The sequence below is a fragment of the Psychrobacillus sp. Z3-81 genome (assembly GCF_056620325.1).
Genome location: NZ_JBWQPU010000005.1, coordinates 1 through 57,671, shown reverse-complemented (window position 1 = coordinate 57,671; position 57,671 = coordinate 1). Strand labels below are relative to the sequence as shown.

The window sequence follows — 57,671 nt, the reverse complement described above, 5'->3', positions numbered from 1 at the left end:
TGGTAACAGGGGATATGAAGATTCGATGGGAAATTGAAAAAATAGTGGATAAGAAACAAAAAAATGAAGAGCTAACAGACTCTATAGAGAAATTAAAATCACTTTCGAAGGAAGAGACATAATGGATAAAAACCAATATCAGAAGGTTGTTGATAAGCATACTCCAAAGCCCCCCTTACTTAAAAATTGTCTAAAGGCTTTCCTTGTTGGGGGTATCATTTGTACTATCGGTCAATTGATCTCTTTCTTCTATATGCGATTTTTTCCATTTACGGAAAAGACAGCTGGTAACCCGACGGTATCAACATTAATTTTTATTGCCCTCCTTTTAACTGGAACTGGGTTATACAAAAAAATAGCCCAATTCGGTGGAGCAGGTTCAGCAGTTCCTGTTACAGGGTTTGGAAATGCGGTTATCTCAGCAGCGATAGAGCATAAGACAGAGGGTTACGTGCTTGGAGTTGGTGGAAATATGTTTAAGCTAGCTGGCTCCGTTATTGTTTTTGGCGTTTTTTCAGCATTCGTTGTTGCATTAATTAAAACCATCTTAGTGAAGTTAGGAGTGATTTCATGGTAAACACTCCAAGAACAATACAGTTCAAACAGAATCCTTGTATAGCAAGCACTGGTGTCATCGGGGGGCCTGTGGAGAAAGGAAAGACGTTCGCAAGCTCATTTGATGAATTTCTTCAATCGGAAAGAGAATCGACGGAAACAAACGAGCATGCAGCGACTAGATATATTGAAAAGGCCTGTGAGACTGCTGTAAAAAAGGCAAATGAGAAAATAAAGGATATAGATGTTTTTATAGCAGGAGATTTAGTGAATCAGGTTTCCCCAACAAATTTTGCTGCAAGAAAGCTTGCTATACCTACTTTAGGTGTATTTTCAGCCTGTGCTAGCTCGATGGAGTCAGCCATATTAGGCTGTCTCTTATTGGAATCGGAAAGTGCTAGCAAGGTGCTTGCTGGAGCTTCTAGTCACCATCCGACAGTAGAGCGTCAATTTCGATATCCGCTAGAATATGGAGCACAAAAGGGAAAAACTGCACAATGGACTGTTACAGCAGCAGGTTTTGCTGTATTAAAGCGCCAGGTGAAGGATGCTCCTGTAATTACTCATGCCACCATTGGACGAGTAGTGGACGGGAATCAATCGGATCCTCTTCACATGGGAGCGGCAATGGCACCTGCTGCACGAGATACAATAGAAAGACATTTAAAAAGTACCAATTCCTCGATGTCTGACTATGATGTCATCATGACTGGTGATTTAGGGAAAATAGGTTTAGCCATCTTAAAGGATATGTTTGAGGATAAAAACAGCGGTGTGATTCTTCAGGATGCAGGGGCTCAGTTCTATGGAAATGATCCTTTTTTTAATGCAGGAGCCAGTGGTGCTGGATGCTCAGCGGCAGTCTTTTTTGGTCATGTATATAATCAACTGAAAAATGGTACGTATAAGAGAGTGTTATTGGTAGCAACTGGAGCACTGCTTTCTCCCTTAACGTATCAGCAAGGGGATACAATCCCATGTATTGCACACGCAATCGAATGTCGAATGGAAAAGAGGGGTTAACATGATCACATCATTAATCATTTCCTTCATAGTAGGAGGTCTTGTCTGTGTTGTCGGACAAATCATGATGGACGGCTTTAAAATGACTCCAGCTCATACACTAAGTACATTAGTGGTCGCAGGAGCAGTGTTAGGAGGCTTTGGGTTATACGAGCCCTTCATCGATTTTGCAGGAGCAGGTGCAACTGTTCCGATTACCTCCTTTGGTAATTCCCTAACACTTGGTGCTTTGGCGGAAGCCGAAAAGCATGGCATCATCGGAGTGTTGACTGGGATGTTTGAAATAACTAGCTCTGGTATAAGCTCAGCTATTCTATTCGGACTCATTGGTGCTTTTATTTTCCAAAAGCGAAAAACGACGTACTAGTTAAATGCCCGATTCCTTTTCCCAAATTAGCATATGATATGGTGAAAAGGAGAGGAGGTTAAGATTATGTACGGTTACTATGGTGGAGGTTATTCAGATTACTCTGGATGCTGCGAGAGTTATGGCGGTTACTACGGTGGAGGAACTGGCTATGGTTATAACCACGGTGGTGGAAATACATTCGTTCTAATTGTTGTCTTGTTTATTTTATTAATAATTGTTGGAAGCAGCTTTCTCTCTTAGACGTGATGAATAAATAAGACAAAGGGGAGAAAGAAATGCAAAATCCATTTTTTAAAGCAATTGAAAATAAAACAGGTGTTTCAATGGACGAATTGTTTGCACTTGCGAATGCAGTATCTAATGCTGATTTCTCGGATGAGAAACAGGTCCGTAAAATTGTTAAAAAGGTTGGAAAGCTAGCAAATAAACCGGTATCGAAGGAATTAGAGGACCAGTTAACTAGTTCCATCATGCAAAAAGGTAAATCTTTAAGCTTATCCGACATAGAAAAAATGATGTAATAAGTATTAGTTTCTGGAATATGAAAATAAGCATATGATATCAGTTTGAGTTAATTACACGGCGGGTAAATAAAGAAAAAAGTGTGGAGGGGGAAAAATAATGGGCTACATTATTCCATCACAGCCAACCCAGGCACAAATCTATGCAAATCGAATGCATTCGAACGAGTATAATTTTGCTTATGTTGGCAGTGTTCAAAAGGTTCACCTTAAGTCTTTATTTCGTGATCATTTAATACAAAAAGAGCGATTAAATGAAACCGCTGAAGAGGATACGATAACAACTGATAAGAAGCATGTATCCAGTAAATTACCTTTATATAAAGGGTTTATCCAACCGAACCCGATTAATTTGTCTCCCGTTATTTCGGAAATATCCGGCAAGGGAAACAATGTGAATTTGTATATCTAAAGGGATTGAAAGTCCTAAACAAAAAAGCTGCCGTGAAAGTCATATAATTGACTTTCTAGGGCAGCTATTTTAATAAATATCAATTTTAAATATTATGCTTAAGAGAAAGACTTTTCCATTGCACGGTGGGGTATGCCGGCTTCTAAGAATTCTGGAGAGGTGATTACATACTCTCTTTTCTCATAAAAAGGAATTGCATAGCTTTGAGCATTTAGCTTAAGTTTTTTATATCCTTTGGCAGCTGAATATTCTTCCATACAATTCATTAAAAGGTTTCCCAGATGTTGCCCTCTATATTCGGGAAGAATGCATACACGTTCTACCTTAACTATACTAGGCTCTACCTTTCGGAGTCTTCCCGCTCCAAAGGGTTTTTCACCATCATAGGCGATGAAATGTGTAGCCGTTGCGTCATGCTCATCAAGCTCTAAATGTAGAGGAACATCCTGTTCCTCTACAAATACCTTTCTTCTGATGGTAATTGCATCTTGCTTCTCTTTTTCAGTTTCCACTATTTTTGCATATACCAAATTATTCAGCTCCAGACAATCTAAATGTTTCGTAGACAGTCCAAGAACCGTCCTCTAATTGGTATAAGAGATGGATACGATCTACTATCTCTTCAAAGTTCACACCAATCATTTTTAATTGAGGATAAATGTCATCATGCTCACTACCATTTAGCTTTTGTGCTATGGTGATATGCGGCACAAAGGAGTACTGCTCCTCATCCATAAACTCCATCGAATTTAATGCTTGATGTAGATTCATAATTTCTTCTGTTGGTTCCACGTTAAAATAGATGGCATTTGTCACAGGAGCAAAGGAGCTAACTTTTGTAATTTTTAATGTAAATGGCTTATGCTCGGTTGCAATATTCTGTATTTGATGGGCAATCTGTTTAATTTCCTTTTCATCTGCTTCAAATACTCCCTTCATCGTCATATGAGGGGTAATTAATGCGTAATGTGGGTCATAGCGTTTTCTATATGAATTGGCAAAATCCTGCACCTTTTTTGATGGGAAAGCAACAATACCGTATTTCATTTGTAAAAACCTCCTTATTATCATTCTACTATAATGCAATTATACCAAAAAATGTTTTATAAGCTAAAGTTCTTTACTAAGGCTCTTCTCATATCTGGTTGCCAAAGCTTCCAAGTATGGTCTCCAATTAGTTCGTCATAAAAACTAGAATATCCTTTTTTTGTTAATAATTTTTGTAATTCGCGATTGGGAGTAAGAAAGTCTGTTAGTAGTCCATCCCCAGTTTTGACTGCAGTTTCTTGATCCCCAATGACCTGATAGATGGAAAATGCATGTATCTCCTTGTGTTTCTCTACTTGCTCAAGTATATCCTCATTGATGAAAGGAGAATGCAAAATGACCTTTCCAAAGGTGTTTGGATATTGAAGGGCAGTTAACAGGGAAACAGATGCCGCTAATGAATCTCCCATCAATGCTCGCCCATTCCCAATCTGATAGGTCGGATATTCCTCATCTAAGTAGGGCACTAACTCTTGCGCTAAAAATCTAGAATAAGCATTTCGTTGATCTCCATCCGGGTGATATTTTCTTCTCCGGTCCTGGACATTTTTATAAGGTACACCAACAATAATCATGTTTTCAATAAGCTCTTCATTGTATAGTTCGTCTGCAACTCTGGAAAGTCGACCAAGTTGAAAATAATCCTTTCCATCAGATACAATCAGCACAGAATATTTATATAATGGAGAATAATTAGGTGGTAAATAGATGAGCAACTGCATTTCCTCCTGCAGACTTTCACTATATATGGTCCTATCTAGTAATGTACCTCTATTCATACATACACCTCTTCTTAGTCATGTTGTAATGAAATTGTATCATATTGTGGAAGAGAGGTATAATAAGAGGAGTTAGAATAATCCCTTTTTTGCAACGAAAACAAGGAGGAACAACCATGGACAGACAGACATCGAGAGTACATTCAAAAACAGTAGAACATGCTGCATTTGAAGCCTTAAAAAGAAGAGGCGTAACAATAGAAGAAATCGCTAAAATTGTATTTGAAATGCAATACCCTTACAACAAAGGGCTAACCCTTGCTCACTGTGAAAAATCGGTGGAAAGTGTATTGAAAAAAAGAGAAATGCAGCATGCCATCTTAGTTGGAATTGAGTTAGATGAGCTTGCGGAAAAGAAAATGCTCTCTTCACCGCTACAAGAGATTGTAGAAGCAGACGAAGGGTTGTTTGGTGTGGATGAAACGATTGCACTAGGCTCTGTGTTTACTTATGGAAGTATCGCTGTAACGACTTTTGGTCACTTAGATAAAAATAAAATTGGTTTGATTTCGAAGCTAGATACAAAAGTTGGGAACGGTATTCATACTTTTTTAGATGATCTAGTAGCAAGTATTGCTGCAAGTGCAGCATCTAGGCTGGCTCACCGAACAAGAGATTTACAAGAAGCGGATGAGACATTTGAAGATATCAGCCCAGATCAAACTGCTCCTGAAATTCATATTAAAGGAAGCAGAATGTAAATCGCTGGGACTTGGTTGATGAAAGCGAGAACGCGGAGTAATATACATCCGTGTTTTCGCTTTTTCTGTTCTCTTCCTTAGGGGGACGATGAACCACCAGTAAAAGGTGGGTTATCAACTGATAGAATTTTATCTCTCCAAGGGACCCTTCATGAAAACCCAAATACAAAGGCACTCTCTGTCTTACTTGAACAGAAAGTGCCTCGTATTGTCTTATATAAGCAATTATTTATATTTAATTGGTTTCCAACTCTTCTTCTACTGGTTGGAAATATAAAAAGGACTCTTCCTCTAATTCGTTTATACGATTTTTATTTAGTCCTAAAGCCATAGGTCCTTGAAAAATAGGTTCCCACCAAGTCTCTGTTTGTGTCATCATATTTCCTCCTTCTCTTTCTAAAGTTGTTTGTCTCTCTTATACCCAACTTGAGAATAGCCTCAAACCCTTACGCTTAAAATACTACTAATTACACTCTGCGACTAATGTAACCAAAAGACTATTAGGGAGCATGCTAATAAATTCTTTAAAAGTAGTATGAGAAGGTAAAGTTGGTTTCATGTATCTGTGCTAAATATCCAAATTCTTTCATCAGCTTGAAAAAAATAGTATGATGTATAGTAGAATCAAACTTCTTTTAAAGGAGAGAGTAGAGATGAACTTCACACAACAGGATCTAGATAATATGCTGCAAGAGCATCATGCTTTTTATGATACAGGTGTAACAAGAAGTGTTAAATTTCGACTGGAACAACTGGACATTTTAAAGGACACGATTAAAAAGTATGAGAAGGAAGTATTAGCTGCTCTTTATCAGGATTTACGAAAAAGTGAATTCGAGGCATATACAACTGAATTAGGAATTGTTTATGAAAGCATCACTTATATGAAAAAAAATCTTCACAAATGGATGGAGCCTAAGCATGTAAAAACACCATTAGCGCTTATGCCATCCAAAAGCTTTATCGTGAATGAACCATATGGTACTGTTTTGATTATCGCACCATTCAACTATCCGTTCCAGTTAGTGATGGAGCCATTATTAGGTGCCATAATAGGAGGGAATTGTGCTATTATTAAACCCTCCGAGGCTACTCCCAATACGACTAGGATCATTTCCCAAATAATCGCAGAAGCTTTCCATCCAAACTATATCAGGGTAGTAGAAGGTGAAAAAGAGGAAACGTCCTTATTGATTCATGCACCGTTTGACTTCATCTTTTTTACGGGTAGCGTGAATGTAGGGAAGATAGTGATGGAGGCAGCTTCGAAAAGACTAACTCCAATTGCACTAGAGCTAGGAGGGAAAAGCCCAGCAATCGTCGATCACACTGCTAATTTAGAGGTAGCGGCAAAACGAATTGTTTGGGGGAAATTTGTAAATTCAGGTCAAACTTGTATTGCGCCTGACTATGTTTTAGTGGAGGAAAAGATAAAAGACCAATTCATTGAAACACTAAAGAAAACAATTCCGCAGTTTTACGGTGCAAATCAACAAGAAAGCACCGATTATGGTCGAATAGTAAGTCGCAGCCATTTTGATCGATTGCAGCAGATGATTGAAGATGAAAATCAGCATGTTATTTTTGGTGGGAGCACGGATCCGGAAGACTTATACATTCAGCCAACGCTCCTGGATGGCGTAACTTTTGACAGCCCATCTATGCAAGAAGAAATTTTTGGGCCGATTCTTCCTATTATTAGCTATCAAGACTTACCAGCGATTATACGTACAATTAAAAAAATGCCAAAACCATTGGCGGCATATATGTTTAGTGAACATGAGAGAGCGCAAAATTACTTCCTAGAGGAGCTTCCATTCGGTGGTGGATGTATAAACGACACGATCATGCATGTCGGAAGTGTTCATCTTCCGTTTGGCGGAGTAGGGAATTCTGGTGTAGGAGCGTACCATGGTGAGGCAAGCTTTCAGCTATTTACCCACCAAAAATCTATTCTGAAGAAGAATACCTCACTCCCAGTAAATGTTGTGTATCCACCATATAAGAATAAAATTAAGTTAGTTCGAGGATTATTAAAATAATCAAAACAAAAGGCTGTAGACATGTCCAAGGAAATTTGGCAGTCTACAGCTTTTTCAATGTTATTTCAGATATATACCTGTTGACAAGGTTCCTACCTTTCCGATTGCAGTATAGAGAAGGGAAAAGGTTTAGAATCGGTGCAAAAGCTTATTTTAAGATGTCTCCTTTGAGACGAGGAGGATGGTATTGACCAGTGTAGTAGGAATGCCACATAACTGATAAATTTTAAAGAAAGGGTGTCCCATAAGTTTTCAGTTTATAGGACACCTCCTTGTTTAGACTTTGCTCTCTATCTAACGACCTTTGTTTATGTTCAATCGTTTGTATCGTAAGAGGGTAGCTGAACGGTAACAGTCGTTCCTTTCCCGATTTCACTTTCGATAAAGATATTTCCTCCTTGCTCTGTGATGATTTTTTCAGAAATCATTAGACCAAGCCCTGTTCCCTTTACCTTGGTAGAGAAAAACGGGTCAAATACTTTTTCAATTGTTTCTTGATCCATTCCGACCCCATTATCGGTAATTTTTATGGTGATGACCTTATTTACATCCAACTCGCATGAGATATGAATGTTGCCATTTTCAGTTACAGCCTCGATGGCATTTTTTAAAAGATTTATGAGCACCTGCTTCATCTGGCTTTCCTCTCCAAAGAGATAAATATCACGATTCGTCAGTTGCGTGCTGAACACAATCCCTTTTAGGTTTATCTCCGGCTGGAAAAGAATCAAGATATCATTCAGGGTTTTGGTAAAATTATATTTCTTGAAAAGCTTCGCATGTGGCTTAGCTAGCACTAAAAATTCGCTAATGATAAAATTAATACGTTCAATTTCATTTTCAATAATTTGTGTGTAATGATAATATGGCTGGTTCGAATTCGTATTCATTATTTGTATAAAGCCTGATATGACCGTAATAGGGTTTCGAATTTCATGTGCAACTCCAGCTGCCATTTCTCCAGCAAGCTTTAATTTTTCTGCTTGGAGCAGTAAGGTTTCTGTTTCTTTCTTAAAGCTTACATCACGACTAATAACAGAGATAGCTACTAGTTCCTTTTCGTAATTATAGATAGGGGAAAAGGTGGTTTGGGCATCGAAGAATGACCCATCCTTTCTCATATCTTTTGTCTCCAGGAAAATATAGCTAGCACCCTTTAAGACCTCTCTTCGTCTTGCCTCTGTTTCCATTCTGTAGGCAGGTGATGAGAGATTTACCCTTTTACCTATTACCTCTTCGCGTTTCCAACCATAAAGCTCCTCGAAGGCTGGGTTAACTTCAATGATTTTATTGTCTATATCAAAAACAGCAATACTATCTTTGGCATTATCAAAAAACAATTGTAGATAGCTTTCTCTAGAATTTAACTCTCTTTGCATAGAACTGTTCTTATCTGATAGATATTTAAAGAAACGCTTATCGTATAGGGTACTCAAGATAGAAGTAGTAACAAGCAGGCATAAAAATACGATAAAAACAATTAGGTCTCCTTCTACATACATAACGGGAGAATTAGAATATTTCCAATAAACCAATGCCCAAATTTCCAAGGTTGTGAGCAAGAACAAAATTAGTCTAGGCGCGATAGTATGATATAGAACAGCTATATAAATTGGATAAATAAAATAAACCAGTAGAATGGCATGCTCATGCAAAATATTGACCAATAAAATATATAAGTTCAAGGAAATAAATATTAAATAGGGAGTCCACTTACCGCTAGAAAATCGAAAAAATAATAGAAGATTTAGAGCCAAATAGCTGACTAATGTGTATAAATAGATACCCATATTCCCATAATGTAGAAGAATTGCAACTAGGGTATATGTAATAGCAAGTAGGGAAAAAAGAATTAAAAATAACTTGTTTTTTTTCTGACGCATTTCAAAATATTCCAAATTGCACATCTCCTTCTAATAGCTAATACTAATATTAGCCTATTTGGTAGTTTCTGAAAATATTATCTTTTGATAAGATAGAAATATAGTAAAGGAGGAATAAAAGTGAAGTTTTCATTTCAATCAAAAGAGACTGTTACACTACTTAAACAATTAGTGGAGATTCCAAGCCCATCAGGCTATACAAAAGAGATTATGGACTTTATGGAAAAGTTTCTAAAAGACTTACAGGTAGACTACATAAGAACGAACAAAGGGGCATTGATTGCTACTATACGTGGGGAAAATGATGAGAGGCATCGTCTGCTTACTGCCCATACAGATACGCTTGGAGCGATGGTAAAAGAAATTAAAGGCAGTGGAAGACTGAAGCTTACGATGGTAGGCGGCTTTAATTGGAATGCAGTAGAAGGTGAATATTGTACGATTCATACTGCGGACGGGAAGAAAATTCGCGGAACAATCCAGATGCATCAAACGACTGTCCATGTATACAAAAATGCAAGTGGTTTGCCACGCGATGAACAAAATATCGAGGTACGAATTGATGAGAAAGTTACAAATGCAGAGGAAACGAGAAAACTTGGGATTGAGGTTGGAGACTTTGTATCCTTCGATCCACGTTTTGAAGAAACGGAAACAGGTTTCATTAAATCGCGCCATCTTGATGATAAAGCCAGCACAACACTTTTGCTTCAATTGGTCAAAACAATTAAGGAAAATAATTGGATTCTTCCTTATACTACTCATTTTTATATTTCAAATAACGAAGAGATCGGTTATGGAGGTAACTCCAATATTCCGGAGAAAACGGTCGAATATATTGCAGTAGACATGGGAGCAATAGGAGATGGCCAGACTTCTGATGAATATACAGCCTCTATATGTGCAAAGGACTCATCAGGACCATACCATTACGAGCTCACACGTCACTTGGTGGAGCTTGCCAAGTCAAATGGAGTCGATTATAAGCTTGATATATATCCATATTACGGCTCTGATGCATCTGCAGCTATCCGTGCGGGCTTTGATGTGAAGCATGCGCTGTTTGGTCCGGGAATTGAAGCTTCTCATGCATATGAAAGAACACATATCAGTTCATTGGAAAATACGGCTAAGCTTTTATTTGCTTATGTAAATTCTGAATTAGTGTAAAGCAAAAATAGGATAAGAGCTAGTAAGCGCCTTGCTTGCTAGTTCTTTTTTTACTAGTGAAAGGTACCTGTTGTGTAGTTATTTGCTAACTCCAGCGGCTCTCTGCTTAATTTAATCTGCTGTGGTGACCAACTATCCTTTAAAGCCACAGTTTTCTCCCTGTGGCTGAACAGGTGCTTAAGCATTTCTTATTGTCTAGCCCTCCAGCACCTTGCCCCTCGAGGGCCAACAGGATGTTGGTCAGGAAAACGTTGTCACACGATGTGATGTTCTTAGTTTTCCTTCCTTACTCGCCGAACCCCATTTGCTTGTCGGGGCAGAACAGGTGCTTACGCATTTCATGCTTGTAATTTGCTTCATAAATCCATATGATAAAAAAGTGAATAAGAAGGAGATATAATTTATGGATAAACAATTACAAGAAGAAATATTAAAGAGAAGAACCTTTGCTATCATTTCTCACCCGGATGCAGGAAAAACGACTATTACAGAAAAATTGCTTTACTTTGGTGGAGCGATTCGTGATGCTGGTACCGTAAAAGGGAAGAAAACAGGCAAATTTGCTACCTCTGACTGGATGGAAATAGAAAAGCAGCGTGGGATTTCCGTAACCTCCTCCGTTATGCAATTTGACTATAATAATTGCCGTATCAATATATTAGACACACCTGGACACCAAGACTTCAGTGAGGACACATATCGTACATTAATGGCTGTCGATAGTGCTGTTATGATTGTCGATGCTGCGAAGGGAATTGAAGCACAAACTCTTAAATTATTTAAGGTTTGTCGTATGAGAGGCATTCCTATCTTTACTTTTATTAACAAGCTGGACCGCCAAGGGAAAGAGCCGCTTGAGCTAATGGAAGAGCTAGAAGAGGTGCTTGGAATCGAATCGTATCCAATGAACTGGCCAATAGGTATGGGGAAAGAATTCTTAGGAATTTACGACCGCTATAATAGACGTATTGAACAGTTCCGCACAGATGAATCTGATCGCTTCTTACCTTTAGACGAGGATGGAGAGCTAGCGGTGGATCATTCCATGAAAGAAACCTCTTACTATAAACAAGCAATGGAAGATATTATGCTGTTAGATGAAGCGGGAAGTGAGTTTGACAAGGAGAAAGTGCTTTCTGGAGACCTAACACCGGTTTTCTTTGGTAGTGCACTAACAAACTTTGGGGTACAAACTTTCTTAGAAACGTATCTTCAATTTGCTCCGACTCCTCAGCCTCGCATGACCGATGCAGAGGAAAAGGTAGACCCATTGAATGAAGATTTTTCAGGTTTCGTATTCAAAATCCAAGCAAACATGAATCCTGCTCACCGCGATAGAATCGCATTTGTCCGTATCGTTTCCGGGAAATTTGAGCGTGGTATGACGGTGACCCTGGCTAGAACGGGAAAAACCTTCAAGGTAACACAGTCCACACAATTCCTTGCAGATGACCGAGAAACGGTAAACACCGCAGTAGCCGGAGATATTATCGGTCTCTACGACGTAGGTAACTATCAAATTGGGGACACGATTGTTGGTGGCAAAAAAGCTTTCCAATATGAGAAGCTACCTCAGTTCACACCTGAGCTGTTTGTCAAAGTAACTGCGAAAAACGTTATGAAATCTAAGCATTTCCATAAAGGTGTTCTACAGCTTGTGCAAGAAGGTGCAATCCAATACTACAAAACGCTTCATACAGAGGAAGTTATATTGGGAGCAGTTGGTCAGCTGCAATTTGAGGTATTTGAGCATCGAATGAAAAACGAATATAACGTAGAGGTACGCATGGAACCAATCGGATCCAAGGTTGCACGCTGGATCGAAAACGAAGAAGAGGTCAAGGAATCAATGACTGGCCCACGTAGCATGCTAGTCCGTGACCGCTACGACAATTATGTGTTCCTATTTGAAAATGAATTTGCTACTCGCTGGTTCCAAGATAAATATGAGCATATTAAGTTATACAATCTTTTATAAGAAGCTAGAGAGACTGGCGCAGGCTAAAATAGCCAATTTTATAGCTCAATTATCTTTGTAGGTTCATGAATAGTGGAAAACCGAACTATCATAAGACTCGAAGTCAGAGTTTTATATGGTAGTTCGGTTTTTGCTATTTTCAGAAAGTAGGGGGGTTAGTAAGCGGGCATGTTTTAGGTGAGGCGAGGTGTTTACTCTCGTTCGGGATGGAAATACTCTCATTCGGGAGGGATTTACTCTCGGATGGTGAGAGTTTATTCTCGGATAGAGGAATATTACTCTCATTCGAAGCGTTTACTCTCGTTCAGGAGGGAAATACTCTCACTCGGGAGAGGTTTACTCTCGGTTGGAAGGGGCTTATTCTCACTTAGATTTTTACTCTCATTCGGAGGGATTTATTCTCATTCGGAATGGGTTTATTCTCGGATAAAGGAAGATTACTCTCATTCGAAGCGTTTACTCTCGTTCAGGAGGGAAATACTCTCATTCAGGAGGGAAAACTCTCACTCGGAATGGGTTTACTCTCGGTTGGAAAGGGCTTATTCCCGGACTCTCATTCGGAGGGATTTATTCTCAGATAGAGAGACATTACTCACAGATAACGGATGATTACTCTCAGACGAAGCGTTTACTCTCACTCAGATCGATACTGTCGCTCGGTAGTAGTTTACTCTCGCTCAGATGCCATTAATATTTGAACTCTTGTCCTTTTGGGCATATGATAGGTATAGCAAAAGTGAAGGTGGTACATAAATACATGAAAATAAGTGATTTCTCCATAAGAAGGCCCGTGTTTACCACCGTAATAATGTTTTTGGTACTTATTTTAGGTGGCGTGTCTTTCTTTAAAATTCCTATCACATTAATTCCCGATTTGAATCCTCCAGTGGCAGTTGTCGTTACGAATTATCCAGGTGCTAGCCCGACCGAAATAGATGAGAAGCTGACGAAGCCGCTTGTTTCATCGCTTAGTACACTTCAAGGTATAAAGTCAGTAACCAGCACCTCCTCAGAGGGAGCAAATTTTGTTTTATTAGAGTTTGATTGGTCTACAGATATGGATGATGTTCAGTTAGATATTATGCAGCGAATTGATATGGTGCCGGTTCCAACTGGTGCGAATGATCCGATGTTTTTAAAATTTGATCCGGCTCAGTTTCCTGTTATCCAGCTGTCGCTTCGAGCTGAGAATGAAGGACAGGACGTGCGTCTTATAGCGGAGCAGCTTGAAAAAGAGCTAATCAGTACAGATGGCGTTGCAAGTGTAAATGTGTCAGGTTCCCTTGTCGAGGAGGTACAGATTCTTCTAAAGCAGGATGAGCTTCTAAAGAGAGGACTCACTCAATCGGATGTTGTGCAGCTGATCCAAGCAAACAATATATCCTTGCCGGGAGATCCGATTGAAACGGAAGATAAAAAATCATTAACGACTAGAATTATTAGTACGTTAACAACTGTGGAAGAAATAGAGAACTTAGTAATTACAGTAAATCCACTAACCGGTAAAGAGGTAAGACTGAAAAATGTAGCGACTGTTCAAATTGCGGAGCAGGAGCAAAATTCGGTCACTAGGGCAAATGATCAGCCGGCGGTAATGTTATCCGTGCTTCAGGAATCAAGTGCAAACACTGCGAATGTATCAACCGCATTTAAAGAGGCATTAGAGAAACAGCTTGAGAAGGATGAATATAAAGGAGTCACTGCTGATATTTTATTTGACCAAGGAGATTATGTGAAACTAGCGATCAGCAATATAGGTAGCACATTAATCACTGGTGGTCTGCTAGCAATGGTTATTTTATTCCTCTTCTTAAAAGGAATTCGAAGTCCAATTATTGTAGGGGTAGCAATACCTTATTCGGTGATTGTTACGTTTGTTTTAATGTATTTTGCAGGTTTTTCTTTAAATATTATGACGCTAGGGGCATTAGCGTTAGGTATTGGGATGCTGGTCGATAACTCGATTGTCGTGATTGAAAATATTGAAAGGCATCTAGGCTTAGGTAAAAATCGAAGAGAAGCGACCTTTGAAGGGACACGAGAAGTAATAGGCGCTATTACGGCATCTACATTAACCACGGTGGCGGTATTCGTACCTGTTATATTCCTATCCGGTTTAATTGGACAAATTTTTACTGAATTTGCTCTAACGATAGCATTTAGCTTGTTTGCTTCTTTAGTAGTGGCAGTTACGGTAATTCCGATGCTGGCAAGTCAATTTTTGAAAAAGCCGAAAGGTGACTTGGAAGCTAGAAGAAGGAGATCGAAAGCGTACAATAATTTGGAACGCTCTATTAAATGGTCTCTGAAGAACAGGGTGCTTTTATTAGCGATTACAGCAGTAATGTTAGTATTATCTGTATTTGGTGTATACAGAGTGGGAACTGAATTTTTACCGGCGACGGATGAAGGATTCTTTTCGATTTCTGTCCGACTTGAAAACGGATCCTCCTTTGCAGCAACAGACGAGGTAGTGAAGAAAATTGAGGATATCTTAAAGCAAGAAGACGAAGTGGATGTCTACGTAAGCTTCGTAGGGGGAAGCCAGGAAAGCCAATCTCGAGGAACCTCTAGATCTAACATTGCCGAGATTTCTGTAAAATTAAAGGAACTCTCTGAAAGAGAACGCTCTATATTTGAGTTTGTAGACGAGGTTGAGCCAAAAGTGATGAAGGCAGTTGGAGAGAATGCTGAGATAGGTTTTGGAGTCCAAACATCCTCTGGTTCCTCTCCGAATCTTTTGTCCTTTAGTGTATCCTCTGCAGATGAAAAGGCTCTAAATCAAGCAGTAACAAAGCTGCATCAGGATCTTACAGAGCTAGAAGGAGTCATGAAGGTAAATAGTGACGTGACATCCAAACTAGAGGAAATTCAGGTGAATGTGAAGAGAGAAGCGGCTACCGAATATGGCCTGACATCCTATCAAATAGCACAGACGGTCAATAATATTACAAGAGGAGCACTCGCGACACAGATCATTTCCGAGGACAGTGAAGTGTACAGTGTGTACGTACGTTATGAAGAAGAGGATCGGAAAAGTATAGATAAGCTTCGAACGCTCCAGCTGCGTGCACCTTCTGGACAGTTTGTGGAGCTGCAAGAGGTAGCGGATATTCAGATAGCGGAGGGACCTGTTGCAATACGATCTATAGATCAAGAAAGTGCGGTTTCTTTTACGGTGAAGTATCAATCTAACAATAACTTAGGGGATATATCTGACAGAATTGATGAGGTCATCGAACAGCAGCAATTCCCAGAAAATATTCGTGTTTCCTTTGGTGGAGACAGAGAGCTGTTAGATAGTGCGAAAAGTGACATGATTTTAGCGATTATTCTAGCGGTAATTTTAGTTTACATTGTAATGGCAGCACAATTTGAATCCTATAAGTATCCGTTTGTTATTATGTTTACAGTTCCACTTATTGTTATCGGAATTGCGATTTCCCTTGTTACGACTTCTACACCTATTAGTGTGTCGGCTATCATTGGGATACTAATATTAGTAGGGATTGTCGTGAACAACGGCATTGTTTTGGTTGATTATATCAATCAAAGAAAGGCAGAAGGATTAGATACCTACGAAGCAATTATTTCTTCTGTTAAGGATCGCGTCAGACCTATTTTGATGACTTCCCTTACGACTATATTAGGACTTGTTCCGCTAGCACTTGGTTTAGGGGAAGGTACTGAAATAAATCAGCCAATGGCATTGACGGTTATTGGTGGACTTATTAGCTCCACTTTCTTGACACTTTTCATTGTTCCAGTCGTGTACAGCTTATTTGATAAGGAAACGAGGAAAATAGAAAGTCATAAATAGACCATGGCTCATGTTTGACTGATAAGCATGATCAGAGCAGTGGAAAAGAAGATAGAAAGCAGGTAGGCACTTACGATGTAACATTGCGTCGTAAGTGCTTTTCTTTTGTTTGGGATTTTAGCATGAGTTATACTTCCATCATTTTCTATGGTGAGCTTCATGGTTTTTATGGGGATGCTTTTGGGAGATAAATTTTGCGATGAGAAGTTGTAGGCGGTTCTATCTTGCGATTAAGGAACGTTATCGTGCGATTATTACCAAGCATCTTGCGATTATATAGGGGTATTTTGCGATTAAGCTGTGGTGCCTTGCGATTATTTTTTCCAAAGGTTTTATCTAGAGGAGGTATCTTGCCCTCCTGTGACTTGCACTTGAGGAAAAGTTAGCCGGCCATTATTAGCAAAAGTAACGCATTCCGGTTTATCTAAATATTTTGTTCTCTCCTCTTTTTTAGTATAATTCTTTTCAAAGGAGTGGTTTTATGGGGAACATGCTTTTTACTGGATTTCCGGGCTTTTTAGCCTCCAATTTAATCAAAGAGCTTCGTCAACAGGATGCGGTGAGTAAGATTTATGTGCTGGTTTTACCGAGTCAGCTTCAAAAGGCAAAAGAGGTGATTGAGGAAATTGGTCGGGATGGTAAGGATATACCGATAATACCGATTGAAGGGGATATTACGCTTCCGAACGTTGGGCTTCTAGAAGAAACAATGGAACAACTAGTACAGGAAGTAGAATACATATGGCATCTTGCGGCAATATATGATTTGGCTGTTCCAAAGGATTTAGCATGGAATGTCAATGTGCATGGCACGGATATAGTGAATCATTTTGCGCTAAAGTTTCCAAATCTCAAAAGGTACATGTATTTTAGTACTGCCTACGTGGCTGGTACTCGGGAAGGAAAGCTTTTGGAGACAGAATTAATACAACCTCCAAGCTTTAAAAATTTCTACGAGGAAACCAAGTATAAAGCAGAGGAATTGGTGGAATTATTAAAGGAAAAGCTGCCAGTCACCATAATTCGTCCTGGGATTGTGAGAGGGGACTCCAAAACTGGGGAAACGATTAAATTTGATGGTCCATACTTTTTCATTAATATGATCACAAAGCTTAAAAAGCTGCCATTCATCCCGTATTTAGGGAGGTCTAGCTCATTCATCAATGTGGTGCCGTGCGATTATATTACGAAAGCGGCTATTTATTGTTGTTTTTCAGAGGAAGCAGTTGGAAAGACACTTCATCTTACAGATCCAAAGCCGTATCCGGTTGAAGAAATATATCGCGCTTTTGTGAAAGAGATCACAGGTAAATATCCAAAGGGGAGATTGCCGCTTGGCATTGCAAAAGTGTCTTTGAATTTCTATCCTATAAGGAAAATGCTTCAGGTGGAGAAGGAAACAATTGATTATGTAACATGGAATTCATCTTTTGACACTACCGTGGCGGAAAGTATCTTAAGAAAAGGAAAGATTGAATGTCCAGATTTCCTTGAATCCATTCCTTCTATGATTCGTTTTTATAATCAACATAAGGATGACTCAAACTTCCATATTCAGATAAAATAATATCCCTTTTATTTGAGAAAAGTTTGTGGTAGGATAATTATATAACTAAATAGACTTTTGACTTTTGTCAAAGGGGAGTAGCTATAGGGAAACCTATTTCATAGTCGTCATTACATGGCTTAAATGCCATCGGTTATGATAGCAAGTATTACATTTGCTTAGCAAGACCTTTGCCTTTTAAAGGCAGGGGTCTTTTTATTTTTCAAAAGGAGGAACTACATTGGATTATGGAATTTTATTAGAGTATGGCTGGGTTTTACTAGTATTAGTAGGGCTTGAGGGCTTACTTGCTGCTGATAATGCAGTTGTTATGGCGGTAATGGTGAAACATTTACCAAAAGCGCAACAGAAAAAAGCGCTATTTTACGGGCTTCTAGGAGCATTTGTATTTAGATTCTTAGCGTTATTTTTGATTACATTCTTGGTAGATATTTGGCAGGTTCAAGCAATCGGAGCAGCATATCTATTGTTCATTTCGATTAAGCATATTTATGATCAAAGGAAGAAGCCAGGCCCACATATTCAAACAGATGGTATAGAGCAGGAAGCAAAAGGTTCAGGTTTCTGGATGACAGTATTAAAGGTAGAGCTTGCTGATATCGCGTTTGCTATCGATTCTATGCTTGCTGCTGTTGCGATTGCAGTAACATTACCATACTGGGGAGAATGGGAAATAGGAGGCATTAATGGTGGACAGTTCACTGTTATGTTCCTCGGAGGTATTTTTGGACTGATTATTATGCGTTTTGCTGCACATAAATTTGTTCAATTACTAGAGAAATATCCTACACTCGAGACTGCTGCATTCCTAATCGTTGGATGGGTAGGGGTAAAACTTACTGTGTTAACTCTATCGCATAAAAACGTAGGTATTCTAGATGAGCACTTCCCACATTCTGCTGGCTGGAAAATTACTTTCTGGATTGTCTTACTGGCAATTGCAATTGGTGGATACCTATTAGGTGTTGCGAAAAACAAAAAAGCTGCGAACTAATATTAAAAGCTATTCTGAGCAATCTAATGCTTAGGGTAGCTTTTTTTGTTTTAAAAATTTGAAATTAGGTATGACGTAAATAGAACTATCTTTTTATACCGTTTTTTCTTACAATAGGTTCACAGGAGTTAAATGGAAAGGACATTATGGATGAATAAAAATACTTTACGAACGAGCATGAAATTTAGTCCGGCGCAAATAATAGTCGTTTACTATTTTCTTGCGATAGGGGTTTCTGTTATCCTGCTTAACCTTCCAGGAGTATATCGTCCTGGTGTAAGAATTGATTTTATTGATAGTGTTTTTACTGCTGTTAGTGCAGTAAGTGTTACTGGATTAACCACCATTGATGTATCCCAGACGTATACAAACTTTGGCTATTTTATGATTGTCCTGATCTTACAGCTTGGCGGGATTGGGATTATGTCGATAGGAACATTTATATGGTTGATTTCAGGAAAGAAGATTGGTCTAAGAGAGAGACAGCTCATCATGGTGGACCATAATCAGTCTAAACTATCTGGTGTGGTAAACCTTATCCGCGAGATAGTAAAGATTCTGTTGCTCATACAGGTAATTGGTGCAATTATATTAACATTGTATTTCACTCAGTATTACGACACCTTTAAAGAGGCCTTAGTGCATGGAATATTTACATCTGTTTCTGCTACTACTAATGCGGGCTTTGATATTACAGGCAATTCATTAAAGCCATATCATCATGATTATTTTATACAGATTATGACTAGTATTTTAATTATTTTTGGTGCTATAGGATTTCCGGTTCTTATTGAAGTAAAAGAATTCTTGTCGAATAAAAATAAAAATTTCCGCTTTTCATTATTTACAAAGCTGACGACCATTACGTTTGCCATCTTATTAGTATTTGGAACAGTTATGATATTTTTGCTAGAAATGACTGAGTCTCTAAAGGGTATGCCTTGGCATGAAAAGCTTTTTACGTCATTCTTTCATTCCGTATCGACAAGATCAGCGGGACTCACTACCTTCGATATTACGGAATTTCAAGAAGGGACAAATTTTTTACTAAGTGCATTAATGTTTATAGGGGCGTCACCAAGCTCAGTTGGTGGGGGGATTCGGACAACTACCCTTGCAATTGCAATCCTCTTCCTTTTCAATTTTTCAAGAGGTAATGACAGCATACAAGTATTTCGTCGAGAAATAGAATTAGCTGATGTATTTCGGGCATTTGCAGTGATTATACTGGCAGCTTTTATGGTGCTAGGGGCTACTCTTTTATTATCTGTTACAGAGAAGAATATTCCAGTAACTCACTTAATTTTTGAGATTACCTCCGCATTTGGAACCTGCGGAATGTCGCTTGGAATCACGGACAACCTGAGTACAATAGGAAAGATTGTCATAATGGGTTTAATGTTTATTGGACGAGTTGGATTAATTTCCTTCCTGTTTACGCTAGGGGGAGGAAGAAATAAAACAAAATATCATTATCCAAAAGAACGAGTGATTATTGGATAGACCTCATTAAAAAGGATAGAAGGCCTGCTTTTTAACATGCCTGTCTATCCTTTCGCATATTCTCCATTATTTAGGACCCCTAAAAAGCAACAAGCACTTACGTACCCTCGTTGTGGTTCGTAAGTGCTTGTTGCGTGTTCCTTCTATAAGGCCGTGATGTTACTATCGGCATGAGGCAAAAAAGAGAAATGGGCTTTCTCGTTAAATCGGAAGGTGGTAATTAATATTCCATTCTGCTCTTTTATTTCGCCATTTTGGTATGCTTCCAAATTAATGGTGATAGGAGTAAGAAAGGTTTGTTTAAATAGCTCTCGCTCGTTCAATTGGAATGCTGCAAATTCTTCTCCTACAAGCAAAGGATTTTCCATAAGCATTTTATAAATAGCTGACTGGTTCTCCTTTGGTAGGTCATTTTCCCACCAAGGCTTACGTGGTTGGAACTTCTGCTTAGATAGATAATCGAGCTTCATTACACTTTTAACAGCTGCTAGGTTTACACCTTCGACCGTTTTCAAGAAATCGTATAACCGAGAAAATAAATCCTCTAGCTGGTGACCAATTCTCGACCAATTTCGTTCCTCCCAGTAGGTCCCGAATTGTTGGAAAAAGTCGAATGGTGTGTCAAAAACATGTGCAAATAAGTATTCAAGCGTGTCATCCATTCGATGGGCATTCCAATACTTTTCTAATACGTCTTCTACTTGTTTGATTCTCAAAATATCATCAAACGTTAGAACATTATTAGAAAAGATTTCATATGGGGCTTGGTCTACATAAACATACCCATATTTTTCTGCTTCAACTCTTAGTCCTGTCCCTCGAAGAAGCTTCAAAAATCCTAATTGAAGCTCTTCCGGTCGCATGGCAAATACTTCGTTGAATGTATTTCTAAAGGAATCATAATCCTCTTCAGGAAGTCCAGCAATTAAATCTAGATGCTGATCAATCTTCCCGCCGCTTTTTACCATCGTAACAGTTCTTTTGAGCTTTTCGAAATTTTGTCTTCTTTTAACTAACTCATTAGTCAGGTCATTGGTTGATTGTACACCTATTTCAAAACGGAAGAGTCCCGCCGGAGCATTTTCGTTTAGGAATTGGATAACCTCCGGTCTCATGATGTCTGCTGTTATCTCGAATTGGAATACCACGCCTGGAAGATGCTCGTCAATTAGAAATTGAAACATTTCCATCGCATAGCTACGACTTATATTAAAGGTTCTGTCTACAAACTTGATAGTCTTAGCTCCATTTGCCATTAGGTAGCGAATGTCGTCCTTCACCTTTTCTCTATTGAAGTAACGAACGCCAACTTCTATGGAAGATAGACAGAATTGACAGGAAAACGGGCATCCTCTACTAGTTTCAATATACGTAACTCTTTTAGAAAGATGTGGTATATCTTCTTCAAAACGGAATGGTGAGGGAGCTTCGCGCAAATCTAATTTTGGAGGTAGCGGATTTAGAATAAATTTGTCGTCTACCACATATGCTACTCCAGGTACTTCTTTTAGTGTCTTTTTGCCATGCAGATAGTCGAGCAGCTCTTTAAATGAGTGTTCTCCTTCGCCTACAACAATATAATCTATTTCCTTCACTTGACGAAGCCAAGCATTGGTGTCGTAGGATACCTCGGGTCCACCGAGAACGATGATTACTGAAGGATCCACTGTCTTCAGCATCTTGATTACTTTAATTGTTTCTTCGATATTCCAGATGTAGCAACTAAAGCCAACGATATTTGGTCGTTTTTGGTACAAGTCTGCCACTATATTAAATGTTGGATCTTTAATCGTATATTCAACAAGAAGGGGGGAATAGTCTGGTTCTGCATAAGCCTTTAAGCAGCGAAGGGCTAAATTAGTATGGATATACTTTGCGTTCAACGTAGTCAATAATATGTTCATTATCTTTAAACTCCTTTATTTTGCATACCTATTGTAACAGTGAAACCCTTTGTCGACAATATAGTTATATTTTACCATTTGAATATATAGGTTAGTATGGAATAATCTAACCTAACCGAATTTTTTTGAATTATCTATCTAATGAAGTGAGGTCTCTTAGAAGTACTCTGTGAAAGGGCCGGTGAATTTGTGTTAGCTGAATATAATTACAAACAGAAATATGAGCAGGTGTTCCATCAATGCTCAAATGGGCTTATTTTTATAGACAAAGAAGGAGTTATATTAGACGCCAACCACACAGTAGAAAAGATATTTAAAGTGGATCGAGAAACTTTATTCACACTGAATATACAGCATTTTTTTGCCACAGCCAAGAATCAGTCAGTTTGGAAAACCATGTTTGAAGATTTAATTCAAACCGGACAAGCCGAAGTATTTACAGAGCTAACAGTAATGGATGGGGAAAAAAAGCATGTGCATCTCATTTTATCTAAACAGCCAGATGCTGATATGTATCTGATAGAATTGTTCGATGATACGGAAAAGGTCTCGATAAGAAAAAGGCTTGAACACTCAGAGGCTTTAAGTACAGTAGGGCATTTAGCAGCAAGTATTGCTCATGAAATAAGAAACCCGATAACCTCTTTAAAAGGCTTTACTCAACTACTCTTAAAAACAGCTGACGGCGATGGAAAAAGATATCTAGATGTAATCGAGCATGAAATAAATCGAATGGAAGAAATTTTGACAGAGTTTCTCCAGGTTTCAAAGCCTATCGAGGATAAATATATTCCATTTTCAGTTAGCTCACTTCTAGTAGAAATCATACAATTTATGACGCCTCAAGCGGTTATGAAAGGGATTGAGTTACAGTATTCCTCTCAGTTACCAAAAGATACACAAATCATTGGAAATAGGAAGCTATTAAAGCAGGTCTTCATTAATGCGATTAAAAATGCAATGGAGGCAATGACAGATAAAGGAAAGATTCATATCGAAGAGTTTGAAACAGATGTGGAAATTGGAATTAAAATAGTAGATGAAGGGGTAGGCATTCAAGAAGAGCATCTTGCCCAAATCTTCACGCCTTTTTTTACTACAAAGATCTCTGGGACAGGTCTCGGTTTACCTCATATGCTTCGAGTAATGGAGGCGCATAAGGGGAGAATTGATGTAGAAAGCAAAGTGATGGAAGGTACTAGTTTATATTTTTACTTTCCAAAATATTTTTAAAACACTGTTTTGACAATATTAGATTATCCCCATTATAATTAGTCATAACGTAATCATTTTAGGTGGGGTAAACAATGACAAAGGAATCATCCAATAGTGCTTTAAAATTATTTATTGTACTTTCTAGAGCACATAAAGTGATCCATGAATGCACCAATCAATTTTTTCAAGATAATGGCTTAAATCCTACGGAATTTGCGGTTTTAGAGTTACTTTATCATAAAGGAAACCAGCCTCTACAGCAAATAGGGAACAAAATCCTCTTGGCAAGTGGTTCAATTACTTATGTAGTAGATAAACTAGAGGGTAGAGGCTATATTAGAAGAGTTTCTAGCGATACCGATCGAAGGGTGACCTATGCAGAGATTACAGAGGAAGGGAAAAGCCTCATGGGAAATCTTTTTCCTCGACATGAAGCAGAACTGGAAGAGTTAATGGCTGCATTGTCAGAGGAAGAAAAGCTTCAAGCGATAGAATTGCTGAAAAAACTAGGATTATCTATAAAGAACTTGTCTTAAGAATGGCTCAAGTATCTATGCCCCTCCCAACAAAATGGGAAGCCTGGGAGAAGACATTTAGCCACCGCATTTTCCTTTAGTGAAACTTACTCGAGAGGTTGGGTGTTGGAGAGGAAAGCTCTTGAAAAAATGAATAGATACTTCTCTTTCTAAAAAAACTTCGAGCCAGGTAAGGCCCGAAGTTTTTATTTCAATTTAATTGTTTTAGCCATTTTTATAAAGGTATCGATTGCTGGAGATTCCTTTGTATCAAAAATGGTTAATTTCACGCCTAATTCACCTTGTGTATAGGAATAGCCGTAAACTTTTCCTTCCTCGGTTTCAATTTCATAGCCATAGACTTCTTCACCTTCTGGAAGGAAATAGTCGTCTTTAATCTCTTCCACCGTACCGTTGGCGTTTGAACCCTGCAATGTATTGACGAGGTTTGCTGCTTCATCATGTACATTTCCAGGTTCGATTAATTCAATTCTCATGGACTGTTTATCGTTTTCTTGGTTAAACACAAGATCCCTATTTGGCTCTTCGCCAGTAAGCTCAAATCCATCCGCTACTGTCATAGAATAGTTTAGATTGTCACTTTCAACTGTCGATCCATTTAACGGTTCTTCTGTTGCATCCTCTTCTTTCGAAACATTTGTTGTTTCCTCTGTATAAGGGCCTTCTTCTGTGTCTTCCGGAGTTTCATCCAACACAACATCTGTTTCTGTTGAGCCACAAGCTGTTAGCAGAACAGATAAGATGAGTAGAATGAATAAAGAAGATAGTTTTTTCATAGTTGTCAGCTCCTTCTAGTTAGAATTTTATGCAACTGGCAAGATGATGAAAAAGAGTACGAGTAACGTAATGTGCGCCACGATGATGAGTGGCATACTTTTTTTCCATTCGTATAGAATTCCGTATGCAGCGCCGAGAACAGTAAATACTATTGTTCCAAGATAGAATCCACTGAATAGAAATGATGCACCGTACAGAACTGCACAGATGACAATTGCATAAATAGGGGATACTAAGTTCTTTAGGTGACTTTGTAAAAAACCTCTCCAAAATAATTCTTCCCCCGGAACGATGATGATAAACAACAAAATAAAATGCCATAAGTTGCTTGGTCCAAAATCCTCTAAAAAGGTTCTAACTCCCTTTGTGGAGAAAAACGGTAAAATCTCGACCAGTTTATACGCTAATAAAACAAAAAGGTAGGAAAGGCCTCCAAATAACAGACCATAACCTAGAAATGGTAACGTTTTGAGCTCGTCCTTTATATCTCCTGCATAAAAAGCAATGGCAGCTAAGAAGAGGGTTGTAAATGAGTAGAAATACCAAAAAACTTTTTCATTAGTATAAGTAAGCCAATAAAACAAAAAGGCAAGCAATAAAGGCAATACTAACCATATAATTGTTTTTTTATTAAACAAATAAAGCACATCCTTTAAAATTAGGGCTAATTATAGGTTCCCCAAAAAATAATCGATTAAGCGAGGAAAACACTTATGATTTTGTGAATAAGGAGATGGAAAGTAGGAGGCAAGAAGTAGAGGGTCCATTCATCAATAAAACCGTTCTTCATTTAAGAGGAACGGCTCCGTTTTTAATTGTCATTGCTATGTATAATTGTATAACGCTTATGGTTAATTACAGTTTTTTCTTCTAACTCTAACTCATGGAAGTTTTCCATGTAAGTCAAATCAACAATGACGGAATTTTCGTTTACTTTTTCTACTATTCCTTGAAGTCCATCTCTGAATTCTATTATATTGCCAACTTCTGCTATTTTCATAGATTGTCCCAACCCCTCTAGAACATAATATAATACAGTTTGCACTAAAACTAGAAGTTCGTAAAGTATTTTCATAGAATGTTTTTAAATTAAAAATACTCATATGTTTTTTAATTTTTACTGATATCTAACAAAATGAAGATATTTTCAATAAGATGCTGAAATGGAAAAAGATCCAATCATAGGCACTTCCGCGAAAAGGGTTTTTGTAAAAGAGTAGGATTGTTAGGAAATAAGCTGATATAGTAAGGAAATAGAAAGTAACCTTTTAAAAAGAAATAGGAGTGTTTTTTTGTGGAAAATTATGAAGAAAAAATAGAGCAATTAAAGAATCGAGAAATCGAATTTTTAGAGATAAGCAAGGAAGATTTCCTTTCTTTTAGGGAAATTTTAGTAAAAAGGGAGGATTTTAAATACTTTTCTGGAAATGCTATGCAAGGGGGAAAAATAGTATATACTTATTTAAAGAACCCGAGAAGTTAATTTTTTGTATCATTGGAATTTCTATATTCTGGTTTATTTAATAGAAATAACAGGTAAAATGATAGAAATATTACATTTTCCGAAAGGGCGAAACCGTATGCTAGAATCTATTTTAAATCAAATGGAATATACGAGAGAAAAAATGATTCAATCTGCAGTGGAGAATGGTGTAGCTAACAGAGAAACTATTCGTTTGAGTGAAGAATTAGATCGATTATTAAATGAGTTCCATTGTCAGGTAAATAAGTTACATATAAAAGAGAAATCTGACCTTAGCCAAAAATTGGGAGAGATTATATGAGTAGTGTTGCAGAATTAAAAAGAGAGCTAAACAAAGCGATAGTAGGGAGAGAAATAGAGATAGATTTCATGCTAATGGGGCTACTGCTCCAAGGGCATGTCCTACTTGAAAGTGTCCCAGGCTCTGGGAAAACAATGATGGCTAAGGCCTTTGCAGAAGCAATTCAAGGAGAATTCAAGCGTGTACAGTTTACCCCTGATGTGCTACCTTCCGATGTCACTGGAATCAGCTTCTTTCATCCGCAAAAGCATGAGTTTATCCTACGTACAGGACCAGTGATGGCTAATATTTTATTAGCAGACGAGATTAATAGAGCAACCCCGCGCACACAATCTAGTTTATTAGAGGCGATGGAAGAGAAACAGGTTTCCATTGATGGACAGACGATTAAGCTGCCACAGCCCTTCATGGTTATTGCTACCCAAAACCCAGTGGAGTCACAGCAAGGAACTTTTCCGCTGCCAGCAGCTCAGCTTGATCGTTTTCTATTCAAGCTATCGATTGATTATCCTTCCATGGAAGAAGAGAGAATGATTTTGCAGCAATTCGGTAAAGAACCAGGAAAAGTAAAAAGTAAGCAGGTTGTTACGTTAGAGGCAGTAAACAAATGGTCAGAGGAAATAAAAGAAGTGTTAGTTCATGAGGATATTATTACGTACATAATTCAGATAATTCAGAGTACTAGGAATCATCCTTCTATAGAGCTTGGATTAAGCAGTCGTGCCTCTCTGGCTTTATTGCAAGCCTCTAAAGCATATGCGTTTCTTCATGGCAGAAATTATGTGATTCCTGATGACGTAAAGCAGGTAGTAGAACCAGTATGCTTACATAGGATGAAGCTGTCATCTGAGGGGATGCTGGTGCATACATTAACTGATGTTATGCAAGGCTTGTTAGAAGGTATTGAAGCACCAGTAGAGGCTAGCATGCAATGATTTGGAAAAGACATGATTTTGGTATGAAAGCTAGTATAAGCTATTTGTCTGTAATGCTTTTTGTTTTCATATTGGCTTTATTGTTACAGCAGTTTTTACTGCTAGCCATCCTTTCTGTCCCTATACTGATCACTTTGGTGGCGATGCTTTATTATAAAAGGGTAGGGAAAGGACTAGAGCTTGTTAATGAGAAAAAAAGAACAAGACTATTGATTGGAACGGATGGATATTTTGAATTAGTCTTTATTAACAAAGGCTTGCCGATATGGAATAGTACGCTTCAAATTTCCTTTCCATCAGCGGTTTCGCCTATCGGATTGGCTAATACAATCACTGCAGGTTTGCATGAAGTCAAGATTCCCTTTTCAATAGGCTATAAAAAGAAAGTAAAACTTCGTATACCGATTCAAGGGATACAAAGAGGACAGGCTCGTATAAAACAGCTCGAAATAAGCATTCCCCATCCTTTAATGGATGGGTCTATTCAACTTGACTATCATCCATTTATCTTAACAGATGCCATAGTGTTTCCGAAGATATATCAGATTGCGGAGGACTTGGTTCCCTCGAGGTTTAAGCAAGGTCATTTGGAGCTAAAAAGCTCGTTATTTGATGATCCCTTTTTACTTGTCGGCACGAGAGAATATCAGCCGGGGGATCAGTTCCATCATATCCATTGGAAAGCTTCAGCAAAAATGCAATCGCTTCAAACGAAGGTATTTACAAAGGTTGCTAACGTGTCTGTATTGTTCGTTGTAAATGTCGTGGAGAAATATGGGATTACTACTGATTTTGAGGATAAGCTGTCCTGGCTAGCATCTCATATAGAAGCTTGCTACAAGGAGGAGCTCCCTTTTTCTTTTGCTATAAACATAAGATCAACAGGGAAAACACCGTTCATCTCTATGCCAGTTGGTAGTGGGGATAATCATCGTATTCAAGCGTTAGAGCTGCTGTCACTAATTTCTCCAAACGCCAGTTATCTTTCTTTTGAAAAAATGCTAGCTTACATAAATGCACATGAAGAAATGCCAACAGCGGTCTATGTTGTCACAAATAGTGCGGAACGATATAAATCCATTCTAGATAGCTGGGAGCAGCGAGCTGTTGTTTTTCAGCGTGACAATGTAAGGAGAAAAGAGCATGAATAATAGTCAAACGTTTGTCACCCAACCACAGTCCCTGGGAAAATATCTAGCGGATATTTGGATTGTTGCGATTTTCTTTGTCGTCATACAGCGTCAAACAATGTTCTCGCTACCGATTATATGGATTGTACTACAGCTGCTAATCGTTGTCAGTGTGCAAATTGTTATTAACAAATTTAGAGGTGTACAGTATGCCACTCTCCTAATACCTGTAGTTGTGCTAATACCACTTTTATCAGGTTCTATTTGGCTTTATCTTATTTCCGTTGTGTTTTCTATGTGGAGATTGGATGCGCGGTTTAAAAGACAGCAGGAAGAGCAGACTTTAGATAGTAGTTTTCTGCTTTTTTACTTTATCTCCTTTGTAGGGGTCTACCTATTTTTACTCTCCAGCAACAAAAGTTATTTGCCGATATTGTACGTAGTCTTTATTGGAGGAATACTAGTATTTTATATTTCCCGGCTGATTGCCGTTTGGTCTGCTGCGGATCGAATGAATACAATTAGCAAGAGAATGCTAACTTTATGGATAGGCATAAGCTTGCTAATCGTTAGTCTCTCGTCTTTTCTTGTGTATTTGTTATTTCCGTTTATACGAGTGGGGATAGGGTTTCTGTTGGAAGGGTTTTTGAAAGTTTTGATGTTTATCGTTGGCCCTCCATTAGAAAGCCTGATTGAATGGATCCAAAGTAACATGGTTGAACCAGAAAGTATACAAACTTCTACTGAAGTAGGAGAGCAATTAGAGGAACAGCCAGAAAAAACGAATTACGAGCCACTAGGTGGTTTGGACTTTTTGAATTGGCTGCTAGTAGCTTTTGGAGCGGTTGGGATTGCTGGGGCTGTCTATTTTCTTCTAAAGAAAAAGCCTGAGATATTTAGCAAAGTAGAAAATCCGATTACTTATGAAAACAAGTCTTATGAGCCTGACGAAAAGAAGAGGAATGATGGTGATTCAAGCTCTTCTTTATATCTTATAGAATCCTCCTATCTCCGAGAGGAGTACAAGAAATTTGAAGCAGAAGCAAGGCAGTATGAGTTAGAACGTCGAAAAAATGAAACTGTTAGGGAATGGTTTCATAGAATGGCTTGGAATGTAGATTCAAAATTTTATGATATATATGAAGAGGTTCGCTATGGGGGCGTCACTATTGAAGAAAATAAAGCAAAAATCTTCATGGAATCGATAGAAAAAATAAAAAATAAAAATTTTTTTAAAAAAGAGGTTTAAGAAGTTAAAAAGCGGGCATATTAATATTGAACACAGCAACATTCTCATTTCCCCCTTTTTAAGGATCATCCGAATTTATTTTGGATGGTCCTCTTTTTTTGTTACACTAAGGATATACATACACATAGGAGGGGAAACAATGAGTGGAAGTAAAATAGGATTTATTGGCACGGGAGTAATGGGAAAAAGTATTGTCAAACATTTATTAAAAGCTGGGCATGATGTGAAGGTTTATACTAGAACAAAGGAAAAGGCAGAAGAACTCCTCCAATTAGGAGCAAACTGGGCAACCAATCCTAGTGAAGCTGCTAAAGACGCTGAAATAGTATTTACGATGGTTGGATATCCTCGTGATGTAAAAGAGGTATACTTTGGGGAAGAAGGGATATTCGTTTCCCCTCAGGTTGGACAAGTGGTTATTGATTTAACGACCTCTACACCTAGCTTAGCAAAAGAGATTTCTGAAAAGGCAAAAGAGTTAGGTATGCATGCTTTGGATGCGCCAGTTTCAGGAGGAGATATAGGGGCACAACTAGGGAAGCTTTCGATTATGTGTGGTGGGGAGCGAGAGACCTTTGAGAATGTCTTGCCAATCTTGGAGACTTTCGGGGAAACCATTTTATATCAAGGATTAGCAGGATCCGGTCAGCATACAAAGATGTGTAATCAAATAACGATTGCTTCCAATATGATTGGTGTCTGTGAAGCGTTGGCATATGGAAAAGCAGCTGGGTTAGATTTGGAACAAGTATTAAAATCGATATCAACCGGTGCAGCTGCCTCTTTTTCACTAAGCAACCTAGCGCCAAGAATACTGGCTGAAAAATTCGAGCCAGGCTTTTATATCAAACATTTTGTAAAGGACATGAAGATAGCGTTAGAAGAAGCTGAGAAAATGAATATTCAGCTCCCAGGATTAGCTCTTGCAAAATCAATGTATGACCAATTGATTGAAGAAGGTTATGGAGAAAATGGGACTCAAGCCCTGATAAAAGTGTACGAATAGTATAGTAATTTTTTACCTCCCTATGATACAATTGGATTAATTGAGATAAGAAAGGGAGAGTCAAATCATGAGCATAGATCAAGGTATTTTGTTAGAGAGCGGAACTAATGAATTAGAAATAGTAGAGTTTCAGGTTGGAAATAGTAGTTATGGTATCAATGTAATAAAAGTAAAGGAAATCATTCAGCCTATCCCCGTAACATTTATACCTCTTGCACATCCTCATATCGAAGGGATTATACAGCTTCGTGGTGAGGTGCTTCCTGTTATCCACATGGGAAGAGTGTTAGGCGTCCCTTTTTCTTCTGAAAAAGAAAAGGAAAAATATATCGTGGCAGAGTTTAACAAACAAAAAGTAGTGTTCCATGTTGAAAATGTAACGAAGATTCACCGAATCACCTGGAATCAAATAGAGAAGCCTTCTGAAGTGTATCAAGGAGGAGCGTCTCATGTAATTGGTGTCATTAAAAGAGAAGATGAGATGCTGTTATTATTGGATTTTGAAAGAATTATGGTGAACATTAATCCAGAATCAGGTATTCTTGTAGACTCTATTCGAAAATTAGGCCCGAGAGAAAGATCTAACAAGAAGATACTTATTGCAGAAGATTCTCCCCTACTTCGGAAGCTTTTGCACGAGACACTTTCTCAAGCTGGATATGGAAATACGGAATTTTTTGAGAACGGATTAGATGCTTTTCAGTACTTGGAAAGTTTAGAGCGTGTGAGCCCTGATATTTCAGAACATGTACAGATGGTGGTTACGGATATTGAGATGCCACAAATGGATGGACATACGTTAACCCGATTAATAAAAGAGCATCCGGGTCTAACGAAGCTGCCTGTGCTTATTTTTTCGAGCTTGATCACAGAGGATCTTCGTCATAAGGGAGACCAGGTTGGTGCAAATGAGCAGGTTAGTAAGCCAGAGATAGAGGAGCTTGTAAAAAAGATAGACGAGTATATTTTATAATGGAAGCTAGGGGTACTGGCTGGAGAGCACGAATGATTCTTTTAGGTTGATAAAAATCATTTGTGTTTTCTTTTTTTTGAGAACCACCATGGTTCTCCGCTGCGTCGGACGCTTGGAGTGGAGGCCAACAGGATGTTGGTCAGGAAAACGTTGTCACACGATGTGACGTTCTTAGTTTTCCCTCCCCTAGGTAAGCCAGCACCCATCGCTAACGCGCGTGGCTGTGCTGGCTTACCTACCACCCTGCTCCCGCAGGAGTCGCCGACGCTGCTCCGAACCAATAGGGAGTTCCTGCTAAGGAAGAATGTTGATCATTAAATTTCCAAAAGGATAAAACCCATTAAGAATGAAATGAAATTTTTTCAATCTCCTTCTTATGCTTATTTTGGGGAGGGGAGGGTTCTCCGCTGCGTCGGACCTTTCTGTGGGCCAACAGGAAGTTGGTTAGGAAAACGTTGTTACAGCAGATATTTGTCTAAGAAGAAAGGGGTGTCTCCATAAGCAGAAAACTTATGGGACACCCCTTCCTTGCATATAAGAAAATTGAATTATCTGTCAAAATAAGACTTCATCCGTTGAGGGAGTTTGTTAGGTACCTTCGTGTATTTCGAAACACAACTCTTTGTCGGCTTCTTTATTTTTGTGTAAGTATATTGAGGTCCAAGATAGTCAAGGAGTATTTGCTTCGCCGTTCGAAGGTTCATTTTTCTAATAGGGTTTCGATAATTGTCATCGAGATGCCCAAGGTGCGGGAGAATTTTAAAGTCTTCCTTCACAGGAATCATATGAAAATAATAATCAGCACATTGGATTAGTACGGAGGATTGCTGTTGACTTTTTTTGGGGTTGCGAACGAAATGTAGACCAATTTTCTTCGCTTTATTTTCCTTGAGCATTTTTTGAATTGCCTGTTTTTTAAGCTCATAAAGTGGTTTATTATCTATTGCAGTTTTAGCATGTCTATTAACTGTATAGATAGCTGTAGCGAGCTGTTGACTAGAATTATTATCCGGCATATAATCTCCCTCCTTTATACGAAATGATAGAACTATCATACCAATTTTCCTTGCATTTGTGTAGAATAAACAAAAAATATTATTTTATTAAAATACTTAGGGAAATAAATTTTTGAATTGTGAATCAAATGAATTTATATGGTATTATATGAGTGAATGTTCATTCATTAAAAAGGGGTGTATGACAATGTTAAAAGGCCAAACAATTATTGTTACAGGTGGATCAAGTGGGATGGGGAAGCATATGGCGATGAAGTTTGTCTCAGAGGGAGCAAACGTGGTCATTACTGGGAGAGATTTAGAAAAGCTAGAAAGCGCGAAAACGGAAATAAAAGCATATGGTAGTGAGATAGCGATTTTTCAAATGGATGTACGGAACCCAGAGCATGTTGCTGCAATGGTTGAGTTTACAGATCAAACATTTGGTGGTATTGACGGTTTAATCAATAACGCGGCAGGGAACTTTATAGTTGAAAGTGCAAAACTTTCCCCTAATGGTTGGAAGGCTGTTATTGATATTGTATTAAACGGAACATTTTATTGCTCCAATGCAGTAGGAAACTATTGGATTGAGAAAGGGACAAAAGGCTGCATGATTAATATGCTAGCAACCTATGCATGGGGTGCTGGTGTTGGAGTAGTGCATTCTGCAGCTGCAAAAGCAGGTGTTATGTCATTAACTCGAACGTTAGCAGTTGAATGGGGCAGTAAGTATGGTATCCGAGTGAATGCAATTGCACCTGGACCAATCGAGAGAACTGGAGGAGCAGGGAAGCTATGGGAATCTGAAGAGGCAGCGAAAAGAACGATTCAATCTGTCCCATTACGTCGTCTTGGAAAACCAGAGGAGATTGCGGAGCTTGCGGCATTTATGCTATCTGACAAGGCTTCTTATATGAATGGAGAGATTGTAACGCTTGATGGCGGACAATGGCTTAATCAATTCCCATTCTAAAAAATTATGAATATATGTAAACGATTTCATAGTTTTTTATTCCTTTTTTATGCTATCATAAGCTTTATAGGGTTTGTTTTCATTTAAATGGAAACAAAACAAAGGAGTAGAATTCAATGATTATTGTAAGTAGTAAGGATTTTTTACAACGGCCTATTAAGGACTATATCATTTCAGCTGAAAAGGTTGCCCATGTCCAATTAGGTAATAATGCAGAGCATGCATTGCTTGTACTAACAAAGACAGGCTATTCCTCTATTCCTGTATTAGACGTAAAATATCGATTACAAGGGCTTATCAGTGCACAGCAAATTACAGATGAAATACTTGGGATGGAACATATCGAATATGAACGCCTCCCGGAAATAAAAGTAGATGAAATTATGAAAAGCGATATAGCTACGATTCATATCGAGGATAAGTTTCAACGTGGATTAGATTTACTGGTGAATAATCCGTATGTCTGTGTAGTGGATGATGAAAATACTTTTTTAGGGATTTTGACAAGACGCGTTATTTTAAAACAAATGAAGAAGTATTTATACCAAACAAATGAAACTCAAGTATAATTAAATACAAACAAAAGAAGGCCTTTTTAACTGAAAGGGTCTTCTTTTTTTGAGGAATAAAGGACGAGTGAAAAGAAAAGAGGGGCCCATATGACTTCAGATTTTTATATCATTAAGATTTTAGCGGAGGAGCAAAATATGCGTAAGGCTGCTGAAAGATTATTTCTCTCACAGCCTGCGTTATCTTTAAGACTACAAACTATAGAGAAAGAGTGGCAAGCAAAGCTTTTCTTGCGCTCGCAAAAAGGCCTTACCCCTACGCCTGAGGGAGAGCTGGTAATTAATTTTGCCAATAAAATGCTGGAGGAAAAGGAGGAGGTATTTGAAGCGATACAATCCTTAACCTCCAAAGTGCACGGTACTCTTAAAATTGCATGTGCATCTATTGTGGGGCAAAACTGGCTCCCAAAAGTATTAAAGGAGTTTGTCCAAACGTATCCCGAGGCAAAAATATCGCTTCTTACAGGATGGAGCTCGGAAATTGTGAAGTCGATTTATGATGGGGAAGCGCAAATCGGGATTGTAAGGGGGCAAACAGATTGGAAGGGGAAAAAAATTCATTTGTTTCGAGACACTATGTATTTAGTTGACCAAGAGATGACCTCGATCGATGATGTGCTGACTACAGAAAAACCATTTATTCAATTTAAAAGTGATTCAAATTATTATCAAGAAATCCAGCAATGGTGGCAAAAGCATTTCTCTATCAATCCGAAGAGACAGATTATTGTGGATCAAATCGAAACCTGTAAGCAAATGGCGTTAAATGGAATTGGTTATGCAATACTACCCTCTATCACGTTAACTGGAAAAGAGCAGGTAAACAAAATTCCTTTAACGAATAATGAGGAGGAGTTTGAACTGACAAGAGATACTTGGTTAATTGGCTATGAATCAGCTTTTGATTTACCACAGGTGGAAGCTTTTGTGAAAATTGTCGGAAGATACACAAAAAATCTTTATTAAGGAACCTACATGCTTTAGAAACGTACTAATTATATATATGTATAAATTAAGGGGGACATACTATGCGCTTTCAAAAGCTTGCCTTGGCATTCATAGCTATTTTCTTATTCGTTCATTTATTGCCAATAAGTGCAGCTGCAGAACCAACTCTTCAAGTAAAGATTACAGCAGGAGTAAACGGAAAGGCTAAACTCGGTAAAGGACTTCCTATTACCATCACTGTTGAAAATACGGGAGATGCGTTTTCAGGTGATATCGTTTTAGATGTAATGGAAAGCTATTCACTAGGTAGTGGGCAAGTGATCCCATTTGATATTGCAGCGGGTGAAACGAAAACGATACAGCTGGCACTAGCGGGTCTTGGGGAAGATTATATGTACAACAATAATCCGAATACCAAATCAATCCATTTCTATGAAGGCGGCTGGGAAAAAGGAAAGTCTATCGATTATAAAGGGACTAAGAACCTGAGAGCTAATTTTTCAGATCCTTCTGTTTTTTTCTACATGACACTTACGGACAGTGCAGACAGGCTAGGCGTGTTTAAGCAGTTAAAAAATAATAACCAAGTGTTCCATTTAGCACAGCAAACTCATTTTAGCTTTCCCAATGAAGCGGTTGCCTGGGAAATGGCAGATTTCCTTATTGTAGATGAATATGTACTTGCTGATTTAGAGGAAAGGCAGCAACAGGCGATAAAGGATTATGTTGCAAATGGGGGCTATCTACTTGTAGGTGCATCGGATAACACTGCAGCAGAGCTTGGCCTGCTAGCGGAAAACCTGCCTCTTACACTGTCTAGTTCTACAGCTACTCTTTCACCAGAAGAAGTAAAGCCGTTAACTGGGAAGAATGTATTGACAAATGATTTGAAAATCTATGATTCTTCCTTGAAAGAAGGTGCTGTACCGCTATTTAAACTGGGAGAGCATATTGTAGCTGCAAAGCAACAGATTGGAAGCGGGGCAGTTATTCAAACAACCTTTTCTCTTGGAGATGACCCATTAGCAAAGGATCCAGTATATAAGGATTTGATGCTGACATTATTAAACTCCGTAAAGAAGCAAAACAATACGAGTATGAATTACGGTTATTATCCTTTAGATAACTTGATTTATGAGGTAGGAAATACGAATTCTTTATTTAGTTCTTTTAAGGTTTCTACCCCACTTATGATAACAATCGTTATTATTTATATGATTTTAGTTGGTCCGTTGCTTTACTTCCTGCTGAAGAGAAAGGATAAGCGAGAATATGCTTGGGTTATTATCCCTGTTATATCTATTGTTGCCTCAGCTGCAATTTTTGGTTATGGTGCAAAGGACCGGATTGCAAAGCCACAGGTTCAAGCTTCCTCCTTCTTATATGTAAATGAAGACAAGAGTGTGAATGGCTATTATGCGCAAGCTTTGTTGAGCAATAAAGGAGGAGATTTTACTTTCACGGCTCCTTCGAGTACGCAAATGTCAGCTCAGCAAAACTATAATGGATTAACTGGAAGTTCCGACAATATACATGAGAATGTCATTCAAGAGAAAAGTGCTTCAGCTAGTGAGCTGACCTTCCGGGATGTTGGGTACTGGACTGTCTCCTCCTTGTTCGGTAGTACTCGAATCGAAAATGTTGGAAGCTTTGATGTGGATTTACGAGTAGAGGCTAGTAAGCTAATTGGTACGATTAAGAATGACTTTGGCTTTACTGTAAAGGATGCTGCCGTTTGGTCTGGTACAAAGCTCATTCAGCTTGGAGATATCCAGCCTGGTGAAGAGATTTCAGTCAATAAGGATTTAGGTACTGTCATGCTGACTCCTACTGCAAATCCTTATATTAACAGTAACTGGTATACTAATCCGACAAGTAATATGGATTTAAAGACACAAAGAATGCAGTCTTTATATTCTTCTAGTAAATTGCTAGACCAAGTAGGCAATAGTCCTGCTATTACAGGCTTTGCGGAGGATCATTTACTACCAGTAGAGCTGAAAGACAAAAAAGCAGATTTGTCGTCCCTTCATTTATTAATCCAGCCGTTCCAAGCTGAAACGACATTTGCTGGGGAATTTGTATTGCCAGCGACTATTTTTGATATCGATATTACGACTGATGAATACGGAAAAATGATGGAGCCTGCAGAGAATACGTCCAATCTGGAATGGTATTTGGACGATGGAGAATATCAAGTGAGTTGGAGTATGCCTGATACACTTCCGAGAGAGAAGGTAACCTATAAACAGCTGCAGGTAGCTAATACAGATCGAAATAATTTAACAGTAGAGGTCTATAACTATCAAACAGAACTGTATGAAGCAATTGAGGAAAGCCGTTTTACTGTGACGGAAGATTTAGAGAGATATATTAACCCAGATGGTGAGGTCCGATATAAATTGATTAAAAAATCGATGCATGGTGACCCTTATACAAGACTGCCAGAGATTCGTGTGAAAGGGGATGTATCGAAATGATAGAAATTAAAGGACTTACCAAAAAGTATGGCTCCTTCTATGCCTTAAATGATTTAAATCTTTCCTTGCAAGAAGGAACTGTATTTGGATTTGTTGGTGCGAATGGTGCAGGTAAATCAACAACCTTTTCTATATTGGCAACACTTTTAGAGCCAACCTCCGGTGAAGCATTTGTAAATGGAAAAAGTGTTCGAACAGAGCCACATGAGGTTAGAAAACAAATAGGCTACATGCCAGACTTTTTTGGTGTGTATGATCAGTTAAAGGCTGATGAGTATTTAGACTTTTATGGTGCCTCCTACGGTATCTCAGAGGCAGAGCGTCAAGTACTCATTCCACAGCTTTTAGAACTTGTTAATCTATCTCATAAAAGATATTCATATGTAGACCTATTATCGAGAGGGATGAAACAGCGACTTTGCTTGGCGAGAGCGCTTATTCATGATCCAAAGGTATTGATACTCGATGAACCAGCATCCGGATTAGACCCTAGGGCACGTATCGAAATGCGGGATATACTAAGACAATTAAAGGATATGGGAAAAACTATTTTAATTTCCTCCCATATTCTGCCCGAGTTAGCGGAAATGTGTGATGAAATTGGGGTAATCGATGGCGGCCGCTTGATTGCACATGGCTCTGTATCAGAAATACAGACTCAGCTTGCTGGCGAGAGATACATCACAGTCAAAGTCAAAGGCTTACTTGAACATGCAGCTACTTTCTTCGAAGAAGATCCATTCGCTTCCAAAGTAGAGACAGATGAAGTAAAACATACTGTCACATTTAGTTATAGAGGGTCGGAGGATGATCAGATTAGTTTATTGAAGAAGGCGATGGATGCTGACATTCGAATCATCTCATTCTCAGAAGCGGAAACAGATCTAGAGGATGTCTTTATGGAAATTACGAAGGGAGCGAAATAATGATGAAGCAGGTATTTTCTAATCCAGTCTTGACGAAAGAGATAAAACTTCGCTTTCGCTCCTTAAAGAGCTTTATAGGTATTTTATTTTACTTGATTGCTATGTCTGTGTTTGTATTCGGCTTTATCATGCTTACCACTTCCTTTACTGGAACAGGTTATTTTAGACCAGAGGAAAGCTTTTTCATGTTTATTATGCTGACGTTCATTCAGCTAGGGTTAATTTTATTTATCACTCCTGGTCTTACTGCCGGGGCAATTAGCTCTGAAAGAGAAAAGCAAACACTAAATATTTTATTAACTACATCTCAAACATCTTTTCAAATCATTGTAGGAAAGCTTACTTCCTCTATCTCGTTTTTAGTTTTACTGATGGTAGCAGGTCTTCCTATCTATAGCCTAGTGTTCTTATTTGGAGGAGTATCTCCTGGTCAGCTTGGGTTAATATTCTTGTATTTCTTTTTAACCATGCTGGCTATCGGTGGAATCGGTATTATGTATTCTACAATCATTCGAAAAACCATTGTAGCTATGATTGCGACATATGGAACAATGATATTCTTAACGGCAGTCACTGGCTTTATTTACTTAGTCATTACCGGGATGAGCAGTATGGCAAGCGGCACTTTTTCCTCTTCGCCAGTTGGGTACTTTTTTGCTGGTATCAATCCAATTGTCCTTATGATGACATTGGTTACTCCAGGGTCTAATGATTTTATTAATGAAACTACTAATATCGATTTTCCAGTTTGGGCAACGTATGCAATTTTTTATATTCTACTAACAGTTTTAACTGTATTTATATCTGTCAAGAAGCTTCGCGTAAAAATGAACAAAAATAAAGTGAAACTTTGATTGGTGGGGGGTTTCTTTATCCCCCACCAAGCATTAGTTGAACCAATCGGGCTTTTAGGGACAGTTGACCTTCCACTTAGCCGTCTCATTTCTTTTGCCATCTTGAAGTGGGAGTCTTACTGTCCCTTAATGCGGGATAAAAAATAACAAGGAGGAAAATAGATGAATAGCAGAAATCACCTAATCGATTTCATTAAGAAGGCAAAACGCAGCCTTACATTCGAATATGTTATCAGAATGCTGCAAACAGGTCTGTTGTTTGGATTAGCAGTGAGCGCTGCTATTCTGCTAATTTCCAGACTGTTTGTCTTACCTTTTTATCTCGAGATTGCACTGCTTTCGGGAAGTGTCGTGCTGTTTTCTGTATGTGTTTATGCATTTTGGAAGAGACCATCGACAGATGCTGCTATCCGAGAGTTGGATTCGTTTTTTAAGGATAATCTTCTTATCTCAGCTGTTTCGTTTTTAAAAGAAACGTCCGATTTAGCAAAAGGGCTTGTACAGAAGGCACTGGCGGATAGTAAGCAGGCGTATGAAGGCTTTAAAAAGAGGAAGAAGTTCTTCTTTAAACCGAAAACATTCTTCGGGATGCTTTTGATGCTGGCCTTCGTGCTTGTTCTTTACGCACTTCCATCTGCAACTCAGTTAGAGGCGAAGGATGTGGAGGAAGAAAAGAAAATTGTTCAAGAAATGAAAAAAGAGATAGAGAAGCTGGAGAAAAAAGATCTCCCCGAATCTGTGAAAAAAGAGGTCCAAGAGTTAAAGGAAAAGCTGAAGGATGCAGAAAATGCAGAGGAAGCTCTACGGGAGCTCGTGAAAAAGCAGAAAGAGCTGGCGTTAAAGGAGCAAAAGTTAGAGGAAAAGAAGAAGCTTTCGGAGGAGGGCTCTGGTGAATCCTCTTTAACAGCCGAGGAGCAAAAGGAGCTAGCAGCGTTAGAGGATGCAAATCAGTCTCTTGCGAATAGTGCAGGAAACGCTCAAACCTCCCTAAGTAACATGGGGAAAAGACTTCCCTTCAACGCTGGAAATTTAGCTCAAGGAAACAGTCAGAGTACTAATAACCAAAGCAACAGTAATACACAACAGGGACAAAGCCAGCAAGGAAACGGTCAGGCTGGCCAAAACCAAGGGCAACAGGGAAGCGGCCAACAAGGACAGGGTCAACAAGGTCAAGGGCAGGGACAACAAGGTCAAGGACAAGGACAGGGTCAAGGGCAGGGTCAAGGTCAAGGTCAGGGTCAAGGACAGGGTCAGGGTCAAGGACAGGGTCAAGGTCAAGGTTCAGGATCTGGCTCAGGTTCCGGTTCAGGTCAGGGTGGTAGTGGAGCTGGTCAAGGCTCAGGGGGAAGAGATTTACTTTCCATCCCTTCTAGAATCGGAGGCTCTGGATCCACAAGCGTGGATGGAGGAAAGCTAGGAGAAGGGCAAGCAGCTAGCGAGCAGGAGGCAGAGGGCCCAGTAACGAAAGGGACTGTAAGACCTTATGAAGAGGTAATTAATGAGTACAGTGACTCCTACCTCAAAAGCTCCCAGCGTATGCAGCTACCATCTGACTTACAAAGAATTGTTCAAGACTACTTTTCTTCAGTAGAAAACAATTAGGAGGAGCATATGACGTTAACAACAGAGGAATACGTAAAAATGAGTAAGCGACTCGAAGAAGTTCGAGAAGAAATTGGCCAATTTATCGTTGGGCAAAGGGAAGCAGTGGAGTTTTCTATTTATTGTGTGCTAGCAGACGGCCATGCTCTTCTAGAAGGGCTTCCGGGTCTTGGGAAAACGATGTTAATCCGAACGATATCCGAGGTGCTGGATCTTTCCTTCTCTCGTATTCAATTTACGCCTGACTTAATGCCATCGGATATAACAGGGACTAGTATGATTGAAAGAATGGAGAACGGCAAGCAACAATTTACATTCCAAAAGGGACCTATTTTCAGTCAAATGGTGCTTGCGGATGAAATAAACCGTGCTACACCCAAAACACAAAGTGCGCTTTTAGAGGCAATGGGAGAAAAAACTGTTACTGTGCTTGGGGAAACAAAGCAAATGGATAAGCCGTTCTTTGTTTTAGCGACTCAAAATCCAATTGAAATGGAGGGAACTTATCCACTACCAGAAGCGCAAATGGATAGATTCCTCTGTAAAATACTCGTTTCCTATCCAACCAAAGAAGATCTAATGGAAATTATGAAGAGAACGACAGGAGCTCAGGTAATTTCGCTTAAAAAAATCATGAATGCCGAGGAATTAATTCATGCTCAGCAGATGGTCAAAGAAGTATTAATTGCGGATGATATGCTAGAATACGCTGTCGATATTATCACTGCTACCCATCCTGATTCTACAAGTGTACCTGAAGTTAAACAATACGTTCAGTATGGCAGCGGTCCTCGTGGTTTACAAAGTTTGATTAAGCTTGCAAAGGCTCGTGCATTAGTTGCTGGAAGATATCATGTATCGATTGCGGACATTAAAACCGTGGCTAAGCCGGTACTTAGACATCGTCTGCTCTTAAATTATGAAGGAGAAGCAGAAGGTAAATCCGCTGACGATTTAATTGAGGTTATTCTACAAACGATCAAACAAGGACAATCGGTATGAGTAGTGAGCATTTAATACCGAGAGATTGGGCAGGTAAGCTTAGTCGCCTATCTATTGCCACTAAGTCAAAGCTACGTGGACAGCATAAAGGGTCCCATCGCTCTCAGCGTTTTGGTGCATCCCTTGACTTCTCTGATTTTCGTGAATACAATCCTGGGGATGATGTGCGTCAAATCGATTGGAATGTGTATGCAAGGACTGATAAATACTTTATTAAACGATTTTTAGATGAACAGGAAATGAGAGTTAATATTCTACTGGATTCTACTAAATCGATGGGTGGTACCCTAAAGTGGAGCTTTGCGAAGCAGCTAGTTATTTCTTTGGGCATGATTGTGCTGCAGAGGGATGATCGACTATCATTCTCTGTGGCTACGGAGGAGAAGGTTCTACCTTTTAGAAGAAAGGGAGCAACCTACCGACAGGCGTTTACGAAATTTGTGTCCGATATACCGGAGCCGACGCTGACGAATAGCTTTGCGAAGTCTGTCCCATCTCATTTGCCAAAGGATAGTACCGTTTTATTTATCGTGTCTGATTGCCTAGAAAAGCTTGAATATTGGGAAACACTTTTGCAAAAGCTACCGAAATTTGCTGGAGATATACGAATTCTCCAAGTAGTAACAGACGAAGAGCTTACTCCTTCCTTTTTGGGAGATGTACAACTGGAAGATGTGGAAACAGCACAGCAACTCAATATTTCGATGTCTCCAAGAGTATTGGAAAACTATGAAAAAGAAATGCGTCAGCACCAGAGAGGCTTAGAATTATTATGTAGAAAATATGGTGTGAGAATTCAGCAGGTGAATGCGAACGAAGGGGTCTCCCATGTTTTATTTCATCAGCTAATGCGAGCAAACTGGGTACAATGAGGTGAGCAAATTTGGGGTTTAGTCAATTACCGTATTTATGGACACTTATCTTTCCATTAGCGGTTCTCTTGTATTATTTCTTTCGAAAAAAATATAAAAAGCAGGCTGTTTCCTCTACTCTCTTTTGGGAGGAGATAATGAAGGAAACGAAGGCATCTCCGTATTTGAAGCATCTCCAAAAAAATGCCTTGTTTTACCTACAGATGCTTGCAATGCTTCTGCTGGTGCTTGCCCTTCTTCAGCCATTTTGGAAAACGGAGGCTCTGGCTGGGGAACAAGTTATTTTCCTAGTCGATACCTCTGCAACGATGGAAACCTCTGTGGAGGGAGAAAGCTTACTTGAAATACATAAAAAAGAAATGCTTCAGTTAACCGAGCAATTATCAGATAAACCTTTTACCTTGATTACCACGGGCAACCAACCTAAAGTGGTCGTACGACAAAGTACGGATATAAAGGAAATAAAAGAAGCGATAGAAAAGCTTGCGTTAACCTATGAGGAAGAGAATATGCCCAAATCATTGGATTTTGCGCAATCCTTTTTTCAACAGAAGGCTACATCGGTTTATGTATTTACAGATCACCTAGATAAGCAGGCTCTTCCTTTACAATATGAAAATGTCACTTGGAATGTACGAGGCATACAAGCTGAGGTGACCAATCTATCGATTAAACGATTTGGAGCAACGAAAACGAATAATGGAATTGCCGCCTTAATTCAGATTGAAAATCAGTCAGATAAGGAACAGACGACCACTCTGATTATTTCAAATGAAGAGAAGGAAGTTAAAAGAGAGAAGGTAACCATTGCCGCTAATGAGACGACCACTCTTTCCTTTGATGATCTAGCAAGCTCATCCTATCTGAAGGCAAAAATAGAGAGTGCAGATTCCTATGCCTTGGATAATGAAATTCCTATTTATATGGCGGAGCAGCTATCTAATGTCTATGTGGATGGTAGTCTGCATTCGTTGGTGAGGACTGCATTTCAATCCCTTGATATAAATGTCAGTACGGTTCCAACCGAGCAAATTAATATGATTGATGAGGATGGAGTGCTCGTGACGAATCAGTTTAGCTCGATAGACCAGATAAAGAACCCTTCCTTATTTATTGGAAGAAACGATGAAATAGCAAAAGAGGCAAGTGGTTCGGTTTCCATGGAGGAGCATTCACTCTTTTCTTTTGCTGATTTAAGCAATATATACGTGGATAGTATTTATCCAAGTATAGAAGGCTATACAACGATTGCTAGAGTGGGAGAGGATCCTTTTATCCAGCTATCACCACGAGGGGATATTGTCGTACTAGCAGATATTCAAATGACAGACTGGCCACTGAACCCATCCTTCCCGTTGTTTATGTGGAGTGTGAAGGAACAGCTTTCTAATGGCAATGCATATCTTGGGACGTTCTCGCCAAACGAACGCAGACCACTATCGCTTGGTGGAACAAATGAATGGGAAATCTACACGATGGATGATTCCTATGAGTATTCCATTGAAAATGGAGGATCCTTTATTGCTCCTAAAAAGCCAGGATTATATGTATTAAGATCCGGTGGAGAGGAAAGAAGCTTTTCTGTAGCTATTTCCCAAAATGAAAAAAATATAGCCAAGGGCAGCTCTTATACAATAGGCGGAGCAGAAGTAGAAAAACAGAAGGCATATGAGGAGAAATCCTTTGTACCTTATTTATTAATCGTGTTACTTGTTTTATTTGTCATAGAGTGGGAGGTGCAAAGAAGACGTGGATTTACGAGTTGACCAACCACTATATTTTTTATTGCTCATCCCTATCCTCCTTTATTTCGTTTGGTTTTGGATCAAGCATAAGAAAACGCTTCGGAAGGAAGGGAAAACGGTATTCGTACTTCGTATCGTAGCGATTCTTTGTCTTATTCTTGGTCTAACAAATCTTTATCTTCTACTCCCAGTAAAGGAAGAACAGGTCCTTTTCTTGGTAGACAAATCAGCGTCTGTCCAAGGCACGGAGCAGGAAGTAGTGAGTTGGATTGAAAAGAGCTTGGAATCGAAAAAGGATACCCATATCGTCGGGGTATACACCTTTGCGGAGGATTTCCAATCGGAGGTAGCTATTACAGATGGCAAAGTAAATCTACCAGTATTCTCCCCGATGAAGGAGCCAGGAAATACGGATATTGCCAGAGCATTGCAGCTGGCAACTGGCATTGTGGATGCTAATTTAGCAACTAGAATTGTGCTTTTCTCTGATGGAAATGAAACAGCTGGATCTGTAAACGACGAGCTGATGAAAATCTCCGGAGGCACTATTAGTATCGATGTCGTGCCGATTGAGCGAGTCTCTTCGGAGGATGTAGCAATCACGGAATTTGAAACTCCACCAGTTGCATTTGAAGGGGAACAGCAGCAGCTCAACGTCACACTGGAGGCAACCCAAAATGCAGAGGGGGAATTGCTTTTATTCCAGAATGACGAGCTCTTGTTCCGAGAGCCAATTGTAATTGAGCAGGGAACGAATAGCTACACATTCCGAAATTCTGCAAAAGGTGAGGGGCTACTGAAATACGATGCACAGGTAGTGATAGAAGGCGATGGACTGATTGAAAACAATAAGCTAACGAGCGTAACAAATGTGGAAAGCTCTCCAAGTCTATTGATAGTCAACCATGAGCGAGAGCATTCAAATATCGCAACTGTAATAGACCAACAGGCAATTCGCACGGATGTCATAGACGCTAGTGCACTACCTTACGATTTATCTAATTATCTCGCTTACGATGCAATCATCTTTGACAATGTGCCAGGACACGTCGTAGGAGAAGAGAAGATGACAGTAATCGAGCAGGCAGTGAAAAACTTCGGTGTTGGCTTTATGATGGTGGGAGGAAATCAAAGCTATGGACTTGGAGGCTATTTTAAAACGCCTATCGAAAAACTGTTGCCGGTAGAGATGGAAGTGAAGGGGAAAGAGCAATTGCCGTCCCTGGGACTAGTAATCGTAATGGATAGATCCGGAAGTATGTCCGGCTCCAAAATGGAGTATGCAAAAGAGGCAGCCGCTCGTTCAGTAGAGCTATTGAGAGAAGGGGATACCCTTGGCTTTATTGCATTTGATGATCGTCCTTGGGAAATCATTGAAACTGCAACCTTAGAGGATAAGGAAGAAGCCGTGGATACGATTCTCTCTGTTGGGGTAGGCGGTGGAACGGAAATCTATACGAGCTTAGCCTTAGCGGTTGAGAATCTTGCCGAATTAAAGCTTCAGCGAAAGCATATTATCCTTTTGACAGACGGCCAGTCAGCATCTAATAGTGCATATTCTGAGCTGTTAGAAACCGCTGGAGAGAAAAATATTACTGTTTCCACCGTTGCGGTAGGACAGGATGCGGATAGAGGTCTACTGGAGAATCTTGCAGATTGGGGCTCCGGTACCTTTTATGATGTGGCAGACGAATCGACCATACCTTCCATTATGGCGAGAGAAACTGCGATGATTTCCCGAACCTATATTGAGGATAATCCATTTTATCCAATTATCTATGGGGAACCATCATGGACCAGCCTATTTGCGAATGGGGTACCTCAAATGAATGCTTATATCGCTACCACGGCCAAGCAAACAGCTTCGGTTGTAGCGGAAAGTGAAAAAGAGGATCCGGTTTTAGCGGAATGGATGTACGGCCTTGGTAGAACAATTGCTTTTACCTCCGATTCCACAGGGGAATGGAGTGGTGATCTTGCGAGATGGGAGAACTGGGGAGATTTCTGGAATACCGCAGTGTCTCGTCTGCTTCCTTCCTATAGCGAGGTTCCTTTTACAATTCAAAAGGCTAGTGACGGAAGCTATACAGTCACAGATCCTACCGGTAAATCTTCTTTTATTGAAGTTGCTGCGGTGAATGAAACAGGAGAGGAGCTACCGGTCAACTCTGAGCCGTTATCTCCTGGAAAATCGAGAGTAACTGTCGATAGCGATCCGGGCTTAGTATTTTTCCGAATATCAAATGAAGAGAATGCAATTTACCAAGCCGGAATCTCGATCCCATACAGTGAGGAATATAAGGTACAAAAGCCAAACGCGGATTTGCTTGATATAATTGCAAGCAGTACAGGAGGTAAGGTACTAACTTCTGAAGCGGAAGCTTTCCGGGAAATGAATAACAAGAGCAGCGAAAGACAATCTATCCAGCAGTTTTTAATCTTGCTTGCGGTCATTCTCTTTTTCTTGGATATAACAATCAGAAGGTTTGGTTTCGCCCTATTATTGTCTCCTTTCCGAAGAAAGAAAGTGGAAGAACGAACTGAGCCAGTTATTACAAGCAATATGGAGCAGCTGATAAAGGCGAAGAAAAAGAGATAGATTGCCAATTAGTCCGCTGGTGGAAAGCGAGAGCAGGAGAATTAGAACCCCCATTGTTAGCTGGGTCTAACAATGGGGTTTTATCATATGGATAGGGTGTTGTATGGGTAACGCGGTAGAGGGGTAGGGTTAATTGCCGTTCTAGTTATTGGTTTTATGATTAGGGAGACTTATCTTGCGATAACAGGGTGATATCTTGCGATTAACCGTGGGTATTTTGCGATTAAGTTGATCGATTATCCTCACTTCTCTGAACCACCATGGTGACTTAAAGAAGTAGAAGTAGAAGTAGAAGTAGAAGTAGAAAGTGGCTGGTACAAAACTATTCCTTTTTTAAAAGTTCTATTTTATTAAATTTATTAATTGAATTCAAATTTAGTAAGAAACACTAATTGGTTCGGAGAAGCGTCGGCGACTCCTGTGGGAACAGCACGAGGGAGAGACAATTGGCTCGAGCCGTGCCCACGGAAAGCGTCCGACGCAGCGGAGAACCTTAGTTCTAATAATAAGAAAGTACTTATAATTCTCAACATGATTAAGAATTATAAGTACTTCTCATTCGGTTTTTCCCAGCTTCTTTCGTTTTCCTTTATGCTTCTTCTTGGAAATAGATTTTATAATATTTTCGATTGGTTGCCTCGTCATAGCCAAGTTCAATCAGTTGCTCCACTTCCTCCACGTTTTGTACATTTACCTGTATTTCAATGCTGGAGTCTAGCTTTATTTTTCTTTTATAGCTCTTTTCCGCTTTTACGATAGCTCCCTCTGATATGACGGTCTCGTATGGCTTCACTGCATTCACAATAATATCCTTTTGGACAGGGTCAGGCTTATCAAACACTGCTTCTACATAGTCGTCTACTTCAAACTCTTCTTCCTTTCGGAAATAATCGAGCGTTTTGTTCAAATACCCAAGTTTCTCGGTATTAGAGAAACTCTCTTCCTTTAAAATAAACTTCTTACACTCCGTTAAGGCAAGGTTTGTCTTGTAGAAGCTTTCATCTGCTATCTTAAGCTTTAGGAAGCGTTCTTGCCAATATACTACGTCTTCCTTTTTCTTTGTTTTGATGAAGACAGTTGGTGATTTGTCTGGACCATTGTCAACGATAACTGCCATGTTGTTCGCCTTTTTAACATTGATTCCGTCTACACCATGGATTTTCATGTTGTTTTCTTCATTCTTCACATCGAGATACATTTCTCTATCCTCAATTTTTACAATGGCTATCGCCTTCGTTGTTTCATTATGCCAAAAACAATTTTCAAACAAGCCAATGAAAAGCTCACCTTCTTTAATATTTGAGTGTTGAGAAACACTATGAAGATGAGTTGCTATATTTCTAGATTGCTTCAAGAAATTTTCTGCTGAATAAAAAACAGAATTTATATAAGTAAATATTTCATTTAACCCAATTTCGGTTTCATGAAAAAATTCATATTGCTGGTCAGTATCAATTTTGTGGAAGGCTAATTGTGTAAAAGCTGCTTCCAGTAGCACTTCAGGTTCTTTTTCTGCCTCATCACTCAAGATCAAGTTGTCACTCACATGATGGACGACATATTGCACTAATTTACTTTCGCTTACGTCTAGCATATCTTTCTCCTTCCAAAATCACGTATGAATGAATTTCTACCTTACCATATTTTCTTCTCCCTCGTAATAGAAATATGGAAGTCTGAAAAATGTTATTTTATGTAGGAATGAAGAACTCCTTCATCATTAAAAGCAGGAGGGTTGAGATAAATCAAATGAGAAGCAGACATGGTTCTATATTATGATTAGAATCATAACTTCTTTCTTTTTTGAACCTCAAGTTCCACGGTGTCGGACACTTTCCCGACGGCTAACAGGAAACAGAGTATTAACGGTGTGGCGACCAAATATCTAAAACAATTACCTTGAGTGGTTTAAAATATTAGAAAGCATCTATCAACAGTGAAATGAAGTTACGGTGAACAATATGATATTTAAAAAAGGAATTTAATTCCAAGTGCTGAAACATATGATACACTTGGATTATCTAAGTTTTCTGTTTAAGGTTATTTCTTTAATCAACTAACGGGGCAGGTTAGTTGAAGAGTGTTGTTTAATTTGTGTTCACAATCGGTTCATTTAGTTGAGTAAGCATTTTAACTACTTCTGAGGTGTTTCAATTTATAAGATTATTTATTTGTCTATGTAAACAAGAAAATGTAATCTTATTGGAGTGAATTTTATGGAAAAAGAAAATCGTTCGACAGCTTACTTAAAAATGCATAAAAATCCTAAGACAGATTTGAAATCAGATGAAGATTATATAAGATGGTCAGAAAACTGTCTCAACGAAGCGAATGCGTATTTTGAAGTATCAATTAGATGTAAGGATATGATTCTGAATGATTATAGGAACGCTTTTTTAACAAACGTTTCATTTGCATGTGAACTATATTTAAAATACTTGCTTTTAATTCAGAATATTGATTGCAGAAGGGAACATAATCTCTATAAATTATTTAAGAAATTACCTGAGAAAACACAAGATGATTTAAAGAAAAAGCACCCTTGTGGAAATATTTCCATAGATAAATTCGAACAAGAACTTGATGAAATTGGTCAAGCATATATGATTTTTCGTTACATGTACGAGCAAGGTAATATGGCTTATAATTTTTTGTTTTTGATGGAATTATTATTTACGCTCCATAGCTTAGTTCATAATAATAAAAAGGGTGATTGATTTTTATTTATCCTTTTTGCAGTAGAGGAGTAGTTAAAGTTCATGAGGTACTTAGGTAACTCTTTTTTCTTATAGAACTAACGGGGCAGTTTAGTTCAAAAAGAAAAGAAGCAACTATGCCTTTGGTTTATATGTCGGTGTTATTATGGTGCTTGAACTAAGTCTGTAGAAAAGTTAAAATTAGTTATTGGAATATTCAGGGATTTTAGTTGATGTAATTTATTCCAAAAAGAAAAGGAGGGGAAAAATAAAATGAAAAAAATTATATATCTAGTGATGGCAATTATTATTGTTTCATTATCTTCTATTTATATTTACACTAATTTTATATATTATAATATTTCTCATAATCCTATTAAGGAATATAAATCTGAGAGCTATGTTGAATTTATAATCACCAAAAACCTTCCTGAAGGTGAGGAAACTAATGTAAAATGCCAAGATCCAAACGCTTGTAAGAAAGTTTTGGAGTATCTCGGCAGCTTAAACTTAAAACCTTTAAAAGATAAGACTGCAATTGAAATGCAAAACAATGAAAGTAATACGTATTACAATGGAAGGTTAAAGTTTGGAGAATCTGTTGCATCTGATACAATATTAATTTCTGATATATCTATAGATACACCTGATATAATTAGAATTAGTTCCTCCATTCCTGGTTTCAAAAGTGGATATTATAAGATTGAAGATTCAACTTTTGACTATAACTATATTTTGGATTTAATCGGGGAACCAGAAGAATAAACTGGGAATATAAATATCTTCAAACTTCTTTAACTACACTTTCAACATATAAAAAACCACTTGCACAGTAAGTTAAATGATATTGCGGATATTGGAAAGATTGTGAAATGATGTTCTTTTGCTAACGGGTGCGTTGATCCAGGAAGGATTAACGCTCTTTTTGTTGGATTCCTTATTGTAGAAACGGGGCAGGTTAGTTGAATAGGATGTTTTGTTTTATTCATTTTTCAATACAGATAGACGTAGCGAGGAAAATCAATAATTTAATATTTATTTCGATGAACCATATCAATAATGAATTGTATAGAAGCTAGACTAAGTAATTGAAGTTAATCGCAATAAGTGATTAAAATCTTTACATTAACGGAACGTCAAGGATTAAGCTGTTAGATAAGGAGGGGATACTATGGAAAAAGTAACAATCAATTTAATCAATAGCTTAGATTTCTATGATAAGTGTTTATTAGGGAATGTTAATGAGAATTCATTTCGATATGAATTAATGCAACCAATGAAAACAATGTGGGATTATTTAAATGTACCATTAAAAGCAATGCAACCCAATGGATACGATGTTGTTATGGCATCGGAGATGTTAGGAATTTGGACTCCAAGAAAATCTATTCAACAAGTTAAAGATAATTTACCAAAACTTATAGAATCTAAAATTTTTGATGAATATCAAGAAGTTATTTTAAAAGGAATTTATGAATTTGAAAAGGTAGATTATTTGATTCCGCTAAAAAAAATCAACGTGTGTATTCTTTTAGGAGATGATGATAGTCAAGAAATGAAAGTAAATAATGGATATTCAGGCTTCGGTGGAATACCAGGATATATTATGCTAATGGTTATTCCTAATGATTTTAATAAGAAACGATTAAAATCTGCTTTAGCACACGAGTTTAATCATAATGTTCGTTTTACATTTGAGCCATTTAATCACGGTGATGTGACCGTGGAAGAATATATAGTCTTGGAAGGCTTAGCCGAATGTTTTGCTGAAGAAATGTACGGGCGAGAGCTTATAGGACCTTGGATTGTAGATTTTGATAAAGAAGAGATGGCATACTCAATTGAAGTGATAAAAGAGGGACGAAAGACTAAAGGTTTTGGTGAAGTAGCAGCTTATATGTTTGGGGATGAGGTTGCTAAAAAACGAGGGTATCATCCAGTTGGTTTATCAGAGAATGCAGGATATACAATTGGTTACCACTTGGTTAAGAAATACTTAGCCAACAGTAGCAAGAGTATTGCCGAAGCAACGCTGACTCCTACAGAAGAAATAATAACAGTCTCTAAATTTTTTGATTAAACTAGATTAAACTAAACCAGTTACTTTCGAATTGAATGTCTTTTCTTATGAGGCTAAAGGGGCAGCATTCCTGTAATGAAAGAAATAAATAGCTTCCTTATTTCATTAAGGGAAATCAACTTTGTGAAAGAATGTACTTACACTAACGGGGGCGTTGATCCAAGAAGGGATTAACAATCTTTTTATTGAATTCCTTATTGTACAAACGGGGCAGTTTAGTGCAACAAGGACTATCGTCAGATTTACACGTAAAGAAGTGTTACCAAACGACGGTTTGGTAACTTGACTTATTATTTTATATTATTATTTTTTACGTTCTCACAAATCGCTACAACGTTAAAGACCCCAAAGACCGCTTTGGGAATGTATGTATAGTAGAAACTTAAATTAGAAAAGGCAGACAATTGTAACCTTTTATATTTTTAAGGGACTAATAAAGAAAGGAGGAATGTGAGATTAAAAATATTACTTTATTATTAACGATTGTATTAATGTCAATTGGTTTATTGGGCTGTCAAAATAGCGACGAAGTAGAGAAGGAGCAAGAATCCAATTATAAAGAAAATCTAAGTAAACATGCAGACAGCGGAAATCAAAGTAAAGTGGATACTATAAACTCAACATATAAAAGTAAAGATGTTTCCATTTCTATATTTGTTGAACAAGAAAGATACAGTCAGGGAGAGACGCCAGTTATTACAATAAGAAATGATGGCGAAACATTGGTGGACTACACAGGGGAAGGAACTATATTGGAATACTTACAAGATAACGTTTGGGTTGCGGCAGATAGTGATGCAGTAACATTGGATGAATTAAATGTTTTAGAACTTGGTCAGGAAATGGAACAGAAAATCCCGCCATCTATTTTACAGGAGGGTGTTTATAGGGTTGTTTTTAGATTCCATGTTAACAGCAATGAGGAGAGAAAAAGTAAAAGAGTAGCTGTTTCGTTTAACGTGGATTAACAGTTCTTAGTGAAATAAGGATTTATAAACTATACAAAATAAACTTAAATAATATTCACAAATCAAAATTTGGAAAGAAACAGAAATCCAAGAAATGCTGTGTCTTTCGTGGGTTTTCCTTTGAATATTGTTTATACAACTTTGATGCTTACAGTTTTTTTATTGAAAAACACTCTATTTGTTTAATTCCTTATTATACAAACGGGGCAGGTTAGTTGAATAAGAATACAAAAAGAGAACCTAATTGTAGTTTTGTAAAAAGATTGTTCGTTTAACACAAGGTTCGATTATATAAATAAAGATTGATTAAAATAATCCTCTCTTAGTATTAATTGGGTAGATAATCCTTAATTGGATATCTATATAATTATGTAGTTTGTTAAGATATATTTGCTCATATTAATAAAATCCGTGATTATGTAGTAAAATTTTTATAATTACTCTATGAATAGTATATCTTTAGGAGGTCAATATGAAATGGAAAGGAATACATATAGAACAAGTCAATTATTTGAAATTCTAGGTGTATCAAGAGATGCACTAAGGTATTACGAGAAACAAGGAATTGTAAAACCGAACCATAATGAATCAAATAATTATCGTCAATATAATGATTATGATATTTATACATTATTGGTTGCAGATTTTTATATAAAGAGAAACTTATCTATGAAAGAAGTTAGAAATCTACAGGAAGGAAGAGCAATAGAAGAACTGGAAACTTTATTAGAAATAAAAGCCGAACAATTAGAAGAAACCATACGAAATAATAAATTCATGCTTCAAAAAATAAAAGAAACAAAAGCATTCTGTGAGGAATTAAAAGAACATTTAAACCAATACTCCATAAGAAAATTCCCAATCTATGAAGTAATCAATGAGTTTTCTGACTTTTATTCCTTTCTGGAGTATCCTACCATATTGGAAAATATGGATATGATGAAGGATGATATTCTTAGCAAAATCATGAGGAAATTTACTTTTGATAAAAACGGGTTTCTAGATTCCAGGATGTATATTGTTGAAAAGCATGAAACGATACATAAGGAAAAAAGCGGATGTTATTTACAATATTCTAAATGTATCTATACAATCGTTGAGGATGGCAGGTATCAAAATGGAAATAATGATATTAAAGATAAAGTATTTGAATCTACTTTAGAATGGGGAAACGAACAAGGACTTAAACCAAAAGGGGTTGCTTTTGTTAATACTCGTCTTATTACATATCTTGATACCAAAGAACGAGCCTTCTTAGAAATATATATTCCTGTTGAAGAAGAGTAAAATACTTTTTATTGATATTGACCTGGGGGTAACACCATAGTTTATCTTTATAACCAATGGAACAAGTTCAAACTGTTCTATTGGTTTTTTATATATAGGAGGGTGTTTGGTTTGAGTGGAATGTTAAAAAAGTATATTTTATGGACCTATGTCATGTTCTTTGTTTTTCTTATTGTCATAGGGCTGACAATGTTTCTATTAAAGTCTCAGCCCATTGTAGATATATTAATAGTGCTATCATCATGGACGGCTACATTTGTCTTCGTAACAATGTTCTGTAAAATATACCCTCAAGGGAATCTATGGAACTTTATAAAAAGCCAATTTAGGGAAAGAATCAGAATATCAACGGTATTGTGTGTCGTCCTTATTCAATTTTTGGTTTTGATTGGTAGTCTTTTAATGACAAACAAAGTGTGGGGTTTGCCCATACATGAACAATTAACTCCTTCGTGGACTTCACTTCTTATCGTATTTGGCTACAATTTAATCTTAGGACCACTCGGGGAAGAATTAGGGTGGAGGGGATTTGTATTAAATGAATTGCAAAAAAGATTCAGTCCATTAAAATCAGCCATTATCGTTGGATTGGTTTGGGGTTTCTGGCATACACCTTTATGGCTTATGTCAGGATACTCTGGATTACAATTGGTGCAATATATCATTTGTTTCTTGGGTGCCATTGTTGCTATATCAATCATCATAACTGCAATTTATAACTTGAATCATAATCTCATTATTCCTATTTTGATCCACCAACTTTTCAATTATTTTATGGGCATTCAAGTTGGAAACGTACTTAATATTCTTACAGTTACCTCTGCATTATATTTAATAGTGGCTGTAGTTTTAGTCTTAGTTAATTATAAAAAGTGCTTATACAGGTAATTGAATGGAGAATCTGGTTTGTGCAAAAGACTGGACAAAGATTTGGTTTATGTGACTCTAATGATTAGCGTCTTATGCTGTCCCTTCAAACAGTAACAGTTTCAGTGAACTGTATCATATAGTAAGTATGTTAAGTTTGAATAGAAAAATTAAAACACATAAAGTAAATTAAGTTTTTAGTGGTGCTTATTCAACTAACTGGGGCATTCGTTTTAAAATTATTGATGTATTACTTCCCTTCTATTTGTCTAGACTGTTACAAATAGAGAAGGAGAGTAATAGAATGATACTATCTGAAGCTTGGAAATTATACAAAGCTGATAAACAGATCCAAGGGTATTCACCTCAGACCTTAAAGGCATATAATGTCCAATTAAACTTGTTGATTAGGCATTTGGGTGATATTTCTCTTGATGAAATAACTACTGATTCTTTAAAGCTATATCTTGGGAAAGTTGCTGAACAATTAAAGGCAGCTAGCTTAGGACATAGGATACGTTTTATTAAATCATTGTTTCAGTGGGCACAAGATGAAAATGTTTTGAATGGTAATCCAGCTTCTAAGATTAAGGAGCCAAAGTTAGATATCAGAATACCAAAGTTTTTATCTGAAGAAAAAATCGAGCATTTAAGAGAAGCCTGTTACATCCCATTAGAAAATGCATTGTTCGAATTTATGTATTCAACTGGCTGCAGAATAGGTGAGACAGTTCATTTAAATCGCCAGTCTATCAACTTTTCTAATCAATCCGTAATAGTATTAGGTAAGGGCAATAAAGAGAGAGAAGTCTATTTTAATACTAGGTGTGATATTTGGCTAAAGAGGTATTTGAACGAACGAGAGGACGATCAGGAGGCTTTATTTGTGACAGTTCGTGCTCCTCATAGGATGAGTATTCCTCAAATGAGATATGTTATTAAACGGATATCTAAGAGATCTGGTATTAACAAAAGTATTCACCCCCATCAGCTGAGACATAGTTATGCTACTACTTTATTGAATAATGGGGCGCCTTTAGAAGTCATTCAAAATTTGATGGGACATGAAAAGAGTGAAACGACTAAGATTTATGCTTATTTAAGTGGGACACTCAGACGAGAGCTATATAAAAAGTTTTTCTGATATAAACAGGGGCATTAAACCAAGGAGGATTAATGCCCTTTTATGTTGAACTCCTTATTGTAGAAACGGGGCAGGTTAGCGGAGAAGGATTTATGGGATCGTTAAGAGAATACATAACAATGATGTTATTATTTAGAAAGTGTACAGTAAGGAGGGATTTTTTTGAATGAATGTCCAAACTGTGGTAGTGGAATGAAAAAAGGGTATTTACAAAGTGGTACTAGACTTGCTTGGGTACCAAAAGTATCTAAGTTGAGTATTGAACCCAGTTTGAATAAAGAATCAGTTTTATTATCGAATCAGAGTCGCTTTTCAATTAATTATGTAGATGCTTATCTATGTGAGGATTGTAAAAAAGTCCTTATTGATTATTCCGATGAAGAATAGAGTTTACGAACTAGACTGCTTTAAGAGCGGTCTTTTTTTCTTATGCTGCTAAAGGAGCGGTTTAGTTGAACAAGGACAGTAAAATCATTTAAATTTTATTAGTGTCAATGTTAATTATATTGAATTAGTAGTCAAAAAACGTGAAGGAGTGAAGATATGTGAATACATTTTTCAAATTGATTGTAGGTTTGTTTTGCGTCTTTTTATTAACAGGATGTATTGGAGAAGAATATGATTTTTCTCCACCAACTGTTTCAGTGTTTACTCCAAATGGTATTAACTCCCACGAAAATTTAGCAGAAGCAAACATAGATTGGAATTATGATGAAAAGTACAATAAAGAAACGAAGGATATTCAATCATTCGCAAAAAAACAAGATGTTATATACTTTAATGCAGGAGAGTTAGTTACTATAAACCTTGAAGATGGGGATTTTAATCCAAATGGAATAAGTGTTTCAGTCTGGCAAGAAGACAAAAAAATTGATTTAGAATATCAAAAAAACAGCCAAGACTTCTACTTACCAGAAGAAAAAGGTGAGTATATGATTGTGATTGACATAAATGCAGATAGTGGAAATGCTCAATACGTTGGGAATATCTTTATTCAATAATTTGAAGGTTAGAAACGGCAATTACTTAGGCATCTTCTTTTTCTTATTCGACAAATGGGGGCTTGATCCAAGAAGGGATTAACGCTCTTTTTGTTGAATTCCTTCTTTAACAAACGGGGCAGGTTTGTTGAAGAAGGAGGTTTTTTTGCAATTGCGTTGAATAAGTTAATATATGTAAATTGTTTA

The 57,671-nt window shown here is 38.0% G+C and carries 55 protein-coding genes and 1 pseudogene (1 of these 56 running past the window's edge); 45 read left to right on the top strand and 11 right to left on the bottom strand.

The window, feature by feature from the left end:
* The 7 genes from AC1ECF_RS07350 to AC1ECF_RS07320 all read left to right on the top strand — a co-directional run.
* A protein-coding gene (locus AC1ECF_RS07350) for a hypothetical protein (protein ID WP_480388752.1) crosses the window boundary here: on the top strand, positions 1 to 122 show its end. It extends 268 nt beyond the left edge of the window; the window shows 122 of its 390 coding nt (coding positions 269-390); its start codon lies beyond the left edge, outside the window; the stop codon is at positions 120 to 122.
* Positions 122 to 577: a stage V sporulation protein AC gene (spoVAC, locus tag AC1ECF_RS07345; RefSeq protein ID WP_480388751.1), complete on the top strand. Its 456-nt coding sequence runs from the start codon at positions 122 to 124 to the stop codon at positions 575 to 577. Before AC1ECF_RS07350 ends, spoVAC begins: the two co-directional genes overlap by 1 nt.
* Positions 571 to 1,578, top strand: coding sequence for a stage V sporulation protein AD (locus AC1ECF_RS07340; RefSeq protein ID WP_480388750.1), 1,008 nt, complete (start codon positions 571 to 573; stop codon positions 1,576 to 1,578). Before spoVAC ends, AC1ECF_RS07340 begins: the two co-directional genes overlap by 7 nt.
* 1 nt (position 1,579) lies before the next feature.
* Positions 1,580 to 1,945, top strand: a complete 366-nt coding sequence (spoVAE, locus tag AC1ECF_RS07335) for a stage V sporulation protein AE (RefSeq protein WP_480388749.1) — start codon at positions 1,580 to 1,582, stop codon at positions 1,943 to 1,945.
* Between the two features lie 66 nt (positions 1,946 to 2,011).
* A complete protein-coding gene (locus AC1ECF_RS07330; RefSeq protein ID WP_480388748.1) occupies positions 2,012 to 2,188 on the top strand; it encodes a YjcZ family sporulation protein in 177 nt (58 codons plus the stop codon).
* Between the two features lie 35 nt (positions 2,189 to 2,223).
* Positions 2,224 to 2,469 (top strand): stage VI sporulation protein F, encoded by a 246-nt coding sequence (locus tag AC1ECF_RS07325; protein WP_480388747.1) that lies wholly within the window; start codon positions 2,224 to 2,226, stop codon positions 2,467 to 2,469.
* A gap of 100 nt (positions 2,470 to 2,569) precedes the next feature.
* On the top strand, positions 2,570 to 2,881 hold the full coding sequence (locus AC1ECF_RS07320) for a hypothetical protein (RefSeq protein WP_480388746.1): 312 nt from the start codon (positions 2,570 to 2,572) through the stop codon (positions 2,879 to 2,881).
* A gap of 98 nt (positions 2,882 to 2,979) precedes the next feature.
* Here AC1ECF_RS07320 and AC1ECF_RS07315 read toward each other — a convergent pair whose 3' ends face one another.
* The 3 genes from AC1ECF_RS07315 to AC1ECF_RS07305 are packed head-to-tail and all read right to left on the bottom strand — an operon-like array spanning position 2,980 to position 4,707.
* Positions 2,980 to 3,411 (bottom strand): GNAT family N-acetyltransferase, encoded by a 432-nt coding sequence (locus AC1ECF_RS07315; protein ID WP_480388745.1) that lies wholly within the window; start codon positions 3,409 to 3,411, stop codon positions 2,980 to 2,982.
* Between the two features lies 1 nt (position 3,412).
* Complete coding sequence (locus tag AC1ECF_RS07310; RefSeq protein WP_480388744.1) at positions 3,413 to 3,928, bottom strand: YjcG family protein; 516 nt, start codon at positions 3,926 to 3,928, stop codon at positions 3,413 to 3,415.
* A gap of 56 nt (positions 3,929 to 3,984) precedes the next feature.
* A complete protein-coding gene (locus AC1ECF_RS07305) occupies positions 3,985 to 4,707 on the bottom strand; it encodes an alpha/beta hydrolase (protein ID WP_480388743.1) in 723 nt (240 codons plus the stop codon).
* Between the two features lie 116 nt (positions 4,708 to 4,823).
* Between AC1ECF_RS07305 and AC1ECF_RS07300 the strand changes: the two genes are divergently transcribed.
* Positions 4,824 to 5,408 (top strand): phosphatidylglycerophosphatase A family protein, encoded by a 585-nt coding sequence (locus tag AC1ECF_RS07300; protein ID WP_480388742.1) that lies wholly within the window; start codon positions 4,824 to 4,826, stop codon positions 5,406 to 5,408.
* 235 nt (positions 5,409 to 5,643) lie between these two features.
* Here AC1ECF_RS07300 and AC1ECF_RS07295 read toward each other — a convergent pair whose 3' ends face one another.
* A complete protein-coding gene (locus tag AC1ECF_RS07295; protein WP_480388741.1) occupies positions 5,644 to 5,784 on the bottom strand; it encodes a hypothetical protein in 141 nt (46 codons plus the stop codon).
* A gap of 277 nt (positions 5,785 to 6,061) precedes the next feature.
* Between AC1ECF_RS07295 and AC1ECF_RS07290 the strand changes: the two genes are divergently transcribed.
* Positions 6,062 to 7,450, top strand: coding sequence for an aldehyde dehydrogenase (locus tag AC1ECF_RS07290; RefSeq protein ID WP_480388740.1), 1,389 nt, complete (start codon positions 6,062 to 6,064; stop codon positions 7,448 to 7,450).
* Positions 7,451 to 7,764: 314 nt separating this feature from the next.
* Here the strand turns inward: AC1ECF_RS07290 and AC1ECF_RS07285 are convergent, their stop codons facing one another.
* A complete protein-coding gene (locus tag AC1ECF_RS07285; RefSeq protein ID WP_480388739.1) occupies positions 7,765 to 9,348 on the bottom strand; it encodes an ATP-binding protein in 1,584 nt (527 codons plus the stop codon).
* 105 nt (positions 9,349 to 9,453) lie between these two features.
* Between AC1ECF_RS07285 and AC1ECF_RS07280 the strand changes: the two genes are divergently transcribed.
* The 6 genes from AC1ECF_RS07280 to AC1ECF_RS07255 all read left to right on the top strand — a co-directional run bounded on the left by AC1ECF_RS07280 (position 9,454) and on the right by AC1ECF_RS07255 (position 20,365).
* Positions 9,454 to 10,503 carry a M42 family metallopeptidase gene (locus AC1ECF_RS07280; protein ID WP_480388738.1) on the top strand — a complete coding sequence of 350 codons (1,050 nt, stop codon included), beginning with the start codon at positions 9,454 to 9,456 and terminating at the stop codon, positions 10,501 to 10,503.
* Positions 10,504 to 10,906: 403 nt separating this feature from the next.
* Positions 10,907 to 12,481 (top strand): peptide chain release factor 3, encoded by a 1,575-nt coding sequence (locus AC1ECF_RS07275; RefSeq protein ID WP_480388737.1) that lies wholly within the window; start codon positions 10,907 to 10,909, stop codon positions 12,479 to 12,481.
* 757 nt (positions 12,482 to 13,238) lie between these two features.
* The gene (locus AC1ECF_RS07270) at positions 13,239 to 16,301 is read left to right on the top strand and encodes an efflux RND transporter permease subunit (RefSeq protein ID WP_480388736.1); all 3,063 of its coding nucleotides are present in this window, start codon (positions 13,239 to 13,241) and stop codon (positions 16,299 to 16,301) included.
* A 481-nt stretch (positions 16,302 to 16,782) separates the two neighbouring features.
* Positions 16,783 to 17,868: an SDR family oxidoreductase gene (locus AC1ECF_RS07265; protein ID WP_480388735.1), complete on the top strand. Its 1,086-nt coding sequence runs from the start codon at positions 16,783 to 16,785 to the stop codon at positions 17,866 to 17,868.
* A 220-nt stretch (positions 17,869 to 18,088) separates the two neighbouring features.
* Positions 18,089 to 18,862 carry a TerC family protein gene (locus AC1ECF_RS07260; protein WP_480388734.1) on the top strand — a complete coding sequence of 258 codons (774 nt, stop codon included), beginning with the start codon at positions 18,089 to 18,091 and terminating at the stop codon, positions 18,860 to 18,862.
* Positions 18,863 to 18,994: 132 nt separating this feature from the next.
* A complete protein-coding gene (locus AC1ECF_RS07255) occupies positions 18,995 to 20,365 on the top strand; it encodes a TrkH family potassium uptake protein (protein ID WP_480388733.1) in 1,371 nt (456 codons plus the stop codon).
* A 143-nt stretch (positions 20,366 to 20,508) separates the two neighbouring features.
* Here AC1ECF_RS07255 and AC1ECF_RS07250 read toward each other — a convergent pair whose 3' ends face one another.
* Positions 20,509 to 22,269: a B12-binding domain-containing radical SAM protein gene (locus AC1ECF_RS07250; RefSeq protein ID WP_480388732.1), complete on the bottom strand. Its 1,761-nt coding sequence runs from the start codon at positions 22,267 to 22,269 to the stop codon at positions 20,509 to 20,511.
* A 189-nt stretch (positions 22,270 to 22,458) separates the two neighbouring features.
* On the opposite strand from AC1ECF_RS07250, the gene AC1ECF_RS07245 reads away from it, so the two are divergent.
* Complete coding sequence (locus AC1ECF_RS07245) at positions 22,459 to 23,502, top strand: ATP-binding protein (RefSeq protein WP_480388731.1); 1,044 nt, start codon at positions 22,459 to 22,461, stop codon at positions 23,500 to 23,502.
* Between the two features lie 74 nt (positions 23,503 to 23,576).
* Entirely contained in the window at positions 23,577 to 24,020 is a 444-nt protein-coding gene (locus AC1ECF_RS07240; RefSeq protein WP_480388730.1) for a MarR family winged helix-turn-helix transcriptional regulator, read from the top strand.
* 185 nt (positions 24,021 to 24,205) lie between these two features.
* Here the strand turns inward: AC1ECF_RS07240 and AC1ECF_RS07235 are convergent, their stop codons facing one another.
* From AC1ECF_RS07235 to AC1ECF_RS07225, 3 genes are all read right to left on the bottom strand, one after another.
* Entirely contained in the window at positions 24,206 to 24,796 is a 591-nt protein-coding gene (locus AC1ECF_RS07235; RefSeq protein WP_480388729.1) for a hypothetical protein, read from the bottom strand.
* Positions 24,797 to 24,823: 27 nt separating this feature from the next.
* A complete protein-coding gene (locus AC1ECF_RS07230) occupies positions 24,824 to 25,435 on the bottom strand; it encodes a CPBP family intramembrane glutamic endopeptidase (RefSeq protein ID WP_480388728.1) in 612 nt (203 codons plus the stop codon).
* A gap of 173 nt (positions 25,436 to 25,608) precedes the next feature.
* Entirely contained in the window at positions 25,609 to 25,797 is a 189-nt protein-coding gene (locus tag AC1ECF_RS07225) for a YkvS family protein (RefSeq protein ID WP_480388727.1), read from the bottom strand.
* Between the two features lie 294 nt (positions 25,798 to 26,091).
* On the opposite strand from AC1ECF_RS07225, the gene AC1ECF_RS07220 reads away from it, so the two are divergent.
* From AC1ECF_RS07220 to AC1ECF_RS07190, 7 genes are all read left to right on the top strand, one after another.
* Positions 26,092 to 26,280, top strand: coding sequence for a hypothetical protein (locus AC1ECF_RS07220; protein WP_480388726.1), 189 nt, complete (start codon positions 26,092 to 26,094; stop codon positions 26,278 to 26,280).
* 97 nt (positions 26,281 to 26,377) lie between these two features.
* On the top strand, positions 26,378 to 26,581 hold the full coding sequence (locus tag AC1ECF_RS07215; RefSeq protein ID WP_480388725.1) for a Spo0E family sporulation regulatory protein-aspartic acid phosphatase: 204 nt from the start codon (positions 26,378 to 26,380) through the stop codon (positions 26,579 to 26,581).
* On the top strand, positions 26,578 to 27,516 hold the full coding sequence (locus AC1ECF_RS07210; RefSeq protein ID WP_480388724.1) for an AAA family ATPase: 939 nt from the start codon (positions 26,578 to 26,580) through the stop codon (positions 27,514 to 27,516). Before AC1ECF_RS07215 ends, AC1ECF_RS07210 begins: the two co-directional genes overlap by 4 nt.
* Positions 27,513 to 28,667: a DUF58 domain-containing protein gene (locus AC1ECF_RS07205; protein ID WP_480388723.1), complete on the top strand. Its 1,155-nt coding sequence runs from the start codon at positions 27,513 to 27,515 to the stop codon at positions 28,665 to 28,667. Before AC1ECF_RS07210 ends, AC1ECF_RS07205 begins: the two co-directional genes overlap by 4 nt.
* On the top strand, positions 28,660 to 29,895 hold the full coding sequence (locus tag AC1ECF_RS07200; protein WP_480388722.1) for a hypothetical protein: 1,236 nt from the start codon (positions 28,660 to 28,662) through the stop codon (positions 29,893 to 29,895). The genes AC1ECF_RS07205 and AC1ECF_RS07200 overlap by 8 nt, the downstream gene beginning before the upstream one ends.
* Before the next feature lie 139 nt (positions 29,896 to 30,034).
* The gene (locus tag AC1ECF_RS07195; RefSeq protein ID WP_480388721.1) at positions 30,035 to 30,901 is read left to right on the top strand and encodes an NAD(P)-dependent oxidoreductase; all 867 of its coding nucleotides are present in this window, start codon (positions 30,035 to 30,037) and stop codon (positions 30,899 to 30,901) included.
* 67 nt (positions 30,902 to 30,968) lie between these two features.
* Entirely contained in the window at positions 30,969 to 31,874 is a 906-nt protein-coding gene (locus tag AC1ECF_RS07190) for a chemotaxis protein CheW (RefSeq protein WP_480388720.1), read from the top strand.
* A gap of 548 nt (positions 31,875 to 32,422) precedes the next feature.
* Here AC1ECF_RS07190 and AC1ECF_RS07185 read toward each other — a convergent pair.
* Entirely contained in the window at positions 32,423 to 32,890 is a 468-nt protein-coding gene (locus AC1ECF_RS07185) for a YkyB family protein (protein ID WP_480388719.1), read from the bottom strand.
* Positions 32,891 to 33,077: 187 nt separating this feature from the next.
* Here AC1ECF_RS07185 and fadH point away from each other — a divergent pair, with 187 nt between their 5' ends.
* The 11 genes from fadH (at position 33,078) to AC1ECF_RS07130 (ending at position 47,442) form a co-directional block, all read left to right on the top strand.
* Positions 33,078 to 33,845 carry a 2,4-dienoyl-CoA reductase gene (fadH, locus tag AC1ECF_RS07180; RefSeq protein ID WP_480388718.1) on the top strand — a complete coding sequence of 256 codons (768 nt, stop codon included), beginning with the start codon at positions 33,078 to 33,080 and terminating at the stop codon, positions 33,843 to 33,845.
* 116 nt (positions 33,846 to 33,961) lie between these two features.
* Positions 33,962 to 34,414 (top strand): cyclic-di-AMP-binding protein CbpB, encoded by a 453-nt coding sequence (gene cbpB / locus AC1ECF_RS07175; protein ID WP_480388717.1) that lies wholly within the window; start codon positions 33,962 to 33,964, stop codon positions 34,412 to 34,414.
* A 90-nt stretch (positions 34,415 to 34,504) separates the two neighbouring features.
* A complete protein-coding gene (locus AC1ECF_RS07170; protein WP_480388716.1) occupies positions 34,505 to 35,380 on the top strand; it encodes a LysR family transcriptional regulator in 876 nt (291 codons plus the stop codon).
* 62 nt (positions 35,381 to 35,442) lie between these two features.
* Positions 35,443 to 37,842: a hypothetical protein gene (locus AC1ECF_RS07165; RefSeq protein ID WP_480388715.1), complete on the top strand. Its 2,400-nt coding sequence runs from the start codon at positions 35,443 to 35,445 to the stop codon at positions 37,840 to 37,842.
* Positions 37,839 to 38,768 (top strand): ABC transporter ATP-binding protein, encoded by a 930-nt coding sequence (locus AC1ECF_RS07160; RefSeq protein ID WP_480388714.1) that lies wholly within the window; start codon positions 37,839 to 37,841, stop codon positions 38,766 to 38,768. Before AC1ECF_RS07165 ends, AC1ECF_RS07160 begins: the two co-directional genes overlap by 4 nt.
* Positions 38,769 to 38,770: 2 nt before the next feature.
* Entirely contained in the window at positions 38,771 to 39,622 is an 852-nt protein-coding gene (locus AC1ECF_RS07155) for an ABC transporter permease (RefSeq protein ID WP_480388713.1), read from the top strand.
* Between the two features lie 162 nt (positions 39,623 to 39,784).
* A complete protein-coding gene (locus AC1ECF_RS07150) occupies positions 39,785 to 41,224 on the top strand; it encodes a hypothetical protein (RefSeq protein WP_480388712.1) in 1,440 nt (479 codons plus the stop codon).
* A 9-nt stretch (positions 41,225 to 41,233) separates the two neighbouring features.
* A complete protein-coding gene (locus AC1ECF_RS07145) occupies positions 41,234 to 42,226 on the top strand; it encodes an AAA family ATPase (protein WP_480388711.1) in 993 nt (330 codons plus the stop codon).
* Positions 42,223 to 43,098 (top strand): DUF58 domain-containing protein, encoded by an 876-nt coding sequence (locus AC1ECF_RS07140; RefSeq protein ID WP_480388710.1) that lies wholly within the window; start codon positions 42,223 to 42,225, stop codon positions 43,096 to 43,098. The genes AC1ECF_RS07145 and AC1ECF_RS07140 overlap by 4 nt, the downstream gene beginning before the upstream one ends.
* 11 nt (positions 43,099 to 43,109) lie before the next feature.
* Complete coding sequence (locus AC1ECF_RS07135) at positions 43,110 to 44,864, top strand: vWA domain-containing protein (RefSeq protein ID WP_480388709.1); 1,755 nt, start codon at positions 43,110 to 43,112, stop codon at positions 44,862 to 44,864.
* Positions 44,848 to 47,442, top strand: a complete 2,595-nt coding sequence (locus AC1ECF_RS07130; protein ID WP_480388708.1) for a VWA domain-containing protein — start codon at positions 44,848 to 44,850, stop codon at positions 47,440 to 47,442. The genes AC1ECF_RS07135 and AC1ECF_RS07130 overlap by 17 nt, the downstream gene beginning before the upstream one ends.
* Before the next feature lie 589 nt (positions 47,443 to 48,031).
* Here the strand turns inward: AC1ECF_RS07130 and AC1ECF_RS07125 are convergent.
* Positions 48,032 to 49,036 carry a nucleoid-associated protein gene (locus AC1ECF_RS07125; RefSeq protein WP_480388707.1) on the bottom strand — a complete coding sequence of 335 codons (1,005 nt, stop codon included), beginning with the start codon at positions 49,034 to 49,036 and terminating at the stop codon, positions 48,032 to 48,034.
* A gap of 261 nt (positions 49,037 to 49,297) precedes the next feature.
* Between AC1ECF_RS07125 and AC1ECF_RS07120 the strand changes: the two are divergent.
* The 10 genes and pseudogenes from AC1ECF_RS07120 to AC1ECF_RS07075 form a co-directional block, all read left to right on the top strand.
* A pseudogene (locus tag AC1ECF_RS07120) lies at positions 49,298 to 49,480 on the top strand (IS1595 family transposase); the annotation flags it as partial.
* Positions 49,481 to 49,658: 178 nt separating this feature from the next.
* Positions 49,659 to 50,159, top strand: coding sequence for a HEPN domain-containing protein (locus AC1ECF_RS07115; RefSeq protein ID WP_480388706.1), 501 nt, complete (start codon positions 49,659 to 49,661; stop codon positions 50,157 to 50,159).
* A gap of 252 nt (positions 50,160 to 50,411) precedes the next feature.
* Positions 50,412 to 50,903, top strand: coding sequence for a hypothetical protein (locus AC1ECF_RS07110; protein WP_480388705.1), 492 nt, complete (start codon positions 50,412 to 50,414; stop codon positions 50,901 to 50,903).
* Between the two features lie 406 nt (positions 50,904 to 51,309).
* Positions 51,310 to 52,218 carry a DUF2268 domain-containing putative Zn-dependent protease gene (locus tag AC1ECF_RS07105; protein WP_480388704.1) on the top strand — a complete coding sequence of 303 codons (909 nt, stop codon included), beginning with the start codon at positions 51,310 to 51,312 and terminating at the stop codon, positions 52,216 to 52,218.
* Positions 52,219 to 52,709: 491 nt separating this feature from the next.
* Positions 52,710 to 53,186: an immunoglobulin-like domain-containing protein gene (locus AC1ECF_RS07100; protein ID WP_480388703.1), complete on the top strand. Its 477-nt coding sequence runs from the start codon at positions 52,710 to 52,712 to the stop codon at positions 53,184 to 53,186.
* A 477-nt stretch (positions 53,187 to 53,663) separates the two neighbouring features.
* Positions 53,664 to 54,473, top strand: a complete 810-nt coding sequence (locus AC1ECF_RS07095; RefSeq protein ID WP_480388702.1) for a MerR family transcriptional regulator — start codon at positions 53,664 to 53,666, stop codon at positions 54,471 to 54,473.
* Between the two features lie 120 nt (positions 54,474 to 54,593).
* Positions 54,594 to 55,361: a CPBP family intramembrane glutamic endopeptidase gene (locus tag AC1ECF_RS07090; RefSeq protein ID WP_480388876.1), complete on the top strand. Its 768-nt coding sequence runs from the start codon at positions 54,594 to 54,596 to the stop codon at positions 55,359 to 55,361.
* A 283-nt stretch (positions 55,362 to 55,644) separates the two neighbouring features.
* Entirely contained in the window at positions 55,645 to 56,484 is an 840-nt protein-coding gene (locus AC1ECF_RS07085; RefSeq protein WP_480388701.1) for a tyrosine-type recombinase/integrase, read from the top strand.
* 162 nt (positions 56,485 to 56,646) lie between these two features.
* A complete protein-coding gene (locus tag AC1ECF_RS07080) occupies positions 56,647 to 56,871 on the top strand; it encodes a PF20097 family protein (RefSeq protein ID WP_480388700.1) in 225 nt (74 codons plus the stop codon).
* 158 nt (positions 56,872 to 57,029) lie between these two features.
* Positions 57,030 to 57,485: a hypothetical protein gene (locus AC1ECF_RS07075; protein ID WP_480388699.1), complete on the top strand. Its 456-nt coding sequence runs from the start codon at positions 57,030 to 57,032 to the stop codon at positions 57,483 to 57,485.
* Positions 57,486 to 57,671: the final 186 nt, after the last annotated feature.

Bases quoted from the DNA above. Each gene is read 5' to 3' on its own strand.
- spoVAC (WP_480388751.1), top strand. From the start codon at position 122: ATGGATAAAAACCAATATCAGAAGGTTGTTGATAAGCATACTCCAAAG.
- AC1ECF_RS07340 (WP_480388750.1), top strand. From the start codon at position 571: ATGGTAAACACTCCAAGAACAATACAGTTCAAACAGAATCCTTGTATA.
- spoVAE (WP_480388749.1), top strand. From the start codon at position 1,580: ATGATCACATCATTAATCATTTCCTTCATAGTAGGAGGTCTTGTCTGT.
- AC1ECF_RS07330 (WP_480388748.1), top strand. From the start codon at position 2,012: ATGTACGGTTACTATGGTGGAGGTTATTCAGATTACTCTGGATGCTGC.
- AC1ECF_RS07325 (WP_480388747.1), top strand. From the start codon at position 2,224: ATGCAAAATCCATTTTTTAAAGCAATTGAAAATAAAACAGGTGTTTCA.
- AC1ECF_RS07320 (WP_480388746.1), top strand. From the start codon at position 2,570: ATGGGCTACATTATTCCATCACAGCCAACCCAGGCACAAATCTATGCA.
- AC1ECF_RS07310 (WP_480388744.1), bottom strand. From the start codon at position 3,928: ATGAAATACGGTATTGTTGCTTTCCCATCAAAAAAGGTGCAGGATTTT.
- AC1ECF_RS07305 (WP_480388743.1), bottom strand. From the start codon at position 4,707: ATGAATAGAGGTACATTACTAGATAGGACCATATATAGTGAAAGTCTG.
- AC1ECF_RS07300 (WP_480388742.1), top strand. From the start codon at position 4,824: ATGGACAGACAGACATCGAGAGTACATTCAAAAACAGTAGAACATGCT.
- AC1ECF_RS07295 (WP_480388741.1), bottom strand. From the start codon at position 5,784: ATGACACAAACAGAGACTTGGTGGGAACCTATTTTTCAAGGACCTATG.
- AC1ECF_RS07290 (WP_480388740.1), top strand. From the start codon at position 6,062: ATGAACTTCACACAACAGGATCTAGATAATATGCTGCAAGAGCATCAT.
- AC1ECF_RS07275 (WP_480388737.1), top strand. From the start codon at position 10,907: ATGGATAAACAATTACAAGAAGAAATATTAAAGAGAAGAACCTTTGCT.
- AC1ECF_RS07270 (WP_480388736.1), top strand. From the start codon at position 13,239: ATGAAAATAAGTGATTTCTCCATAAGAAGGCCCGTGTTTACCACCGTA.
- AC1ECF_RS07265 (WP_480388735.1), top strand. From the start codon at position 16,783: ATGGGGAACATGCTTTTTACTGGATTTCCGGGCTTTTTAGCCTCCAAT.
- AC1ECF_RS07255 (WP_480388733.1), top strand. From the start codon at position 18,995: ATGGAAAGGACATTATGGATGAATAAAAATACTTTACGAACGAGCATG.
- AC1ECF_RS07250 (WP_480388732.1), bottom strand. From the start codon at position 22,269: ATGAACATATTATTGACTACGTTGAACGCAAAGTATATCCATACTAAT.
- AC1ECF_RS07240 (WP_480388730.1), top strand. From the start codon at position 23,577: ATGACAAAGGAATCATCCAATAGTGCTTTAAAATTATTTATTGTACTT.
- AC1ECF_RS07235 (WP_480388729.1), bottom strand. From the start codon at position 24,796: ATGAAAAAACTATCTTCTTTATTCATTCTACTCATCTTATCTGTTCTG.
- AC1ECF_RS07225 (WP_480388727.1), bottom strand. From the start codon at position 25,797: ATGAAAATAGCAGAAGTTGGCAATATAATAGAATTCAGAGATGGACTT.
- AC1ECF_RS07215 (WP_480388725.1), top strand. From the start codon at position 26,378: ATGCTAGAATCTATTTTAAATCAAATGGAATATACGAGAGAAAAAATG.
- AC1ECF_RS07210 (WP_480388724.1), top strand. From the start codon at position 26,578: ATGAGTAGTGTTGCAGAATTAAAAAGAGAGCTAAACAAAGCGATAGTA.
- AC1ECF_RS07205 (WP_480388723.1), top strand. From the start codon at position 27,513: ATGATTTGGAAAAGACATGATTTTGGTATGAAAGCTAGTATAAGCTAT.
- AC1ECF_RS07200 (WP_480388722.1), top strand. From the start codon at position 28,660: ATGAATAATAGTCAAACGTTTGTCACCCAACCACAGTCCCTGGGAAAA.
- AC1ECF_RS07195 (WP_480388721.1), top strand. From the start codon at position 30,035: ATGAGTGGAAGTAAAATAGGATTTATTGGCACGGGAGTAATGGGAAAA.
- AC1ECF_RS07190 (WP_480388720.1), top strand. From the start codon at position 30,969: ATGAGCATAGATCAAGGTATTTTGTTAGAGAGCGGAACTAATGAATTA.
- AC1ECF_RS07185 (WP_480388719.1), bottom strand. From the start codon at position 32,890: ATGCCGGATAATAATTCTAGTCAACAGCTCGCTACAGCTATCTATACA.
- fadH (WP_480388718.1), top strand. From the start codon at position 33,078: ATGTTAAAAGGCCAAACAATTATTGTTACAGGTGGATCAAGTGGGATG.
- cbpB (WP_480388717.1), top strand. From the start codon at position 33,962: ATGATTATTGTAAGTAGTAAGGATTTTTTACAACGGCCTATTAAGGAC.
- AC1ECF_RS07170 (WP_480388716.1), top strand. From the start codon at position 34,505: ATGACTTCAGATTTTTATATCATTAAGATTTTAGCGGAGGAGCAAAAT.
- AC1ECF_RS07165 (WP_480388715.1), top strand. From the start codon at position 35,443: ATGCGCTTTCAAAAGCTTGCCTTGGCATTCATAGCTATTTTCTTATTC.
- AC1ECF_RS07160 (WP_480388714.1), top strand. From the start codon at position 37,839: ATGATAGAAATTAAAGGACTTACCAAAAAGTATGGCTCCTTCTATGCC.
- AC1ECF_RS07155 (WP_480388713.1), top strand. From the start codon at position 38,771: ATGAAGCAGGTATTTTCTAATCCAGTCTTGACGAAAGAGATAAAACTT.
- AC1ECF_RS07150 (WP_480388712.1), top strand. From the start codon at position 39,785: ATGAATAGCAGAAATCACCTAATCGATTTCATTAAGAAGGCAAAACGC.
- AC1ECF_RS07145 (WP_480388711.1), top strand. From the start codon at position 41,234: ATGACGTTAACAACAGAGGAATACGTAAAAATGAGTAAGCGACTCGAA.
- AC1ECF_RS07140 (WP_480388710.1), top strand. From the start codon at position 42,223: ATGAGTAGTGAGCATTTAATACCGAGAGATTGGGCAGGTAAGCTTAGT.
- AC1ECF_RS07125 (WP_480388707.1), bottom strand. From the start codon at position 49,036: ATGCTAGACGTAAGCGAAAGTAAATTAGTGCAATATGTCGTCCATCAT.
- AC1ECF_RS07115 (WP_480388706.1), top strand. From the start codon at position 49,659: ATGGAAAAAGAAAATCGTTCGACAGCTTACTTAAAAATGCATAAAAAT.
- AC1ECF_RS07110 (WP_480388705.1), top strand. From the start codon at position 50,412: ATGAAAAAAATTATATATCTAGTGATGGCAATTATTATTGTTTCATTA.
- AC1ECF_RS07105 (WP_480388704.1), top strand. From the start codon at position 51,310: ATGGAAAAAGTAACAATCAATTTAATCAATAGCTTAGATTTCTATGAT.
- AC1ECF_RS07100 (WP_480388703.1), top strand. From the start codon at position 52,710: ATGTCAATTGGTTTATTGGGCTGTCAAAATAGCGACGAAGTAGAGAAG.
- AC1ECF_RS07095 (WP_480388702.1), top strand. From the start codon at position 53,664: ATGGAAAGGAATACATATAGAACAAGTCAATTATTTGAAATTCTAGGT.
- AC1ECF_RS07090 (WP_480388876.1), top strand. From the start codon at position 54,594: ATGTTAAAAAAGTATATTTTATGGACCTATGTCATGTTCTTTGTTTTT.
- AC1ECF_RS07085 (WP_480388701.1), top strand. From the start codon at position 55,645: ATGATACTATCTGAAGCTTGGAAATTATACAAAGCTGATAAACAGATC.